Raw genomic sequence first — 56,305 nt, 5'->3', positions numbered from 1 at the left:
GGGCGGCGGAACGCTGCTGGCACTGGGCCTGGCCACTCCGGCCGCGGGCGCGGCGGCGGCCGGCGCGATGGTGGGCGCCGCGGCGGTGCACGCCCCGAACGGCTTCTTCGCCCAGGCCGGCGGCTACGAGTACGCGGTGTCCCTCGGCCTGACCGCCGCCGGCCTCGCGGTCACGGGCCCCGGCCGCCTCTCGCTGGACCACGCGCTGGGCCACGCGGTCAACCGGAACTGGATGGTCCCGGCCGCCCTGGCGGCGACGGCGGCGGCCACGGCGGTCGTGGTGGGAGCCCGGAACAAGCGGGTACGGAAGGCGGCGGAAGGGGAGCAGGAACCCCTGTTCGACTGACGCACCGGTCTTGACCGGACCGCCCTCCATGGCAGGCTGCCCCGCATGAGCGACGACCACGGCGACACGCCCCGCGACCTCTGGAACACCGTCGACGACCTGTGGAAGTGGCTGGAGGCCGACGAGTCCGTCAGCGGCAGGGAGGGCCTCCTGCTGCGCATGCTGAAGCTGTCCGAGGAGGTCGGCGAGGTGTCCGAGGCGGTGATCGGCGCGACCGGCCAGAACCCCCGCAAGGGCATCACCCACACGTGGGACGACGTCGAGGCCGAGTTGTGCGACGTGGTGATCACGGCGCTGGTGGTACTGCGGACGCTGACGCCGGAGGCACGGGAGGTTTTCGCGCGGCATCTGGCGCGGGTGGCGGGGCGGTCGCTGTCGTCCGGTACGTGAGTGCCGGGCCCGGGGCGTTCCCGGGCCCGGACACACGCGGTGCGGGTCAGCCCGTGTTGTCGCCGCTGCCGTTGGACACCGTCGCGACGCACCCACCGCCACCACCCCCACCGCCACCGCCGTTGCCACTCCCGTCGGGAGCGACGGCACGTCCGGTCTGCGGCGAGATCATGCCGGCGCACAGCCCCTTGTCCGCCAAGGTCCGCGCGATGCGCGGCACGGCCGCGAGGGTGTTGGCCGGCCAGTCGTGCATGAGGACGACCTGGCCGTTGCCCAGCCGGGAGACGGCCCGCACGATCGCGTCGGTACTGGCGTTGTTCCAGTCCTGCGAGTCGACGTCCCAGATCACCTCGGTCAGCCCGTACTTGGCCGCGACCGACCGCAGGGTCGCGTTGGTCTCGCCGTACGGCGGCCGGAACAGCTCGGGCGTACCGCCACCCGCGCTCGCGATGGCCTGCTGGGTCCGGGAGATCTCGGAGTCCATCTGCGCCTGGCTGAGCTGGGTCATGTGGGGGTGGGTGTAGCTGTGGTTGGCGACCCACATGCCGGCGTCGACCTGTGCCCGGACGAGGGACGGGTTCCGGGCCGCGTACTGGCCCTGGTTGAACATCGTGGCCCGCAGCCCGTTCTGCTTGAGCGCGTCGAGCAGGGCCTGCGTGCTGCCGGAGGGGCCGTCGTCGAAGGTGAGTCCGACGTAGCCGTTGCAGGCGGCGGTCCGCGCCGGGGCGGCGTCGGCGGCGACGGTACCCGCGGCGGCCAGCGCGGCGACGGCACAGCCGGCGACCAGGGAACGTAACGCGGGACGGGTGATTCCGCTACGCATACGAGTACGCATACGAGTAGGTCCTCCTCACTCCTCGTGCCCCGGGCTCAGCCGGCGGCGCTGCAGGAGACCGTCGGCCAGGTCCAGTTGCCGTTGGCCTGGATGGTGGCACCCCAGTTGTTGCCGCTGCCGTTGGACTTGGCGGTCAGCGTCTGCGCGTTGGGATAGCTCGCGTCGACGTTCCAGGTGGACATGACCTTCGCCGGGGACGGCACGTTCATCGTCACGGTCCAGTCACTCGCCCCGCTCACCGAGACGTCGAGGTTGTACCGGTCCCCCCACTTCTCCCCAGCGGACACGGTCGCGGCGCAACCACCACCACCGCCGCCGCCACCACCGCCGCCGCCCGTGCCGCCGACGGTGATGTTGGAGCTGCCGCTGCTTTGGTAGCCCTCGGTGGCCATGATCATGTAGTAGCTGAAGTTGCCCAGCGGCATCCCGGCCCGCGCCCACGCGTCGAAGTGGTTGCCGGTGGTGATGGTGCCACCGGTCCGCTTGGCCTGCCGCACGCTCCAGTACTGGTCGAAGGTGCGGGTGCCTTCGACGGAGGGCGCGTTGTAGCGAGTCGTCTTGTAGATGTCGTAGGTGCCGCCGTCGCTGGTCACGGTGCCCTTGTACTCGCCCGTGGGCCGGTAGGTGCCCCAGTTGTCGACGATGTAGTACTCGACGAGCGGGTTCGACGTCCACCCGTAGAGGGTCAAGTACGCGTTGCCGGACGGATTGAAGGTGCCCGAGTACTGCACGGTCCTGCGCCCGCCGTTGCTCCAGCCCTTCCCCGCGACGAAGTTGCCGGTGTTGCGCCACGAGGTGCTGTACTGGCCGCCGGACCCCATGTCCATGGAGACGGTGCCCTGGCTGTCGGTCCAGAACGAGTAGTAGTAGCCGTTGTTGGTGCCCTCCTGGTTGGTCGTGACGACCGTGCCTGCGTGGGCGGTGCCCGGCAGCATCAGCGCGGCCAGGGCGGCCAGCGCGAAGGCCCACGCACTTCTGACGAGCAGCGTGACCGGGCCGCTTCTGCGACGCCCGGGTCGGACGAGCACGTTCATGACGGGTGCTTCCTCTCCGTGGGGGTCCCGTGGGGGTGTGACAACGGCGCCAGTGTTGGCCCGCACCTGTCGGGCGTCAACAGTTTCGGTAAATCTTTCGAAACCTTCGCGCTGCCACACGGCTCACACATCGGCATTAAGTGCAGCTCAAACCAGCCATACACACAGAACAGCACATCCGATCACAGGGCTCGCGACGTCATGATCAGAAATCGAAGTAATCCATACCGAATGTTTCGACGAACTGAGGTCCTCTGGACAACGGCAGGCGGGACCACAGATCCTCGGGGAGGCAGAACACCAGCCGCACACCGCTTCCCACACCGGAAGGTGCGCCCGTGAAGTTCAGCTACGCCATGCTCCCCGACTACCCCCTGGCCGATTCCCTGGAGTCCATCCAACTGGCCGACGAGTTGGGCTTCTACGCCTGTTACGCCGCCGACGAGACCTGGCACAAGGACCTCTGGCTGCTCTTCGCCGCGGCCGCCGGCCGCACCAGCCGCATCCGCCTCGGCCCGAGCGTCTCCCCGGTGACCCTGCGCGAACCGACCCTGATAGCCCAGGCCCTCGCCACGCTCGACGAACTCTCCGACGGCCGCGCCGAAGGCGTCCTGTCCAGCGGCAACTTCGGCCTCCTCGCCCAGTACCGCATCGACTGGGCCCGCACCAGGCCGCTCTCCCGGGTCAAGGAGGCCCTGCACGTGATGCGCACGTTCCTCGACGAGGGCGCCATCACGCACGACGGCGAATTCTTCTCCTACGACGGCCTGTTCACGTTCGCCCGCCCCGTCCAGAGCCGGGTGCCGCTGAAGCTCGGCGCGATGCGCGGGCCGAAGTCCTTCGAAGCGGCCGGGGAGTTGTCCGACGGCTGCCACCACGCCCTGAGCTACACCCGCGAGGCCTACGACTACGCCGTGCACCACATCCGGGCGGGCGCCGAGCGGGCCGGCAAGGACTGGCGTTCCCTGGACATCGGCGCCTGGGTGGTCTTCGCGACCGGCCCCGACTCGGCGGCCGCCAAGGAGGCGGCACGCAGCATGGTCGGCATCTACGCGTCCTCCATGCCCGAGGAGCAACTGCTGCGCAACGGCGTGGACCCGGCCGAGCTGAAGCCGGTCATCGACGCGATCGGCACCGGCGACCTGGCCCGCGGCATCGAACTCACCACCCCGGGAATCGCCGACCGCCTCTCCGTCGCGGGCACGCCCGAGGAGTGCCTGGAGAAGATCGAGCGGAACATCGCTCCCAGCGGCGTGAACCACATGATCTGCGCGATCACCGACCGCACCCTGGTGAAGGCGTTCACCGGGCGGGACCTGGCGGGGGCGGCGGACGTGAACACGCAGCTGCGGCTCATTCACGAGCGGATCATGCCGGCGTTCGCTTGAGCTGGGAACTCGTCGAACCACTCGTCCGAGGTGACCGCACGGAGGGCAGCGGGGAGGGGAGACTCCGACGTCAGGGCCCGACGTCGATGAGGCGTACGGGTTGCCCCCTCCACGCTCCGGGTTCGGTGGTGGCGATCACCGCGCCCGCGCCGACCACACCCACAAGCGGTCGAGCTTCGACCACGCCTCCAGCAGCCTCTGCGCGACACGGCCACGCCGCACCACGCGTAGGAACGCCGCGGCGCCCGCTCCCGCGGCCAGGAGCGGGACGACCACCAGCACGACGGCCACCAGCATGCCCGGTGATCAGTCACAGATACGAGCGGTCCTGACCGCCCCGCCCGCATTCTCGTCGTCCGTGCCGAGGACCGCGACACCTGAGCCGGGCACGCAGTGCACGGCCTCGACCTTGTGGCCCTTGAACTTCCGTAGGACTTCGGGCGACTTGGCCACCGTGAGCCGCACTCGGCCCGAGCGGTCGAGCGACACCGAGCCCGCGTCGTTCACCGCCGAGTCGAACGGCCCGTCGTCCCCCTCGTCCGACGCCGAGGCGATCAGCAGCCTGCCCGAGTCGGTGACGGAGATGTCGGAGGTGTGCCGGACGTCACCTGTGGGATACGGCGCCCGGTAGACGGCCTTCGTCACGGAGCCGAACACCGACTCCCCGTACTTGTTGAACGAGAGCGGTGCCGCGTAGAGCGTCGCTGCCCGGTCGTCGCCCTCGCCGCGGTCGGCCCAGACCGCCGCCAGCTTGCCGTGCCGCGAAACGAGCGCGAAGCTCTCGAAGTTGTCGCCCTGGCCGATCGCCGGGAGCGGCGAGAGATCGCGGACCTCGACCGCGTCCCCGTCGTCGTCGGCCTTGAGGTGGTAGACGAGGCCCCGGCTCGCCACTGCCAGATATTCGTCGGTGGTGCCCGGCACCGCTTCGAGCGTCTCCAGGTCGATCGGCTCGGCACCGCCCCTCCAGTCGAGTGGCCGCACAACGACCGCGCGCCCGGGTCCGCCATGCCGATGGGTGAGTTGGGCTATGCGTTGCTCTCCGGGGCGCTTGTTGTCCAGGGCGATCAGGGCGCGGTAGGTGCCGCCCGCATGCGAAGTGACGGCGAGTCCGCCGATGCCGCTCCTCATGTCATGTCCGACCTGCTGCCATCCGGTGGCCGCGAGCGCCGGCGCGCCACTTGTGCGGGCGGCAGTCACTTCCGTGGGGGCGGCCACAGCAACTCCCGTACCCAGCACAGCGAGGGTGGTCAGGACGGCCTTACTCATGCTCATGGAGCTCTCCCCGGCGAGGCGACGCGCGTAGATGATCGAGATGGCCGGGAACGTAGCGGCCCGCCCGACCTCCCCGCAAGAGGCACGACCACGTGACCGACGGGCAGTCCAGGCAGCCACCGAGCCGTGGCGTAAACGATGGGCAAAGAGCCTTGCCACCTTGAAGGTGACGCGCGTAGACATAGGGCGACCTGGTGCGCAGGCCGTCTCCCTGCCGCCTGGTACGCCCTGCCCTCATGGCCGTTCAGGCCGGACCCGGAGACATCATCCATGCGAAAGTCCTTCAGAGCCGCGAGCATCGCCACCGCCTGCGCCCTCGCCGGCGGAGCCCTGTGGGGCACCGGCATCGCCAACGCCGGTACCGACATCGGCGCCCCCTCCTCCAGGATCACGGAGGCGAGAAGCGGTAACGAACCCCCCAACATCGGCCAGCTCGTCGCCGAGATCGACGCCTACTACGGCATCACCCAGGACGACGGAGGCGTCTACCGAGCGTCCGCGGACAGCGACTACGCCAAGGACGTTGCCGACGTCCTCGCCAAGGCCAAGCGCGACATCAAGCGCCAGGCGGCCACTTCCGGCAGGACAGAGGGCGACCGACCCGCGATCGTCCTCGACATCGACGACACCGTGCTGCTCAGCATCGATTACGAGAAGCGCACCAACTACACGTACAACGACGCCACGTGGAACGCGTACGTGGAACGGGCCGACCGCCCGGCCGTCTTCGGTGTGCCGGGGTTGATCGAATACGCCAAGGACCACGGCGTCGCGGTCTTCTTCCTCACCGGTCTCGCCGAGGACAAGCGCGAGGCCGCGATCGAGAACCTCACCAAGGTCGGCGTCGACGCCGAACTCGACGCCGATCACGCGTTCTTCAAGAACAAGGCCGATCCGCCGTCCTACCTGGGCGGCTGCGCCACCGCCGAGGACTGGAACTGCACCACCGTGCAGTACAAGGCGGGCACCCGGAAGTACATCGAGTCGACCGGCTACGACATCATCGGCAGCTTCGGCGACCAGTACTCCGACCTCAAGGGCGGCTACGCCGACAAGCTGTACAAACTCCCGAACCCGTCGTACTTCGTCGACTGACCGTCGACGGGCACATACGGGAGGCAGACGAGTCGGGCTGTACGCCGGGTTCTGTTCCGGTGGGTCCTCGCGGGCCCGCCGGCGACGGCCATCCATCTAGGACCGGCGTTGCCGCCGGTCTCGTGCGGTCTACCCGCGGACTCGGGCGGGCAGCCCTCGTACGTCCGCGCAGAGACGCCCTTTCTTCCGAGAAGGCGTCTCCTTTTGACCTTGCTCCGGGTGGGGTTTACCTAGCTGCCCAGGTCGCCCTGGGCACTGGTGGTCTCTTACACCACCGTTTCACCCTTACCGGAGACCGAAGCCTCCGGCGGTCTGCTTTCTGTGGCACTGTCCCGCGGGTCACCCCGGGTGGCCGTTAGCCATCACCCTGCCCTGTGGAGCCCGGACGTTCCTCGGGAAGTCCCGCAAGGGACTCCACGCGGCCGCCCGCCCGGCTCGTCTGCCGTGTGGACCATGGTACCCGGCGTGAGCGCGGCTTCGACGTGGTGGCCGTGGCCAGGACCGAGCCGGTGAGAATCAGGGCGAAGGCGGCCAGGACGGTCGCGGTCAGGGGTTCGTCCAGGAAGAGGACACCGGCCGCGACCGCGATCGCCGGGTTGACGTACGTGATCACCGACGCACGGATCGGGCCGGCCTCCTTGATCAGTTCCAGGAAGGCCACGAAGGCCACCGCGGTACAGACGACACCGAGGCCGGCGAGGGCGGCGAGGATGTCGGCCGGGGGCAGGGCCGCCGGGCGGGTCGCGGCGGCCGCCGGCGCGTAGACGACGGCGGCCAGGGCCAGGCAGGGCGTGATGAGGTGCAGCGTCGGGACGTCCTTGAGGTGGCGGGCGGCGATCAGGGGGGCCGTGGCGTAGCCGATGACCGTGACCGTCACCTCCGCCAGGGAAAGGGCGTCGCCGCCGGTCAGGTGGGGCACGGTGAGGACGCCGACGCCGCCGAGACCGAGGGCCAGGCCCGTGACGCGGCGGGTGCCCAGCGACTCCGCGGCGCCGAAGAAGCGGGACAGCAGGACGCCGACGATCGGTACGCCCGCGATCAGCAGGCCCGCCGTGGAGCTGGAGAGGTGACGTTCGGCGTCGGTCAGGGTGTACCAGGGACCGATGATCTCGATGACCGCGAACGCCAGCATCGCCTTCCAGTGCGTGCGCACGTTCCGGACCAGGCCCGGTTGGCGCAACGCGAAGGGGAGCAGGAGCAGCGCGCCCAGCGCACAGCGTGTGAACACCACTCCGGACGGGGACACGTCGTCCACCGCCACCTTGATCATCAGGTAGGGGACGCCCCAGACCACTCCCATCAGGGAGAACAGAAACCAGCCGCGTGCAGTCATGCGGCCGAGTCTCGGCCGGGTCAGGCGGTGCCGTCTTGAACGCTGTTGCGGTACGCCGCCGGGGTCACGCCCAGTACGCGGCGGAACCAGCGGGTCAGGTGCGCCTGGTCGGCGAAGCCCACCAGCGCCGCCACCTCGGCGGGGCGCAGGCCCGCGTCCAGGAGCCCGCGTGCTCTGGCCACCCGGTGCTGGGCGAGCCAGGCGTACGGCGGGATTCCCGTCGTCGTACGGAAGGCGCGCAGGAGTTGGTAGCGGGACAGGCCGAGGTCCGTGGCGAGGGCTGCCAGGGACGGCGGGGCGAGGAGTTCGTCGGCGAGGCGGTCGCGTACGACGCGTGCGATGCGGTCGGCGCCGGGAACCGTGTCGTCGGTCGCGCGGGCCACCGAGTGGCGGCGGGTCAGGGCCGTGAGCAGCCAGGGCAGGCGGGACTCGGCCTCCAGGGGGTCGGGGCAGCGGGTCAGGTCCGTGTGCGCGGCGCGCAGGGCGGCGGCGAGTTCCGGGTCCTCCAGAACGGGCTGACGGAAGTGTGGGAGGCGGGTGCCGCGCGTGCCGTCGGTGAGGAGGTGCGGGGCCGCGTACAGGGCGCGGTACGAGTAGCCGTCGGGGGCTGCCGGGCCGCCGGTGTGCACTTCGCCGGGTTCCAGGACGACGATCGATCCCGGGCCCGAGTGGATGTGCCCGCCCCGGTAGGCGATGACCTCCAGGCCGCCGACGGTGACGCCGACGGTGAACTCGTCGTGGGCGTGCGGGGCGTAGACGTGGCGGTCGAAGCGGGCGGTGAGGAGGTCGAGGGGCGGGCCGTCCGTTCCCAGCCGGGCCCTGGTCCACCTTGCCTGCTCACGCGCGTCCACCGCTCCCCACCCCCTGCCCCAACGGGATCAGAGGAAGTCGGCGGTGTCCAGTTCGAGGGCGAAGGGGGCGGGGAGGGTGAGGGGTTTGCCGAGGGGGCGGGTGCGGTGCTCGCGGTAGTCGTCCTGCTCCGGGTCGCTGAACAGTGTGATCGACGATGCTTCGGGATCCGTTTCCCTCGATCGTGGCACACGATCACGCCGACCGTCAGAAGCCGGACCGGCGCGCTTGACCCTGTCGCAACGTCAACGTTTCTACTGAGGTCATGCGGATCGGAGAACTCGCCGACGCCGTCGGCGTCACCACGCGGACCGTGCGGCACTACCACCACCAGGGCCTGCTGCCCGAGCCGGAACGGCTGGCCAACGGTTATCGGACGTACACCCTGCGGCATGTCGTCGTGCTGGCGCGGATCCGGCGGCTGACCGAGCTGGGGCTCGGGCTGGCGGAGGTGCGGGACGTGCTCGCGGACGAGGCCGGGAAGGATCTGGCCGAGGTGCTGGCGGAACTGGACGCGGATCTCGCGCGGCAGGAGGCGGCGATCCGGGAGCGGCGGGTGCGGCTGCGGGCGCTGCTGGAGGCGGAGGGCGGGCTGCCTGCCGAGGGGCCGGTCTCGCCGGAGCTGGCGGAGTTGTTCGCCGGGATGGGGGACGTCTCCGGCTCGCCGATGGCCCTTCGGGACCGGGAGATGCTGGCGTTGCTGGAGAGCACGATGGCACCGGAGGACCGGGAAGGGCTGCTGGCCGCGTTGCGCGGTGCCCTGGGTTCGCCGGAGGCGGTGGCGCGGGCCCATGCCGCCTATGCGCTGCTCGACGAGCTGGCGGACACCGGTGCCGACGATCCGCGGGTGGCGGAGGCGGCCCGGGTGCTCGCCGACTGTCTGCCCGCCGAGCTGTTGCCCGAGGAGGGCGTCGTACTGGACTCCGGTGGCGGTTTTCTGGGCGCCCTGTACGCCGACTTCGCGCCCGGGCAGGCGGAGGCGATCCGGCAGGCCATGGAGATCGCGTCGAGGGGGCGGCGGTCGTGAGGGGCCCGTCCTTCGTCACGGTCCCGTTCCTCCTGGTGCGGCACGAGCTGCGGCTGCTGGCGAGTCTGTGGCTGTGGGCGGCGCGGCGGACCGACGGGGCGGCGGCCGGCGGGTCGGCCTTCGGGTACTCGCGGGGGCAGGGCGCGATGATGTTCGGCTTCGGGTTCGTGTGCGTGATCGAGTCCGTGATGATGTCCGTGCTGCTGCGGGACTGGCCCACCGTGCACCACGTGGTGCTGGTGCTGGACGTGTACACCGTCGTCTTCGTCGTCGGGCTGCACGCCGCGTCCGTGGTCCGTCCGCACGTCCTGGACCCGGGCGGCGGCACGCTGCGGATACGCCGGGCCGTGCACGTCGACGTACGGATACCGCTGGAGCGGATCGCCTCCGTGCGCCGCGAGCTGCGGACCACGCACGAGCGGGTGGACGGTGAGCTCGATCTCGCCGTCGGGTCCCAGACCTCCGTGACGGTCCGTCTCGCCGAGCCCGTCACCCACGTCACCTTCTTCGGGCGGCGGCGCGAGGTGCGCGTCGTGCGCTGCCACGCCGACGATCCCGGCGGTCTCGTACGGGCCGTCGAGCGGGCGCGGGAGGGGCACGCCGTACCCTGACCAGGAGCCTTGGAGCTCAGGGAGCTCAGGGAGCTCGGAGTGAAGGAGTACGTGTGCTTGTCCTGCTGCCGCCGTCCGAGGGGAAGGCCGCGTCCGGTCGCGGCGCCCCGCTGAAGCCGGAGTCGCTGTCCCTGCCGGGGCTCACCGCGGCCCGGGAGACCGTGCTCGGCGAACTGGTCGAGCTGTGCGCCGGTGACGAGGAGAAGGCGCGCGAGGTGCTCGGGCTCAGCGAGGGGCTGCGCGGCGAGGTCGCCAAGAACACGGAGCTGCGGACGGCGGGGGCGCGTCCGGCCGGGGAGATCTACACCGGTGTCCTGTACGACGCCCTGGACCTGGCCTCGCTGGACCCGGCCGCCAAGAAGCGGGCCGCCCGTTCGCTGCTGGTGTTCTCGGGGCTGTGGGGCGCGGTGCGGGTGACCGACCGGATTCCGTCCTACCGGTGCTCGATGGGCGTGAAGCTGCCCGGGCTCGGGGCGCTGGGGGCGTACTGGCGGGCGCCGATGGCCGAGGTGCTGCCCGAGGCGGCCGGGGACCGGCTGGTGCTGGACCTGCGTTCGTCGGCGTACGCGGCGGCGTGGAAGCCGAAGGGGGAGGTCGCCGGGCGGACGGCGACCGTGCGGGTGCTGCACGCGCCGACCCGCAAGGTGGTCAGCCACTTCAACAAGGCGACCAAGGGGCGGATCGTACGGAGCCTGCTGGCGTCCGGGACCGCGCCCGAGGGTCCGGCGGAGCTGGTGGAGGCGCTGCGGGACCTGGGGTACGAGGTGGAGGCCGAGGCGCCCGCGAAGGCGGGGAAGCCGTGGTCGCTGGACGTGCTGGTGGCGGACATCCACTGAGCGAATCGGAGTATGCGTTGCACGTATCGCAACGGTCATTGCGCAGACTGCTCTGCGGCGGCACGATGAAACCATGAGCTCACCGCTGCCCTCCTCCCCCGCCGCCTCGGTCCTGGACCTCGCCCCTGTCGTGCCCGTCGTGGTCGTCGACGACCTCGCCGACGCCGTGCCGCTCGCCCGCGCGCTCGTCGCCGGCGGGCTGCCCGCGATCGAGGTGACGCTGCGGACACCGGTCGCGCTCGACGCGATCCGCGCGATCGCCGGTGAGGTTCCGGGGGCGGTCGTCGGCGCGGGCACGGTCATCACGCCGGGGCAGGTGGGCGACGTCGTGGCGGCCGGGGCGCGGTTCCTGGTGAGCCCCGGGTGGACGGACGTACTGCTGGAGGCGATGCGGGCGTCCGGGGTGCCGTTCCTGCCGGGGGTGTCGACCACCTCGGAGGTGGTGGCGCTGCTGGAGCGCGGGGTGCGGGAGATGAAGTTCTTCCCGGCCGAGGCCGCGGGCGGCACCGCCTACCTCAAGGCCCTCGCCGCTCCGCTGCCGCAGGCCCGCTTCTGCCCGACCGGCGGCATCACGCCGGGCTCGGCGCCGGAGTACCTGGCGCTGCCCAACGTCGGCTGTGTCGGGGGCAGTTGGATGCTCCCGAAGGACGCGGTGGCGGACCGTGACTGGGGGCGCGTGGAGCGGCTCGCCCGCGAGGCGGCGGGGCTCAGCGCAGGTGGGACGTGTCGTTGAACAGGCGGACGCTGGCGCCGCCGTCCGCGTAGTACGCCACCGCCGACAGCGACGCCGCCGACAGTTCCATGCGGAACAGCGACTCGGGCGGGGCGCCCAGGGCCAGCCGTACGAACGTCTTGATCGGCGTCACGTGGGAGACCAGCAGCACCGTGCGGCCCGCGTAGGCCGCGGCCAGCTTGTCGCGGGTCGCGGCGACCCGCGCGCCGGTCGCCGCGAAGCTCTCGCCGCCGCCGGTCGGCTCCGCGTCCGGGGAGGACAGCCAGGCGTCCAGGTCGTCGGGGTACCGCTCGCGCGCCTCGCCGAAGGTCAGCCCCTCCCAGGCGCCGAAGTCGGTCTCCCGCAGGCCCTCCTCGACCGTCACCTCCAGGCCCAGGCGGGCGGCGACGATGCCGGCGGTCTCGCGGGTGCGGGCCAGGGGCGAGGCGACGACCGCCTGGATCGTGCCGCGCCGGGCGAGGCTCTCGGCGACCTTCTCGGCCTGCTCCCGGCCGACGGACGACAGGGACGGGTCGCTGCCGCCGCTTCCGGAGAACCGCTTCTGCGGGGTGAGGGGCGTCTCGCCGTGCCGGAGCAGGACGAAGGTGGCGGGGGCACCCATGTCGGGCGGTCCCCAGCCGGGCGAGGCCACGGTCTTCGCGGCCCGCACGTCGGCGTCGGCCGCGGCGTCGGCGGAGGGGCGCGGGGCACCGGCGGGCTCAGGGCCGGGGCCCGTCCGTGGCGAGGCCACGGACCTCGCGGCCCGCACGTCGGCGTCGGCCGCGGTGTCGGTGTCGGCCGCCGCGTCGGCGTCGGCGGAGGGGCGCGGGGCGACGGCGGTCTCGGGGGCTGTCCGGGCCGACTGAGCGATGCGTTCGCCCACGGCGGCATCGTCAGCGGCCTCGGGGGACCCTCGCTCCGCGTCCGCGTCAGCCGCGGCCCGGGCGTCGCCCGCGTCCAGTTCCGCCGTCGACAGGGACGGCGACCACCGCTCGCCGCGCGCCCCCGCGTCCATCGCCTCGTTGGCCAGGCGGTCGGCGTGCTTGTTGCTCGCGCGGGGGATCCACTCGTACGTCACCCGCCCCGGCGGGAAGACGCGCGCCGCCTCGGCCGCCAGCGGCTTCATGTCCGGGTGCTTGATCTTCCAGCGGCCCGACATCTGCTCGACGACGAGCTTGGAGTCCATGCGGACGTGGACGGTCGCCTCCGGGTCCAGCTCCTTCGCGGCGCGCAGACCGGCCAGCAGGCCCCGGTACTCGGCGACGTTGTTCGTGACGACCCCGAGGTACTCGGCGGCCTCGGCCAGGGTCTGCCCCGTCGCCGCGTCCAGCACCACGGCCCCGTAGCCCGCGGGCCCCGGGTTGCCCCGCGACCCGCCGTCGGCCTCGACGACGAACTTCCGCACCGGACCGGCCGTCGAAGCCGCCACCGAACCTGCCACCGGACCGGCCCTACAGCCCGGAGTCGGCCGTACGCACCAGGATGCGGCGGCAGTTCTCGCAGCGGACGACCGTGTCGGGCGCCGCCGAGCGGATCTCGCTCAGCTCGGTGATCGCCAGCTCCTGGCGGCAGCCCTGGCAGCTGCGCTGGTACAGCTTGGCCGCGCCGACGCCGCCCTGCTGCTCGCGCAGCTTGTCGTAGAGCTTCAGCAGGTCGTCGGGGACCGAGCCCGCGATGACCTCGCGCTCCTTGGTGACCGAGGCCGCGTCGCCGTCCAGCTGCTCGACGGCCGCGTCCCGGCGCGCGGCGGCGTCGTCGAGCTTGCCCTGCACCGCGCCGACCCGCTCGGTCAGCTCGGCGACCCGTTCCTGCGCGGACTCGCGGCGCTCCATCACCTCCAGGACGACGTCCTCGAGGTCGCCCTGCCGCTTGGCGAGGGAGGCGATCTCGCGCTGGAGGTTCTCCAGGTCCTTGGGGGAGGTGACGGCGCCCGAGTCGAGGCGCTGCTGGTCGCGGCCGGCGCGCTGGCGCACCTGGTCCACGTCCTGCTCGGCCTTGGTCTGCTCGCGGGCGCAGTCGCTCTCCTCGGTCTGCGCGGCCACGAGCAGGTCGCGCAGCTGCGTGAGGTCCTTGGTCAGCGACTCGATCTCGGCGTGCTCGGGCAGGGACCGGCGCTTGTGCGCGAGCTGCTGGAGCCGCACGTCGAGGCCCTGGACGTCGAGGAGTCGGATCTGGTCGGCGGGCGCGGCTTTCAGTTGGGGGCTCCCATTGTGTCGGAGGTCGGGGCGGACGCCGCGTGGGCGGTCCAGGGGTCGGTGACCGTCTTGGAGACGTGGACCCGGAGGTCCCAGCCGTGCCGGTCGGAGATCTCGTCGAGCTGGGCGGCACCCAGCTCGCACCAGGGCCACTCGGTGGCCCAGTGCGCCGCGTCGAGCAGCGCGAGGGGACTGTGGGCGCGATCCGCGGTGAACTCGGAGACGGGGTGGTGCCGGAGGTCCGCGGTGAGGAACGCGTCGACGCCGGCCGCCCGTACGTGGTCGAAGAGGCTGTCGCCGGAGCCGCCGCTGACGGCGACCGTGCGGACGGTCGCCTCCGGGTCGCCGGCGACGCGGATGCCCTGCGCGGTGGCGGGCAGCCGCTCGGCGGCGCGGGCGGCCAGCTCGCGGACGGTCAGCGGATGTTCCAGTTCGCACACCCGGCCCAGGCCCCGGCGGCCCTCGGGGTCGCCCGGGTCCGGCACGAGGGGGCGTACGACGCGGAGGTCGAGGGCGCCCGCGAGCGCGTCGGAGACGCCCGGGTCGGCGGTGTCGGCGTTGGTGTGGGCGACGTGCAGCGCGATGTCGTTCTTGATGAGCGTGTGCACCACGCGGCCCTTGAAGGTGGACGCCGCGACCGTCGTCGTCCCGCGCAGGTACAGCGGGTGGTGGGTGACGAGCAGGTCGACGCCCAGCTTCACCGCCTCGTCGACGACCTCCTGGACGGGGTCGACGGCGAACAGGACCCGGGAGACCTCCTGGTCGGGCTCGCCCACGACGGTGCCGACCGCGTCCCAGGACTCGGCCCGCTCGGCGGGCCACAGGTTCTCCAGCGCGGCGATGACTTCTGACAGACGGGGCACGTAGGCAAGGCTACCTGGCTGATCTGTGCCGTTGTACCCGCAGCGGGCCCCCGTCGCCGGCCCGCTCCGGCACAGCACACGCCCCGCCGTTCCCTCAGCCGAATCGTTCCTGTGCCACACGTACGTGTGATGGCCACGGCGGCCGGTCCCCCGCCCGTGCGTGCGAAAACTAGCTTCGTCGCCGGAGGTGACCGAACGATGACGGCCTGTGCGATCGAGCCTTCGGCGGAGCCCGGGAACGGCGGCCCCCCGCGGGCGGGCTGCAGCATCACCGCGGAGGGCGCCTACGCCGCGCGGCTCGCCCTGAGCGGAGAGTCCTGGTACCCGGAGCGCTGGACGCTGGACGGCCCCGAGCCGTACGCGGTGCCGCTGCCCGGCAACCAGCCGGAGGAGCCCGGCACCGAGGTGCAGCCGATGGGCGACGGGCGGGTCCTGGTCCACCGCGTCGCGGCCGGACGGCACCTCTTCGCGCTGCTGTACCCGACCGGGCCCGGCACCGGCGAGCTGCCGCTCGGCGCGGTGGAGTGCCCCGAGGACACCACCGTGCTGCGGCTGCTGCCGCCGGTCCCGGGCGGCGAACGGGCGTACGCCCTGGCCGTCGGCCCGCGGGCGACGGTGCTGTGGCAGGTCGCGGGCGGCGCCTTCGGGCCCGAGCGGCTGGCCGAGATCCCCGGCCGCTGCTCGGGCGGGGCCTGGCTGGACCGCACCGGCCGGATACTGGCCGTGGACCGGGAGACCGGCGGCCGCACCAAGGCGGTCGTGGTGGACCTGGAGCGGGGCGGCGAGGTGTCGCCGCTGCTGCAGATCGCCGCGGACAGCGACGACCGGATACTGCTGGCCGATCCGGACAGCGGGCTGGTGCTGATCCGCTCGGACGCGCCCTCGCCGGGACAGGACCGGCTCGGCTGGGGGGTGCTGGGCAGCACGCTGCCGGTGCGCTTCCCGGAGTGTCTGCGACTGCCGGACTGCGTCGTGACGCCGTTCGCGATCCAGCCCGGCCAGGCGCTGACGCCGGAGCGCTGCGCGGTGGCGCTGCGCGTGGACGGCGCGTTCGGCAGCTGGCTCGGGGTGTGGCGGCCCGCCGAGCGGCGGGTGCGTCATCTGCCGGCCCCCGAGGGGTGGTTGACGGGCGCCGGGCTGTGGACCGCGGACGGGGAGCTGCGGCTGCCGTGCTCCACACCGCGGTTGCCGTGCGGCGTGGCGCGGCTGAGCGCACGGGACGCGGGCGGTGAGCGGGTGGAGGGCACGCGGGATGCGGAGGAATCGGCTCCGGGCGAGCCCGGCGAACCCGGTGAAACGGACACTCCGACGCCCGCTCCGCAGCGCCCCGTACCCCTGCAACAGGCCCCGCTGGCACGGCTTGTAACGAAGTAGTGCCGGTTGGCGTGGCCGCCTGGATCCGGGCCGAGGTGTGCCGGTTACACTCGCCCGGCTGTAGGAAAGATCATGTTGACGGGGTGAATTCCTTCCGATGAACGACGCCAGCACGACCCAGCCGATGCAGGCCGACGGTGCCGACGTTCGCGAGACCGACACCGGCCACGGCCGGCACCGAGGACCGGTCTCCAGTCAGGACGGCGCGGCGACTCCACGGGGCCGCCACCGCAAGCCGGCCGAAGAGTCCGAAACGGCGGCCTGACGGCACGTCGAGAGGCAAGGCAGAGGCACACGAAGTAAGCAGGCAAGCGGCTCCGGCCCCGTTCGTCACCGCGACGGACGGGGCCGTTGTCGTCATCCGTACCGGACGACGGTGTCGGCGAGGACGGGGGCGTCGTCCCTCTCGACGGCGCTCACGGCCACCCGCACGGAGCCTCCCCCGGCCGGCACCAGGCCGCCGCCGCCCGCCACCGGGCCGCCGCCGTCCCCCGCCGATCCCCCGCCGTCCGCCACCGCGGACCGCCACATGCGCACCCGCAGCGTCTCCCCCGGGTACACGACCCCGGCGAACCGCGTGCGGTACTCGCGCACCCGGGTCACGTCGCCGTCCAGCAGCGTGTCGACGACCGCCTTGAGCGTGCCGCCGTAGGTGCACAGCCCGTGCAGGACGGGCCGGTCGAAGCCGGCGCGCGCCGCGAACTCCGGGTCGGCGTGCAGGGGGTTCCAGTCGCCGGAAAGCCGGTAGAGCAGGGCCTGGTCCTCGCGCACGGGGCGCTCGACCACGTGGCCGGGCGGCTCGGCGGGCGGCGGCGCCGGGCGCCCGGACGGTCCCCGCGCACCGCCCCACCCGCCCTCCCCGCGTACGAAGATCTCGGCCTCGTCGGTCCACAGCGGCCCGTCCGCGTCGGTGACCTCGGTGCGCAGGACGAGGACGGCCGCCGTGCCCTTGTCGTACGCGGCGACGACGCGGGAGGCGGCGCTCGCCCGTCCCCGCACCGGGACGGGCCGGTGCAGGCGCAGGTGCTGTCCGCCGTGCAGGACGTGCGCGAGATCGACGTCGACGCCGGGCATGGACAGACCGCCGATGACGCCCGGGGGGCCGCCGCCCGCGACCGTCGCGAAGCTCGGCAGGACGTGCAGCCGGGACTCCAGGGTGTAGCGCAGCTCGCGGGGGTCGGCGGCGGGGCGACCGGCGCCGATGCCGAGGTGGTAGAGCTGGACGTCCTTGTGGTCCCAGGCGATCTCGCGGATGCGGGGCGCGGCGGCGAGCGCCTCGGCTGCGTCGATCGGCATGACCCTCCCCGGTACCGGCACCATGGACAGCCACGACCGTACGGGACGCCGCCCGCCCATGACATTTGTCCCGCCGGACTCCGGACAACCGGATCTGCCGCCCGCCCCCGCCCGCTCCATAGCGTCGCCCGTATGCCACCGAACGAACCGACCACGACCGCACCGGGCCGCGGCTACCCCCGTAGCCCGCGCTTCGTCCGCTCCCCCGCCGGCAGCCACACCCGCATCAGCACCGCCCCGGCGACCAGCACCGCAGCCGCCGTACGGAACACCAGCGCGTACCCGTCCGTCAGCTCCTCCGGTCCGGCGCCCTCTCCCCCGGCCCGGGCCGCCGCGATCGTCGACATCACGGCGAGTCCCAGCGAACCGCCCATCGTCCGGGAGGTGTTGATCAGCCCGGAGACCAGTCCGGCGTCCCCGGCCGCCGCACCCGAGATGGCCAGCGACGCCAGCGGGGTCGCCGCCAGCCCCGCGCCCAGCATCATCAGTACCCCGGGAATCATGATCGCGGTCACGTACCCGCCGTCCGCGGTCATCGTCGACTGCCAGCCGAAGCCGACGGCCGCCACGAGCGTGCCCAGCACGGCCACGTTCCGCGCCCCGATCACCGGCATGAACCGCGGCGCCGCCTTCGAACCGAGTACGACCGCGAGCGAGCTGGGCACGAGGGCGAGACCGGCCTCCAGCGGGGAGTAGCCCAGCACGTTCTGCGCGTACAGCGTCATGAAGAACCACATGGCGAACATCGACGAGCCGGACACCAGCATCGCCACGTTCGCCGACGCCACCGACCGCAGCCGCAGCAGCCCGAGCGGCATCAGCGGCGCCGCCGTCCGCGCCTCGACGAGCAGGAACAGCGCGAGCAGCGCGAGCCCGGCGAACAGCGGCACCAGCGTCGCCGTCGCGGCCCACCCCTCGGACTCGGTCTGCGAGATGCCGTAGGCCAGGGTGGCCAGGCCGGCGGTGACCAGGAGCGCGCCGGGCAGGTCCAGGCGCCGTCGTTCACCGGCCCGGCTCTCGGTCAGCCACAGTACGGCGCCGGCCAGCACCACCGCGCCCACCGGCACGTTGATCAGCAGCACCCAGCGCCACGACAGCCCGTCCACCAGGACGCCGCCCACCAGGCCGCCCGCGGCGCCGCCGCCCGCGCCCACGGCCGTCCAGGTCGCGATCGCCCGGGCCCGCGCCGCGCCCTCCGGCACCGCCGCGGTCAGGATCGTCAGCGTCGAGGGCGCGAGTACCGCCGCTCCCAGTCCCTGCACGGCCCGCGCGGCCAGCAGCTGCCAGCCCTCCTGGGCGAGTCCGCCGCCCAGCGAGGCCAGCGTGAACAGTCCGAGCCCGACCAGGAACATCCGCTTGCGCCCGTACAGGTCGCCGGCCCGCCCGCCGAGCAGCATGAAGCCCGCGAAGGCGATGGCGTAGGCGTTGACCACCCACTGGAGTCCCTGCGCGCTCAGTCCGAGGTCGGCCCGCATCGACGGCAGGGCGACGTTGACGACGGACACGTCGAGCACGACGAGGAACTGTCCGGCGCACGCGAGCGCCACGACCAGCCAGGTGGGTGGCGTGCGGCGCGGGGATATTCGGGCGGTGGTGGTGCCGGTGGCTTCGAGCATGGGTGTCATGGTCTCAACCCGGAGGCGCCCCTTGCATCGGTATTTGGTCCCCGGACGGTCCTAGGTCTCCGGTCCCTGGATCCCGGTCCCGGATCTCGGTCCCTGGGTCCAGCCGTCCGGCCGTCTCCCCAAGGAAAGGTCAAGAATTCGTTAGGGGCTCGAAACAACGGAATAGTTGCCCCGGCGCACGAGGTTCAGCCTGCACATACCTCGCATCGCACATCCGCACCGCATTCGCCGGCTCCCCGGCCTGGAGGCCTCACCCCATGTCCCACACGACGACCGACGAGCCCGCCCGGAAAGCGAGCGGGACCACCGTCCCGGTGCTCGCCTTCGCGGGCATCGTCGTCGCGGTGATGCAGACCCTGCTCGTCCCGGTCATCAAGGACCTGCCGAAACTCCTGGACACCACTCCCGGCAACGCCACCTGGGTACTGACCTCGACCCTCCTGTCCGGAGCCGTCGCCACGCCGATCATGGGCCGGCTCGGCGACCTCTTCGGCAAGCGCCGCATGCTGATCGCCAGCCTGTCGGTGATGGTGGTGGGCGCGCTGGTCAGCGCGTTCACCGACGCCCTGCTCCCGATGATCGTCGGCCGTACCCTCCAGGGCTTCGCGATGGGCGCGATACCCCTCGGCATCGGTCTGATGCGCGACATGCTGCCGCGCGAGCGGCTCGGCTCGGCGATGGCCCTGATGAGTTCCTCGATCGGCGTCGGCGGCGGCCTGGCGCTGCCCGCCGCGGCCCTGGTCGCGCAGCACACCGACTGGCACGCCCTGTTCTACGGCGCCGCCGGCCTCGGTGTCCTCGCCATCGCCCTGACCCTGCTGGTCGTACCGGAGTCCCCGCTGCGCGCCAAGGGCTCCTTCGACCTCCCGGGCGCGCTCGGGCTGGCGGCCGGCCTGGTCCTCTTCCTCCTGCCGATCACCAAGGGCAGCGACTGGGGCTGGTCGTCGCCCACCACGCTCGGCCTGTTCGCCGCCGCAGTCGTCGTCCTGCTCCTGTGGGGCCTGATGGAGCTGCGCGTCAAGGCTCCGCTGGTCGACCTGCGCACCACGGCCCGCCGTGAGGTGCTGCTCACCAACCTCGCCTCGATCATGGTCGGCGTCTCCTTCTACGTCATCTCGCTCGTCCTGCCGCAGCTCCTCCAGCTGCCCTCCGAGACCGGCTACGGCCTCGGCCAGTCGATGGTCGTCGCGGGCCTGTGCGTGGCCCCGCTGGGCCTGACGATGATGTTCACCGCGCCGGTGTACGCCCGCCTGTCCGCCCGCTACGGCCCGCGCACCACACTGATCCTCGGCCTGGTGATCATCGGGATCGGCTACGCCGGCGGCCTCGGCCTGATGAGCGCCGCCTGGCAGACCGTCGTCACCTCGGTGCTGATCGGCGCGGGCATCGGCCTCGCCTACTCCTCGCTGCCCGCGCTGATCATCGGCGCGGTCCCGGCCTCGGAGACGGGGGCGGCCAACGGCCTCAACACCCTGATGCGGTCCATCGGTACGTCGGTGTCGAGCGCCGTCATCGGCATGGTGCTCGCCAACTCCGCGAACGACGTCGGCGGTGTCGCCGTCCCCACCATGCAGGGCTTCCGCGTCTCCTTCCTGATCGCGACCGCCGCGGTCGCCGTCGGCCTGGCGCTGGCCTTCTTCCTCCCCCGCCGCCGCCCGGCGACGACCACCCAGCTGCGCGCGAGCAGCGAGGAGGACGCGAACCTGGCCCGCGCCGAGCAGGCACTGGCCGGGGAGGGCGTGGCCGGGGAGAGCCCGGCCGGCGGGGCGCCGCGCGGTTTCCGCGGCCGGGTACTGGCCGCCGACGGCGCACCCGTCGCCCGTGCCAAGGTCACGCTGATCGACCGGCACGGCCGCCAGGCGGGCGCGACCCTCTCCGGCGGGGACGGCAGCTACGCCCTCGCCGTCCCCGCCGAGGGCCCGTACGTCCTGGCCGCCCGTGCCGCCGGCCACGGCCCGCTCGCCCACTCGGCCACGCACCCCGGCGCGGACCGCCCGGTCGACCTGGACCTGGCCCTGCCGGGCGAGACGGTCTCCGCCTGACCCGTACCGTCCCAGCTCCCGCACCCCCTGTCGCACCGCGCGGCGGGGGGTGCGGCAGCATGGGGCGCCGGCACCCCCGCGCCACAGCCACCACCTGCACCACCTGCACCACCTGCACCACCTGCACCACCTGCACCACCTGCACCACCTGCACCACCTGCACCACGGTGCACCACCCACGCACCCGCACCACCGAAAGGACCCCCGCATGTCCGCGGCACCCGCCCCCGACATCCTCGCCGCCTTCGAGGCCGCGAAGGGGTTCATGCCCGCGCACGAGGGCCTCGCCCTGTACGCGGCGGCCGTGGAGGCCGGTGGACTCGGGCTGCCGCTGCTGGAGGTCGGCACCTACTGCGGGCGCTCCACGGTCCTGCTCGCCGACGCGGCCCGCCGGGCCGGGGTGACCGCGCTCACCGTCGACCACCACCGGGGCAGCGAGGAGCAGCAGCCGGGCTGGGAGTACCACGACCCGGAGACGGTCGACCCGGAGCTGGGCGTGATGGACACCCTGCCCACCTTCCGGCGCACCCTCCACCGGGCCGGCCTGGAGGAGCACGTGGTGGCCCTCGTCGGCCGCTCGCCCCAGGTCGCGTCGGTCTGGAACGCGCCGCTCGGCCTCGTCTTCGTCGACGGCGGCCACACCGACGAGCACGCGAACGCCGACTACGAGGGCTGGGCACCGCACGTGGCCGACGGCGGCCTCCTGGTCATCCACGACGTCTTCCCGGACCCGGCCGACGAGTTCACCGGCCAGGCCCCGTACCGCGTCTACCTCCGGGCTCTCGCGTCCGGCGCGTTCACCGAGGTCTCCGTGACCGACTCGCTGCGCGTCCTGCGGCGAACGGGCGCGGGGATCTGAGGGCGCGGTTTAGAGTCGCTGCGTGTCGTACACAGGCCCGGACTTCGATCCTCCCCAGCCCCGCCGTTCCCCGCTGCGCCGCCCGCTGACCGTGGCGATCGCCGCGCTCGTGCCCGGGGCGCTGCTCGGGTGGGGGGTGTACGCGGCGGTCGGCGGCTCGGACGACGGCGGTAGCGGGGGCGGGAGCGGTGCGGACCGCGCGGGCGGCGTGCGGACGTCGCAGGCGCCGTCCTCCAGTGGTCCCGCGTCTCCCACCGACGACGCCAAGAGGCCCACGGGCACCTCCCCTTCGGCGACCACGGCCAAGCCCTCCCCCTCGAACTCGAAGTCCGCACCCGCCGCGGCGTCCGGCCCCCTCAAGGGCAAGGTCGTCGTCATCGACCCGGGCCACAACCCGGGCAACTTCCAGCACGCCTCCGAGATCAACCGCAAGGTGAACGTCGGCACGCACTGGAAGGAGTGCGACACGACGGGCACGGCCACCAACGCGGGCTGGCCCGAGGCGAAGTTCACCCTGGACGTGGCCCACCGGCTGCGCACGCTCCTGGAGGAGCAGGGCGCCACGGTGAAGCTGACGCAGGACGACGACCGTTCGTACGGGCCGTGCGTGGACGAGCGGGCCCGGATCGGCAACGAGGCGGAGGCCGACGCCGCGATCTCGATCCACGCCGACGGATCGGGCACCGGCAACCGCGGCTTCCACGTGATCCTGCCGGGGTCGGTGCGGGACGGCGAGGCCGACACCCGTGCCATCGTCGGCCCGTCCGCCGAACTTGGGCAGCGCATCGCGGGCAACTTCGTGCGCGCCACGGGCAGCGCGCCCTCCAACTACGTAGGTGGCGGCACCGGTCTCGTCACGCGCACGGACCTGGGCGGTCTCAATCTGTCAACGGTTCCCAAGGTGTTCATCGAGTGCGGCAACATGCGCGATAGCAAGGACGCGGCACTGCTGACCAGTGGTGCCTGGCGGCAGAAAGCGGCGCAAGGGATGTCTGATGGAATCGTGAGTTTCCTGCGCGGGTAGCGATCAGCGCGCGGATCCCTGCGGACAGCCCCGACGTGCGGACGATAGTGTCGTCCGTACGATGAGGGGCCACCCCCGCGCTTCACTCCGGAACCTGACGGCGACATGGTGACAGCGACGCCTCTACTGACGACGAGACGACCTACGAAGGACCTGAAGTGAATATCCGCTCCCTCACTCGAGGCGACGGCGTGGTGATCGGAGCAGCGGTGTTGCTGTTGATCGCGTCGTTCCTCGACATCTACTCGTTCGACGGCGCACCGGACGACGCCGAAATCCCCAGCCTGTGGGGCAGTGGGCCGGTCGTGCTCGGTGTGGTCCTGGCGGGCATCATCGGCGCGGCGCTCGTCATCGTGGCCCGCGCTCTGCCGCAGCCCAGGAAGGTGGCGGGCCTCGACCTCGGCCAGTTCGGCGTCGCGTTCACCGTCTTCGCCGCCTGGAGCGCGCTCGGCAACGTCTTCGACCCCGCCGGCGCCTTCGACGGCGACGGGGGCTTCACCAACGACCTCGGTGCCGGCATCGGCCTGATCCTCGCGCTCGTCGCCACGCTCATCATGGCCGCCGCCGCCGTCGCGACCCCGCTGGTCCCCGCCCTCAAGGGCACCCTGATCCCGGCCTCCCGTCCGGCCGCTCCGCAGCCGTACGGCGGCCAGCCCCAGGGTGGTTACGGCTACCCGGGCGCGCAGCAGCAGCCGTACGGCGGGCAGCCGGGCCAGCCCGGTCAGCCGGGCCAGCCGGGTCAGCCCGGTCCGTCCTTCGGCGGTCAGCCGCAGCAGCCGCAGCCCCAGCCGCAGGCCCCGCAGCCGCAGCAGGCGCAGGCTCAGCCGGCCGGGGACTTCTCGCCGTTCTGGTTCGCCGTGCCGGTGCCGCGTCCGCTGTTCGCGGAGGACGGCTCCCCCACGCCGATCGCCGAGCTGGCGCCGGGCACCTGGTACCTGGCCGTCGAGCAGCGAGGCGCCAACCTGGTCGCCCAGACGCAGGACGGCCGCCGCGGCGTGCTGCAGGACACCTCGGGCATCCAGCGCGGCTGACCGCGCCCGCCCGACCGTTCGACGTCAACGGCCCCTCGCCCACCGGGACTTCCGGGCGAGGGGCCGTCGGCGTACGCCGGGCCGGTCGCAGGTTTCAAACACACATCCGGGGCCAGACGGAAGTCATGTCCCCTAGAAGTCGCAGCGGATCCAGCGCCGGGACGGCCATCGCGGTGATCGCGGACATCATGGCCGTCATCCTCGGGCTGTGGATCCTGATGTATCTGCTGGACGCCAACCGGGCCAACGACCTGGTGCAGTTCGTCCATGAAGTGGCCAACGTGCTCGCCGGCTGGTCACGTGACCTGTTCACCTTCGACGAGGCCTGGGCCCGCGTGGTGGCCGGCTACGGGCTGGCGGCCGTCGTCTACCTCTTCGTCGGCCACGCCGTGGCCAACCGCCTCGGCCGCCGCTGACCGTTCAGACGCAGCAGTCCGGGTCGAGGCCCCTCGGCAGGCGGTCGCCGGAGAAGACCTGGCAGGTGGCCTCGTGGCCGCCGAGCGCGGCGACGGCGAGGAGCAGGGAGCCGGCCGTCCAGGTGGTCAGTTCGCGCGGCCAGATCGCCTTGTCCTCGAAGACGTAGCCCGTCCAGTACAGGCCGCTGTCCGGGTCGCGCAGGTGCTGGATCGACTGGAGGATCTCCAGGGCGTGGTCGGACTCGCCCACCGCCCACAGGGCGAGGGCGAGTTCGGCCGACTCGCCGCCGGTCACCCACGGGTTGGGGACGACGCAGCGCACGCCGAGGTCCGGGACCACGAAGCGGTCCCAGCTCTCCGCGATGCGGGACCTGGCCTCGGTGCCGGTCAGCGCGCCGCCCAGCACCGGGTAGTACCAGTCCATCGAGTAGCGGCCCTTGTCCAGGAACCGCTCCGGGTGGCGGCGGATGGCGTGCCGCAGCGCGCCCGCCGCCAACTCCCAGTCGGGCTGCGGCTCTTCGCGCTGTTCGGCGATGGCGAGCGCGCAGCGCAGCGCGTGGTGGACGGAGGAGCTGCCGGTGAGCAGCGCGTCCGTGGTGTCCGTGCCGTCGTCGTCGCGCCGCCAGCCGATCTGCCCGCCCGGCTGCTGGAGGCGCAGTACGAATTCGACCGCCGCGTGGACGACGGGCCACATCCGGTCGAGGAACGTGTCGTCGCCGGTGGCGAGGTGGTGGTGCCAGACGCCCACGGCGACGTAGGCGACGAAGTTGGTCTCCCGGCCGCGGTCGGTGACGTCGGCGAAGTCGCCGTCGGCGTAGGCGGCGTACCAGGAGCCGTCCTGGTTCTGGTGCCGGGCCAGCCACTCGTACGCCCGTTCGGCGGCGTCGTGCTCGCCGGCCGCGTCCAGGGCCATGGCCGCCTCGATGTGGTCCCACGGGTCGAGGTGGTGTCCGCGGAACCACGGGATCGCGCCGTCCTCGCGCTGCACGGCGAGGATGCCGCGGACGGTGGCGGCCGCCTCGGCGTCGGTGAGGACGCCGGGCAGGACCAGGTGTTCGGTGCGGGACGTGGTCACGCGGCGGCCACCCGCGGGAGGTGCGGCTTGGTCGCGTACGCCACGAAACTCTTGCCGATCAGCGGGTTCAGCGCCTGCTCGGCGACCCTCGTCGCCAGCGGCTTCTTCATGATGTCCCAGACCAGCAGCTTGTGGTACGCCCGCACCGGCAGCGCCTTGTCGTTGTCGACGCCGAAGGCGCACTTCAGCCACCAGTACGGCGAGTGCAGCGCGTGCGCGTGGTGGGTGCCGTACGGCTTGAGGCCGGCCTCGCGGATCCGGTCGAGGAGCTGGTCCGCCTTGTAGATGCGGATGTGGCCGCCCTCGACCTCGTGGTAGGCGTCGGACAGCGTCCAGCAGACCTTCTCGGGGCCGTAGCGCGGCACGGTGATCGCGATGCGCCCGCCGGGCTTGAGGACGCGGACCATCTCGGCGAGGACGCCCTTGTCGTCGGGGATGTGCTCCATCACTTCGGAGATGATGACGACGTCGAAGGACTCGTCCGGGAAGGGCAGGGCCAGCGCGTCGCCCTCCATGGCGGTGGCGGTGGCACCGGCCGGGGCCTCACCGGCCTCCTTCATCGCCGCGAACCACTTGGCGACCTCGCGGATCTCCTCGGCGTTCTGGTCCAGCGCGACGACCTGGGCGCCGCGCCGGTAGCACTCGAACGCGTGCCGGCCGGCGCCGCAGCCGAGGTCCAGCACGCGGTCGCCCGGGGCGAGCGGGAACCGGGAGAAGTCGACGGTCAGCACGTGGCCCTGCTTTCGGGGTAGACGCCGGTGTCACTGGTCGCACTGGTCGGGGTCGCGGGAACGGCCCGCGGGGTGGTCGGGGAGGGGTGGCCGATGGCCTCGCGGTAGCGGGCGGCCGTCCCCTCGGCGGCCCGGGCCCAGGTGAAGTGCCGCAGCACGCGCTCGCGTCCGGCCGCGCCGAGCCGGGCCCTCAGTTCACGGTCGCCGAGCAGCCGGTTCAGTCCGGCGGCCAGCGCTCCCGCGTCGCCCGGCGGCACCGCGAGGCAGGTCTCCCCGTCGGGTCCGGCGACCTCCGGGACGGCGCCGCCGGTGGTGGCGAGCAGCGCCGTGCCCGTCGCCATGGCCTCGGCGGCCGGCAGCGAGAACCCCTCGTAGAGCGACGGCACGCACGCGACCTCGGCCGACCGCACGAGATCGACCAGTTCGGCGTCGGAGATGCCTTTGACGAACTCGACGGCGCCTTCGAGGCCGTACCGCTCGATCGCCTGGGCGACGGGGCCTTCGGCGGGTCGCTTGCCGACGACGACGAGGTGGGCCCGGGGGTGTTCGACGCGTGCCTTCGCCAGCGCCTCGACGAGGAAGACCAGGCCCTTGAGCGGCACGTCCGCGCTGGACGTGGTCACGATCCGGCCCGGCACCCGCGGCACCGACGGGTCGGGCGAGAACAGGTCGGTGTCGGCGCCGATGTGGACGACGTGGATGCGGTCGTCCCGTACGCCGAGGTGGTCGATGATCTCCTGCCGGGAGGTGCCGGAGACGGTGAGCACGGACGGCAGGCGGCGCGCGACGCGCTTCTGCATGCGGGTGAAGGCGTACCAACGGCGCACGGAGTACCGGCGCTTGCGGCTGTCGGCGGCGTCGAGTTCGAGTTGCCGGTCGACGGTGATGGGGTGGTGGATGGTGGTGACGAGGGGGGCGCCGACGTCACCGAGCAGCCCGTAGCCGAGGGTCTGGTTGTCGTGGACCACGTCGAAGTCGCCGCGGCGGGCGCGCAGATGGCGGCGGGCGCGCAGCGAGAACGTCAGGGGTTCCGGGAAACCGCCGGTCCACATCGTGCCGACCTCGAGCGCGTCGATCCAGTCGCGGTACTCGCCGCGCTTCGGGGTGCGGAAGGGATCGGGGTGGCGGTAGAGGTCGAGGCTGGGCAGCTCGGTGAGGGACAGCCGCTCGTCGTGGCCCTCGTCGAGGACGGGGTAGGGCTGGGCGCCGATGACCTCGACGCGGTGGCCGAGGCGGGCCAGTTCGCGGGAGAGGTGGCGGACGTAGACGCCCTGGCCGCCGCAGAACGGGTTTCCCTTGTAGGTGAGGAGTGCGATACGGAGCGGTCGCAAGCCGTCGGCGGCGGGCTCCGGACGGGGACCCGTCCCACTGGCCTCAGCGGTCACTCCGGGCCCCCTTCTCACTGCGCTGTCCCGCGACATTACGCCGGGACGTTAATCTAGAACAAGTTTCAGACTTGATCGTTCGGAGGCTCCGAATCTACCGGCAGGTAGGGGCGCTGTGACGAGTGGATCAGGTGATTCACGCCACGGCAACGGGGAGAAGGTGGCCAAGGTGGACAACCCGGGAATGGAAGCCTCCGGTACTTCCGGTACGGCCGGCCCCGCGCGCCGCTCCGCCGCCGCACCGTCCCTCACCGAGCGGCAGCGGGAGCGCCGCCGCCGCATCCTGCACGCGACCGCCCGACTGGCCTGCCGGGGCGGCTTCGAGGCGGTGCAGATGCGCGAGGTCGCCGAGTCGTCGCAGGTCGCCCTCGGCACCTTGTACCGCTACTTCCCGTCCAAGGTCCATCTGCTGGTCGCCACCATGCACGACCAGTTGGAGCGGCTGCACGGCACCCTGCGCAAGAGCCCGCCGGCCGGCGAGACGGCCGCCGACCGGGTCGCGCAGACCCTGATGCGGGCCTTCGGCGCGCTGCAGCGCGAACCCCGGCTGGCCGAGGCGATGGCCCGCGCCCTGACCTTCGCCGACCGCGGCGTCTCCCCGGAGGTCGACCAGGTATCCCGCCAGACCACGGCGATCATCCTGGACGCGATGGGCGGCCTGGAGAACCCCACCCCCGAGCAGCTCTCCGCCATCCGCGTCATCGAGCACACCTGGCTCTCGACCCTGATCACCTGGCTCGCCGGCCGCGCCTCCATCGCCCAGGTGCGGGTGGACATCGAGACGGTGTGCCGGCTGATCGACGTGACGGAGGCCGGGGCCCGCGGGCGGGCGCCCCGGTCCGGCTCCGTTGCCTCCGGGTAAAGTGGCGGCGTCGTCATCACACCCGTACGGGGGGAAGCCGGTGCAATTCCGGCGCTGACCCGCAACCGTGAGCCGTCCACCGAGGCCCCTTGAGGACCTGCCCCGGACGGTGAGCCGGACTGCCCCGCGCGGACGTGACCGGCTCACGTGCCCGGCACCCGCCGGCGCACGGGCACCGTCGAGGCATACGGGGCCGAGCCGCCGGGGGTGCCCCGTGCTGCCCGGCCCCGCACAGGGAAAGGCACCCGCCGCTCATGAACGTCCGCCGTCGCAGCAGCGCCGCGGCCCTCGCCGCCATAGCCGTGATCGGCGCCGCCGCCGCGCCCGCGGCCGCCGCCGATCCGTCGTCCTCCCCGTCCGCGTCCGCCCCGTCCGCGCCCGAGTCCTCCGGGCTGTACGGCACCGCCGACCCCCAGTACGACGGCGTCTGGCGCCAGTCCCTCGCCCTGCTCGCGCAGGACACGGTGGGCGTGATTCCCTCGTCGAAGGCCGTCGGCTGGCTCACCGGCCAGCAGTGCGACAACGGCGCCTTCGCCCCGTTCCGCGCCGACCCCGCCAAGGCGTGCGACGCCAAGACGATGGTCGACACCAACAACACGGCCGCCGCCGTCCAGGCGCTGTGGGCCGTCGGCGGGCACGGTGACGTCGTCGAGTCCGCCCTCACCTGGCTGAAGTCCGTACAGAACAAGGACGGCGGCTGGGGCTACACCCCCGGCGGCCCCAGCGACGCCAACTCCACGTCCATCGTCATCGGCGCCCTGACCGCCACGGACAGCAAGCCCGAGCAGGTCGAGAAGGACGGCAAGTCCCCGTACGACGCCCTGCTGACATTCGCCCTGCCCTGCGCCGAGGACAAGGGCGCGGGCGCGTTCGCCTTCCAGCCCGACGAGGACGGCAAGCTGCTCGCCAACGCGGACGCGACCGCGGCCGGTGTCCTCGGCGCGCTCGGCAAGGGCCTGGTCACCGAGGCCGGCAAGGCGGCGGGCGACGCCACCTGCACCGACGCGAAGAAGCCGACCCGCGAGCAGGCCGCCGCGAACGGTGCCGCCCACCTCGCCGACGCCGTCGCCGAGGACGGTCACCTCAAGTCGGCCCTCGGCGGCTCCGCCGACCAGCCCGACTACGGCAACACCGCCGACGCGGTCGTCGCGCTCGCCGCGCAGGGCGGTGCGGAGCAGGCCGCGAAGCCGCTGGCCTGGTTGCAGAAGAACGCCGCGAAGTGGGCCGAGCAGAGCGGCCCGGCCGCCTACGCCCAGCTGATCTTCGCCGCCCACGCCACGGGCACCGACCCGCGCGCCTTCGGCGGCACGGACCTGGTGGCGCGGCTGAACGCGACGGGGCCGAGCCCGCAGGGGTTCGAGGCCAAGGACAGCGCGACCGTGAGCGCCGAGGACGCCGCGCAGGAGAACGACGGCAAGGACGACTCCGGCTTCGGCGTCTGGTGGTTCGTCGGCGTCTGCCTGGTCTTCGGTATCGGCATCGGTTTCCTGCTGAGCGGCCGCAACAAGAAGCAGCAGCCGTGACCCGCCGCGTCGTTCTCCTCTTCCTGGCCGCTTTCCTGCTGATCGGGAGCGCGGGCCAGGCGCAGGCCGCCGGTTACCGCTACTGGTCCTTCTGGGACCGCGACGGCGACCGCTGGGTCTACGCCACCCAGGGCCCGTCCCTCGTCCGCCCCTCCGACGGCGACGTCCAGGGCTTCCGCTTCGCGGTGAGCGAGAACTCGGACGACGCGGCCCAGCCGCGCGGCGCCGCGGACTTCGCGTCGATCTGCGCGAAGACACCGGCCGAGGACGGCAGCAAGCGCGTCGCCCTCGTCCTCGACTTCGGCACGGCGTCCGACGCCCCGTCCGGCGAGAACCCGCCGGCCCCGCGCACGGCCTGCGCCCGGGTCTCCCCCGACGCGACGACCGCCGACGCCCTGGCCGCCGTGGCGGGCCCACTGCGCTACAACACCAACGCCCTGCTGTGCGGGATCGCGGGCTACCCGAAGTCGGGGTGCGGGGAGCAGGTCGCGCAGAAGGAGAAGGGGAAGGAGAAGGACGACTCGACGGCGCCCGACGCGGCCCCGGACCAGAAGGACACGTCGGACGACGACGGCCCCTCGGTCGGCCTCTACGCGGGCATCGCCATCGTGGCAGCCCTGGCCGGAGCAGCAACCTGGCAGGCAAGGCGGCGCAGGAATGCCACCGACTGAGCCCGCGGGCAAGCAGTCCGCGGGCAGCCACCCCGCGCCGCCCCAGCCTGCGGCCAGTCGCGCCGCGCCGCCCCAGCCTGCGGGCAGTCACGCCGCGCCGTCTGCGGGCAGTCGTGCCGCTGGGGCGATGGGGGTCCCCCCGCTCGAGCGAAGCCGAGAGTGGGGGAGGGTGGGCGCAGGCGGCACCCGGCAAGCGCCGGCGAGCATCCCCACCCCCCGCCACCGCCCCGGGACCCTGCACCCCGGCGCCTGGTGGCTCTGGGCGCTAGCCCTCGGCACCGCCGCCACCCGCACCACCAACCCCCTCCTCCTCGCCCTCCTCGTAGCCGTCTCCGCCTACGTAGTGACCACCCGCCGCCCCCACGCCCCCTGGTCCCGCTCCTACGGCGCCTTCGTCAAGCTCGCCCTCGCCGTCCTCCTCATCCGCCTCCTCTTCACCACGATCCTCGGCTCCCCCATCCCCGGCACCCACACCCTCGTCACCCTCCCCGAAGTCCCCCTCCCCGACTGGGCGCAGGGCATCCGCCTCGGCGGCCGGGTCACCGCCGAGGGCCTCACCTTCGCCCTGTACGACGCGATGAAGCTGGCCACCCTCCTCATCTGCGTCGGCGCCGCGAACGCCCTCGCCAACCCCTCCCGCCTCCTCAAGTCCCTCCCCGGCGCCCTGTACGAGATGGGCGTGGCCGTCGTCGTCGCCCTCACCTTCGCCCCGAACCTCATCGCCGACGTCCAGCGCCTGCGCGCCGCCCGCCGTCTGCGCGGCCGCCCCGACAAGGGCGTACGGGGCCTGCTCCAGGTCAGGCTCCCGGTGCTGGAGGGCGCCCTGGAGCGTTCCGTCGCCCTCGCCGCCGCGATGGACGCCCGCGGCTACGGCCGTACCGCCCAGGTCCCGGCCCCCGTACGCCGTACCACCGCCGCCCTCACCCTGGGCGGCCTGCTCGGCGTCTGCGCGGGGACGTACGGGCTGCTGACCGCCGCGGGCGGCACGTACGGCATCCCCGTCCTCCTGGCCGGCGTCGCCGCCGCGCTCGCGGGGCTGTGGCTCGGCGGCCGCAGGACGGTCCGCACCCGCTACCGCCCGGACCGCTGGGGCGCCCGCGCCTGGCTGGTCACCGCCTCCGGCGCGGCCGTCGCGGCGCTGATGTTCCTCGCCGCCGCCCGCGACCCGGCGGCACTGCACCCCGGCGTGGTCCCGCTGGTCGCGCCGTCCCTCCCCCTGTGGCCGGCGGCGGCCGTACTGATCGGCCTGCTCCCGGCGTTCATCGCCCCCGCCCCCCACCCCGTGCCCGTCAAGGAGCCGTCGTGATCCGCTTCGAGGATGTCTCCGTGACGTACGACGGAGTGGCCGAACCCACCGTCCGGGGCGTCGACTTCGAGGTCCCGGAGGGTGAACTCGTCCTCCTCGCCGGCCCGTCCGGCGTCGGCAAGTCCACGGTCCTCGGCGCGGTCAGCGGCCTCGTGCCGCACTTCACCGGCGGCACGCTGAGCGGCCGGGTCACGGTGGCCGGGCGCGACACCCGCACCCACAAGCCGCGCGAACTCGCCGACGTCGTCGGCACGGTCGGCCAGGACCCGCTCTCCCACTTCGTGACGGACACCGTCGAGGACGAGCTCGCCTACGGCATGGAGTCCCTCGGCCTGGCCCCGGACGTGATGCGCCGCCGCGTCGAGGAGACCCTCGACCTGCTGGGCCTGTCCGGCCTGCGCGGCCGCCCCATCGCCACGCTCTCCGGCGGCCAGCAGCAGCGGGTCGCGATCGGCTCGGTCCTCACCCCGCACCCGCGGGTACTGGTCCTGGACGAGCCGACCTCCGCGCTCGACCCCGCCGCCGCGGAGGAGGTGCTGGCCGTCCTCCAGCGCCTCGTCCACGACCTCGGTACGACGGTCCTGATGGCCGAGCACCGCCTGGAGCGCGTCATCCAGTACGCCGACCAGGTCGTCCTGCTCCCGTCCCCGGGCGCGGCGCCGCTCCTCGGGCCTCCGGCGGACGTGATGGCCGTGTCCCCGGTGTACCCGCCGGTGGTGGGCCTGGGCAGGCTGGCGGGCTGGTCCCCGCTGCCGCTGACGATCCGCGACGCCCGCCGCCGCGCCGCCCCGCTGCGGGACCGGCTGGCCGACCGGGAGATCCCGGACCACACGCCGACGACCGCCACGCTCCCACCCCTGCCCGCCCTGCGGCCCGCCTCCTCCCGTTGGCGGCGCCGCGCGAAGTCCCCGGAGCCGGCCGCCGCCCCCTCCCCGTACGCCGCCGAGGTCCGCTCCCTCGCCGTCCGCCGGGACCGGATCCAGGCACTGCGCGATGTCGACCTGACCGTCTCCCCCGGCGAGACCGTCGCCCTGATGGGCCGCAACGGCGCCGGAAAGTCCACCCTGCTCTCCGCGCTCGTCGGCCTCGTCGAACCGTCCGCCGGTTCGGTCCGCGCGGGCGACGCCGTACCGCACCGCACGGCCCCCCGCGACCTGGTGCGCCGGGTCGGCCTGGTCCCGCAGGAGCCGCGCGATCTGCTGTACGCCGACACGGTCGCCGCCGAGTGCGCGGCCGCCGACCGGGACGCGGAGGCGGCCGAGGGCACCTGCCGCGCCCTGCTCACCGAGCTGCTCCCCGGCGTCACCGACGACACCCACCCCCGCGACCTCTCCGAGGGCCAGCGCCTCACCCTCGCCCTGTCCGTCGTACTCACCGCCCGCCCGCCCCTGCTCCTCCTGGACGAGCCGACGCGCGGCCTGGACTACGCGGCGAAGGCCCGGCTGGCGGGCATCCTGCGCGCTCTGGCCGCCGAGGGGCACGCGATCGTGCTGGCGACGCACGACGTGGAGCTGGCCGCCGAGCTGGCCCACCGGGTCGTGCTGCTCGCCGAGGGCGAGGTGATCGCCGACGGTCCGGCGGCGGACGTGGTGATGGCCTCGCCTTCCTTCGCGCCGCAGGTCGCCAAGGTGCTGGCCCCGCGGAAGTGGCTGACGGTCGCACAGGTCCGGGAGGCGCTGGCATGACCGGTCCCCGACGTGATCGCCAGGCCCGCGCCGTCCGCCTCGGCCCCCGTTCGGTCGCCGCACTCGTGCTGGTCAGCGCGGTGGGCGCCGCCGGCTTCGGCTGGCCCTTCCTGGCCCCGCCGGACGCCTCGCTGAACGCGCACGCCCAGGACGCGCCGTGGCTGTTCGCCGGCCTGCTGGTGCTGCTGGTGGCCGTGGTGGCGGCGACGATCTCGGAGTCGGGCCTCGGCCCCAAGGCGGTGGCGATGCTCGGTGTCCTGGCGGCGGTGGGCGCGGCGCTGCGGCCCATCGGTGCGGGCACCGCCGGCCTGGAGCCGATGTTCTTCCTCATGGTCCTCAGCGGCCGGGTGCTCGGTCCGGGCTTCGGCTTCGTCCTCGGCTCGGTCACGATGTTCGCGTCCGCGCTGCTCACGGGCGGGGTGGGCCCGTGGATGCCGTTCCAGATGCTGTCGATGGGCTGGTTCACGATGGGCGCGGGTCTGCTGCCCTTCCCCGACCGCCTGCGCGGGCGCCCGGAGCTGCTCATGCTGGCCGCGTACGGCTTCCTGGCCGCGTTCGCCTACGGCACGGTGATGAACCTGGCGGGCTGGACCTTCATGAACACGCTCGCCTCGAACATCGCCTTCGATCCGGACGCGTCGATCCCCGACAACCTGGCCCGCTTCCTCGCCTACTGCCTGGCCACGTCCCTCGGCTGGGACGGCGGCCGCGCCGCCGTGACGGTCGTGCTGACCCTCGCGCTCGGCACCCCGGTCCTGAAGGCACTGCGCCGGGCCACGCGCCGGGCGGCCTTCGAGGCGCCGGTCACGTTCGAGCGGCCGGCGAGGTGAGCCGCCCCACGTGACCGAGGGCGCCGACTGCGGCGGCACCGCGCCCGCGACGCCGATCGCGCCGCGGGGCAGGGCCTTCGTGCGGAGCGGCGCTCTCACGGGAGGACGTGCGCCGGGTACGCCTACGGGAGGACGATGTCGCGGCCCGGCCCGCCTTCGACGGTGTCCTTTCCGAGGCCGCCACCAACGAGGTCGTCGCCGCCTTCGCCGTGCAGCATGTCGTCGCCGGGGCCGCCGAGAACGATGTCGCGGCCGTCCCCGCCCATGGCATGGTCGTCGCCGGAGCCGGCGTACACGGTGTCGTCGCCGCCGTAGCCCTCGATCATGTCGTCGCCCGCGCCACCCCACATCCGCTGGTCGTCGCCGTCACCCATGAGGTGGTCCATGCCGTCGCCGCCGTGCAGCACGGCGGGCCCCATGACCATGTCGTTCCCGTCGCCGCCCAGCACCGTGCGTGCCGTGTGGGCATGCAGTTCGTCGTCACCGGAGCCGCCGCTGACGGTGCCGACCCCGGGGGTGAAGGCGGCGACCGTATCGTCGCCGTCGCCGAGGTGGATGTCGATCCGGTCGGGACGGGGGCCCTCGGCGGGCAGTTCGCAGACGACGGCGGTGGTGTCCTCGGCTAAGGAGTACGCGCAATGGCCGCCCGGTTCGAGCGGGACCACGTCGCGGAAGCCGATCCGCTGGATGCCGTCGCTGGTGTACATGAAGAAGACGTTGAGGTCGTTGGTGTGGCCCGCGGCGGCCGTGAAGACGATCGACTGGGTCTCCCAGTCGGCTCCGACGCGGGACTTCGCCTGGGCGGCGCTCGCGGCGGTCGCCGGGCCGAGGGCGAGACCGGCAGTGCACAGGGCCACGACGAACGCGCCGACGGCGGTTCGGTTTCGGTTCATGGAACCTCATCTCGATGGAGTGACGGTTGACCGAACGGCTTGCGTGGTGCTGGCGGGGACTCGGCCGTAAAGGCGGTCTCCTCCGCCGGCCCGAAGATGCAGGGCCGCGAACTGACGCGGCGTCATGGTAAACCGTTGCCCCTCCGGAGGCGATGGGTGGGACTCGACGGCAACGAGTGGTTCCGGAGTCGCCGCGGGAAGGGCCGACCGCCCGAGTCCGGCAAGGGCACCGGCTCCCGCACCAGGGCGGATTCCCCGACCGCGACCCACCGCTGTGATCAAGTTTGTCTGTTTCATTGACATTTCACTGAGGAGTCGTCACTTTGGGAGCGCTCCCAATACAGCCTTGCCTCTGGAAGGAGTCCCCCCACATGCGCACAACGAGTCCGTTAACCGGGCGTTCGCGGTCGGCCCTCCGCCGGCCTCTCCAGGCGCTCGTCATGCTGTTCGCCGTGGTCGTCGGCGCACTCGCCTGGTCGACCCCCGCCCAGGCCCACGGCACCATCGTCGGTCCCGCCACCCGCGCGTACCAGTGCTGGAAGACGTGGGGCAGCAACCACACGAACCCGGCCATGCAGACCCAGGACCCCATGTGCTGGCAGGCCTTCCAGGCCAACGCCGACACCATGTGGAACTGGATGAGCGCCCTCCGCGACGGCCTCGGTGGCCAGTTCCAGGCGAAGACCCCCGACGGGACGCTCTGCAGCAACAACCTCGCGAGGAACGCCAGTCTGAACAAGCCCGGCCAGTGGAAGACCACCAACGTCGGCAGCAACTTCTCGGTGCAGCTGTACGACCAGGCGTCCCACGGTGCCGACTACTTCAAGGTCTATGTGAGCAAGCAGGGCTTCGACCCCAAGACCCAGACCCTGGGCTGGGGCAACCTCGACTTCATCACGCAGACCGGCCGCTTCGCCCCGGCGCAGAACATCACCTTCCCCGTCCAGACTTCCGGGTACACCGGACACCACGTGGTGTTCGTGATCTGGCAGGCCTCGCACCTCGACCAGGCGTACATGTGGTGCAGCGACGTGAACTTCGGCTGAGCCGAGGAGCGCCGCGCACGGCACCGGCCTTCGCCGGGCGCCGGTGACCCGCCCGCCCGGCAGACCGAGCCCCGTCGGGGCAGGGGCCCCTCGGCCCCCTGCCCCGACGGGGCTCCCGAGCTCGGCGTTCCGTGCCCGGGAACCCACCTCATGCGAGGAGGGTCCGGAACCGGCGCCGGTACTCGGTCGGTGTCGTGTCAAGTCGGCGGCGGAAGGCCCGGACCAGGGTGTCGACGGTGCCGAAACCGCAGGCGGAGGCGATCCTCTCCAAGGTCGCGTCGGTGGATTCGAGCTGATGGCGCGCCACCTCGACGCGGGCCGACTCGATGTAGGCGTGCGGGGTCGTGCCGAGTTCGGTCTTGAAGATCCGGGTGAGCTGCCGGTCGCTGACGTGGGCGCACGCGGCGAGGTCGGCGACGGTGAGCGGTTCGGCGATGTTGCGCATGATGTGGTGGCGCAGGTCCTCGATGCGCCGGGTCGTCGAGACCTGCTCCAGCGGGACACTGAACTGACTCTGCCCGCTGGGCCGCTTCAGGTACATCACGAGCTGTCGGGCGACGCGCAGCGCCACCTCCTCGCCGAGGTCGTCGGCGATGAGGGCGAGTGATAGGTCGAGGCAGGCGCTGATGCCCGCGCCGGTCCACACGTCGCCTTCCCGGATGAAGATCGGGTCGGCGTCGACCTCGACGGCCGGGTGGTCGTCGGCGAGTTGCCGCGCGGTCGACCAGTGGGTGGTGGCGCGCTTGCCGTCGAGGAGTCCGGCGGCGGCGAGGATGTGCGCGCCGACGCAGACGGACGTGACCCGGCGGGTCCGGCCGGCGAGCTGCCGCACCCGCTCCACCACCGCGGGGTCGGTGAGCGGGTGCACGCGGCGCTGGTCGTCCACCTCGACGGCGCCGGGCACGATCAGGGTGTCGATGCTCCTCGCCGAGGGTGCGGACAGCTCGTCGAAGGTCGCGTCGGGCAGGACCCGGACCCCGGCGCCGGTGGTGACCGGTGCCATGGTCTCGGCGACGAGGACCACCTCGTAGCCCGCCGCCTCGTCCGTCTCGCGCCGGGCGAGGGAGAACACCTCCGGTGGTCCGGTGACGTCGAGCAGGTCGACGTCCTCGAAGAGGACTATGACGATCAGTCGTCTGACGGTGCTCAAGAAGCCCAACCCCCAAGCTCGGCGACAGCCATGTCGGTTTCTGCATGTTAGACGACATTGCCGACACCCGGCGGTGGGCCATAGCGTCATGGGCACAGGCCACCGCACCGGTGAACCCCCTCCCCCGACAAGCACGTTAGGCGACTTCCCATGCCCAGAACGACGCTGCGCCGGCTCAACGGCTTCGACGACACCCCCGCGAAGCTCGCCGAGTCCACCCTGGTCCTCGTCGACTACCAGAACACCTACACGACCGGCGTCATGGAACTGGACGGCTGGCAGGCCGCCCTCGACACAGCCGCCCAACTGCTGGCGCGGGCCCGCGAGGAGGGCACGAAGGTCGTCCACGTCGTCAACGACGGCGGCGAGGGCACCCCGTACGACATCCGCGCCGAGATCGGCGCCATCCACCCGAGCGTCGCACCGGCCGACGGCGAGCCCGTCGTCGTCAAGAAGGTGCCGAACGCCTTCGTCGGTACCGACCTGGCCGAGCACATCGACGCCGCCGGCAACGGCGACCTGGTCATCGCCGGGTTCATGACGCACATGTGCGTGGCCTTCACCGCCCAGGGCGCCTTCCTGCGCGGCAACCGCCCGACCGTCGTGGCCGACGCCTGCGCCACCCGCGCGCTGCCCGTCGCGGGCCTGGAGCTGGACGCCCGGCAGGTCCACAACAGCGCCCTCGCCACCATCGCCGACCTGTACGGGGTCGTCGTCCCGTCCCAGAAGGAGATCTCCTGATGAAGCTGCTGCGCCCGGCCGTCGCCCTCGCCACCGCCGCCGTCCTCTCGGCCACCGTCGCCGCGTGCGGCGGAAGTTCGGAGGCCGCCACCTCCGAGGACAAGCCGTCGGCCGCCACCACGACCTCCGCCGAGAAGAACGTCGCGAAGGACACGACGACTCTGCGGCAGCTCAACGACTTCAGCGAGACCCCGGCCACGCTCTCCGACGCCACACTCATCATGGTCGACTACCAGAACACCTACACCGAGGGTGTGATGGAACTCGACGGCTGGAAGCCGGCGGTGGCCAACGCCGAGGCCCTGCTGAAGCGGGCCCGCGAGGCGGGTACGCCGGTCATCCACATCGTCGACAAGGGCTACGACCTGAAGTCGAAGGCGGGCCAGATCATCCCGGCGCTCAAGCCGGCCAAGGGCGAGCCCGTCGTCGAGAAGAGCGTCCCCAACGCCTTCCACGGCACCGATCTCGCCGAGCAGGTCAAGAAGGCCGGGAACAAGAACGTCATCGTCGCCGGGTTCATGACCAACATGTGCACCCTGTTCACCGCCCAGGGCGCGTTCCTGAACGGCAACGCGCCGACCGTGGTCGCCGACGCCTCCGCGACCCGGCCGCTGCCGCTGAAGGGCGACCCGGACGGCGTCCCCGCCCAGCAGGTCCACGAGGCGGCTCTCGCCACGGTCCAGGACCTCTACGGGGTCGTGGTCCCGTCGCAGAAGTCCCTGACCTGAGAACCTGACCCACCTTCACCCCCACCCTGAGATCCCCCACCCCGAACTCCCCCCACGCTGTTTTCCCCCCACATCGCCAAAAGGCACTTTCGCTCACCACAGAAAGCAGACAACGGGGCATGGCAACACGTAGAGGATTTCTGGGTACCGCGTCGGCCGTCGGGGCGGCAACGCTCTTCACCGGCCAGCAGGCCTCCACCGCCTCGGCGGCGACCGCGGGAATCACGGCGACCGACGAGAAGGCGGCACGCGACGCGATACGCGCCGTCAACACGAGAATGCGCGCGAACTACGCGACCCTCAAGAGCGAACTGACGACGCAGCTCAGTCCGGTCGTCGTCGTCTCGAACAACGCGGTCGGCGGACGCTTCACCCTCATCAACGGCGGCAAGCAGGTCGAGACCGTCGACCCGGTCCCGGAGTACTTCGAACTCGCCAAGTCGATCGCCCACGTCCCCCTGGGGATCTATTCGGTCCTCGCCGCCTACCTCAGCGACCAGGTCCCCAACATCCCCAACGCGGACCGGATCGACCCGCACGACCTTGACATGGTCGTCACCAAGGCACCGGGCGACAAGGGCTGGATCACCCCGCTGAACGCCTTCAAGACCACGCTCCAGACGGCGCACACGAAGCTCGGCACCGCGAATCTCCCCCTGGACCTGGAGAATTCCTGCGACAAGATCCTGAGTGAGGCCGTCAAGTTCATCGACGCCTCCGTCACCGCCCAGTCGTTCGACATGGTGTCGTTCAACCGGTTCGCGGCCACCGTCTACCCGTCCATCCGCGTCAACATGACCTTCGCCGCCACCGCGCAGATCACCGGCATCGAAGGGCTCATGAAGCGCTGGCGCACGCTGATCGGCGAGAAGGCGTGGAGCGACCTCTACGTCACCGTGCTGTCGATCTGGACCACGGCCGACCTGAACCAGGCGTCCATCATCATCCGCCGCACCATGAACCAGGCGAAGGTCGACACCCACCTGATCGACCTGCCGACCGTGGAGACCCCCTCGGACCCGATCTTCGTGGCCCTGGACAACCTCGCCCGCATCGTCCAGGACAACGTCGCCGCCGAGATGGTCTTCAACACCGATCTCAAGGTCGCCGACGCCCTCAAGGGCAAGGAGGACCTGCTCTCCGACGAGATCCTCCAGCAGATCGGCGGAACGGCGCCCACCGCCAGGACCGCCGCCTTCGGTACGGCGGCGGCGACGGCCGGCGCCTGCCCGATCACCGGTCACACCGCGGCGGTGTGATCACCGGGCATCCCCCGCCTCCGGGGCGGGGGATGCCCCTCCAGTGATCCGGCCCGGGGCCGGTCAACGTTTCTGTTCGAATTATCGTCTTCGCACGTGCCCCCGCCGTGCACCCCGATGACGCCGAACGGAAACCCCGACCGTGGTCCCTGCCGCACTGACGACCGTCCCCCGCCCCGAACGGCGCCGGGAGAGACGCCCGGGCGATGTCCTGCGTGCCTTCGGACGCCGGCATCGCGTGCCCCTGCTCGCCACGCTGCCCACCATCCCGCTGTACGCGGTGTGGTGGGTCTTTCTCGCCACCGGCGGGGGCGATCTGGCCGCGCAGCAGGCATGGGCCGACTTCGTCTCGCGGCACGGCGCATCGGCGTACGGGCTGTTCTGGTACGGCGGGGTGCACACCGCCAACTACAGCGTGATCTCGCCGTATCTGATGGCCGGGCTCGGTGTGCGCACGGTCACCGCGGTGTCCGGGCTGGCCGCCTCGTGGCTGGCGGCGGTGCTGATCGTGCGGGCCGGGGTGCGCAGGCCGCTGTGGCCCGCCCTGCTCGCCTCCCTCGCCCTGTGGTGCAACGTCGCCTCGGGCCGTACGACCTTCGCGCTCGGCGTCGCCTTCGGGCTGGCCGCCTGCGTGGTACTGGTTCGGGAGCGGCGGCTCGTCCTCGCCGCCGGGTACGCGGCCCTGGCCACCATGGCGTCGCCGGTGGCCGGGCTGTACCTGGCGGTCGTGGGGGCCGGGTACCTGCTCGTACGGGACCGGTGGCGCGCCCTGGTCCTCCTCGTGCCGCCCGCCGCGGTCGTCGGGCTGACCACGCTGCTGTTCCCCTTCACCGGCGAGCAGCCGATGCCCGCGGCCCGAATATGGCCGCCGGTCGTGCTCGGCCTCGCCGTCACCGCGCTGGCCCCGCGTACCTGGCGGGTCACCCGGTGGAGCGGGGCCGTGTACGCGGCCGGCACCGTACTGACGTATCTCATAGCCTCCGCCGTCGGCACGAACGTCGAGCGGTTCGCCGAGTACTTCGCGCCCCCCGTGCTGCTCGCGGCCCTGCTCAGCACGGACCGGACACGGCGGATCGCTCGCGACCTGCTGATCGTCGCCCTCGTCTTCTCCGTCGGATGGATGGGGAAGAAGACCGCCGACGACCTGAAGGAGTACACCGTGGTGCCGGCCTGGGCCACCGAGACGGACGGCGTCGTGCGGGCGCTGGACGGGCTCGGGGCCGACCGCACGCGGGTGGAGGTCGTACCGGCCCGCGACCACCGCGAGGCGGCCGGGCTCGCGCCGCACGTCAATCTGGCCCGTGGCTGGAACCGGCAGCTCGACGTGGAACGCGCCCGCCTCTTCTACGACGGCACCTTCTCCGCGGCCACCTACCGGGACTGGCTGGACCGCTGGGCGGTCGGCTTCGTCGTCCTGCCGCTCGCCAAGCCGGACGGGCCCGCCCGGGAGGAGGCGCGGCTCGTGCGGGACGACGGTCTGCGGCCCGAGTGGCTGGAGCCCGTCTGGGAGGACGAGCACTGGCGGGTGTACCGGGTGCGGGACGCCGTACCGCTCGTCTCCGAGCCCGGCACCGTCGTGACGACCACCAGCGCCGACCTGGTGCTGCGCGTGGACCGGCCCGGCCCGGTGACCGTGCGGGTCGCCTGGTCGCCGTGGCTGCGGGCCGACGGCGGGTGCCTCACCCAGGACGGCGAGTTCACCCGCCTGACCGTCGACGCGCCGGGCGAGTACCGGATCAGCGGCCGGTACGGTCCTTCGCCGGGGCCGGCGGGTCGCTGCTGATCCCCTCGGCGGGCGGGGCGTTGTCCTCGGCCGGGGGCGGGGCTGGGGCGGGGATGGCGTTCGCGGCCGGGATGGCGTTCGCGGCCGGGGTGGTGTCCTTGGCCGGGGTGGTGGCCTGCGCCGGGGTGGTGGCCTTGGTCGCGGTCGCCATCCGTGCCCTCGGCCCCTGGAACAGGTACGCCAGGCCGAAACCCGCCACGACCACGGCCGCGCCGCCCACCGCGTCCAGGATCCAGTGGTTGCCGGTCGCCACAATCGCCGCGACGGTGAAGAGGGGGTGGAGGAGGCCGAGGGCTTTCATCCACATCTTCGGGGCGACGATCGCGATCGCCAGCCCGCACCACAGCGACCAGCCGAAGTGCAGCGACGGCATCGCCGCGTACTGGTTGGTGAGGGCCGTCAGCGTGCCGTAGTCGGGCTTCGAGAAGTCCTGCACCCCGTGGACCGTGTCGATGATCCCGTACCCCGGCATCAGACGCGGCGGCGCCAGGGGGTAGAGCCAGAAGCCGACCAGGGCCAGCAGCGTGGCGAAGCCGAGGGACGCGCGGGCCCAGCGGTAGTCGACCGGGCGGCGCCAGTACAGGACGCCGAGGACGGCCAGCGGGACGATGAAGTGGAACGACGTGTAGTAGAAGTCGAAGAAGTCCCGCAGCCAGCCGATCTTCACCACCGCGTGGTTGATGGCGTGCTCGATGTCGATGTGCAGGAAGCGTTCGATGTCGAGGATCTGCCGGCCGTGCTCCTCCGCGCGGGCCCGGCCCGCCGAGTTGCTGCCGCCGGTCGCCGCGAGGCGGACCTGGGAGTAGGCGGCGTAGGTGACCCGGATGAGGAGAAGCTCCAGGAGGAGGTTGGGGCGGGTGAGGACCCGGCGCAGGAACGGCAGCAGGGGGACGTGCTTGAAGCGGGTCGGGACCGGGGGCGCGTAGCTCGTCGGGACCGGCGTGTCGAAGTACGGCGAGGTGCGGGACAGGAACGGCACGGCGACGGCGGCGGCCAGCGCCGCGAGGAGTACGACATTGTCGCGCAGGGGGTACAGGGCCGCCATGTTCGGCAGGATCATCTTCGCGGGCAGCGTCATCACCAGGACGACGGCGACCGGCCACACCAGCCGGTCGGATGCGCGCTTGCCGACCCGGCCGACGAGCGCGGGCAGCACCCACAGCAGCTGGTGCTGCCAGGTGGCCGGCGACACCACGACCGCCGCGCAGCCGGTGATGGCGACCGCGAGCAGCAGCTGACCGTCGCGTGCGTAGCGCACGGCGCGGCGCAGGGCGAGGACGGCGACGGCCGCGCCGAGCAGGAGGAAGAGGGAGATCTCCAGGGGCCCGGAGAGGCCGAGTCGCAGCAGGACGCCGTGCAGCGACTGGTTGGCGAGGTCGTCGGCCTCGCCGCCCAGACCCACGCCGGCCATGTGGTGGACCCAGTAGGTGTAGGAGTCCTGCGCCATGGCCGCCCAGGCGACGGCGGTGCAGGCGAGGAACGTGACGCCGGTGGACACGGCGGCCCGTCTGCGGTCGGTGAACCACAGCAGGGGGACGAAGAGGAGGACGGTCGGCTGGAAGGCGGCGGCGACGCCGATCAGCGCGCCGCCGATCCGGTCGCCGTGTTCGCCGCGTACGGCGAAGCAGCCCAGCAGGACGAGGAGGACCGGGATGATGCTGGTCTGGCCGAGCCACAGCGCGTTGCGCACCGGCAGCGACACCATCAGCAGGCTGACTGCCACGGGCGCCGCCAGCAGTGCCGTACGGCGGCCCACCGGCTTCGGCAGGGCGCGGGCGGCGACCAGCCCGAGGGCCACGACGAGCAGCAGCGAGCCGAAGGTCCAGCCCCAGCCGAGGGCCTGTTCGGCGGCGCGGGTGAACGGTTTGAGGACCAGGCCGACGAAGGGCGTGCCGGTGAACTGCGTGGACTCGTAGAGGGACCCCTCCACGTGCAGGACACCGTGTTCGCCGACCCAGGTCTCCAGGTCCGTCAGGCGTTCCCCGCTCGGAGTGGAGAGGACCGTGGCCAGCTGCCGTACGGCGAGGACGGCGGCGACCAGCCACAGGCCGAGGCGCGCGACCCGTAGCCGTGCTCTGGTCGCATCGACGGCCGGGCCTCCGAAAGCCTCCGCCGGTCGCCCACTGTGCTCCGCATTCGCCACGCCTCGTCGGCCTCCCGCCCCGTTCGTACCGCGCCCGTGTACGCGGTGTGTTGTCCTTGCGAACCCTATGAGGCTCGCACCACCCCCGGGGGGAGACGCAGGCAACCCCCGTTCAACCTGACCGCCGCCCGCACTTCGCCCCGTCTTTTCCCGACCGCCCGGCCGTTTGTTCGGACGACGATAGTGCGGGAGCGGTGTCGACGCCTCCGGTGGAAGCGAGAAGGATCACAGGTCACGGGGGAAGAGCGCGCTCCGTGGCGTGCGGATTTCCCTGCGTGTACGCCGTTTCCGTGCACTGTGCAACGAAAAGCATACCGGGCGTAAGCGGCGCATCAGCGCCTATGGTCGCTTTTCTGCCCGTGGCCGAGTGCCGCGGGCTTCTTTCCGGCCCGGCGACAGCGCCGCCGTGCGGGTCGTGGCGTCCCTGTCCCCGTCGAAAGGTAGGCGAGCGAAGCTTTGTCGGCTGCCCCCGTCGCCACTCACCCGTCCCGCACGCCCCCCGCGCCCCCGTCACGCGCCGCCGGCGCACCCACCGTCACCGACCCCGCGCTCGTCAGGCGTGCCGTGAAGGCGGCGGCGCTCGGCAACGCGATGGAGTGGTTCGACTTCGGCGTCTACAGCTACATCGCCGTGACGCTGGGCAAGGTCTTCTTCCCGTCCGGCAACCCGACCGCGCAGCTCTTGTCGACGTTCGGCGCCTTCGCGGCGGCGTTCCTGGTCCGCCCGCTCGGCGGCATGGTCTTCGGGCCGCTCGGCGACCGGGTCGGACGGCAGAAGGTCCTCGCCCTCACGATGATCATGATGGCGGCGGGTACGTTCGCCATCGGGCTCATCCCCTCGTACGCGACGATCGGTGTCTGGGCGCCGGTGCTGCTGCTTCTCGCGCGGCTGGTGCAGGGCTTCTCCACCGGGGGCGAGTACGCGGGCGCGTCCACCTTCATCGCCGAGTACGCGCCGGACAAGCGGCGCGGGTTCCTGGGGAGCTGGCTGGAGTTCGGCACGCTGGCCGGGTACATCGGCGGTGCGGGTCTGGTGACGCTGATGACGGCGCTGCTGTCCGACGGCGACCTGACGTCCTGGGGTTGGCGGATCCCGTTCCTGATCGCCGGGCCGATGGGCATCATCGGGCTGTATCTGCGGATGCGGCTGGAGGAGACGCCGGCGTTCGCGGCCGAACTCGACAAGGCGGAGGCCACGCGGCCGAAGGTACCGCTGCGGGACATGATCACCGGTCAGTGGCGGGCGCTGCTGCTCTGCGTCGGCCTGGTGCTGGTCTTCAACGTCACCGACTACATGCTGCTGTCGTACATGCCGAGCTACCTGACGAGCGAGCTGAAGTACGACGAGACCCACGGCCTGCTGGTCGTACTGGCCGTGATGGCCCTGATGATGGTCGTCCAGCCGTTCGCCGGCGCGCTGACCGACCGGGTCGGGCGGCGGCCGGTGATCGCGGCGGGCTGCGCGGGCTTCCTGCTCCTCTCCGTCCCGGCGCTGCTGCTGATCCGCGAGGGCAGCCTGCTGGCGGTGGGGCTGGGCATGGCCGCGCTCGGACTGCTGCTGGTCTGCTTCACCGCGTCGATGCCGTCCGCGCTGCCGGCGCTGTTCCCGACGCGGGTGCGGTACGGCTCGCTGTCGATCGGCTTCAACGTGTCCGTGTCCCTGTTCGGCGGGACGACGCCGCTGGTGGTGACGGCGCTGATCGGGGCGACGGGCGACATGATGATGCCCGCGTACTACATGATGGCCGCGGCCGTGATCGGCGGCGTCGCGGTGTGGTTCATGTCGGAGTCCGCCGGACGCCCACTGCCGGGCTCGGCACCGGCGGTCGACGGCCGCGGCCGCGGCCTCTAACCAGGTGCCTGCGGCGGCCTGCGCGGATCGGGTGGGGGTGCGCGTAGCGCGTTCTGTTTCGTTGTGGGTCGGGCCGCGCCGGGGGGTGTCCGTCCTCGGAACGGCGCGGAATCGGTCGGCCGCAGAAGTACCGGCGCGGACGCGCCAACCGCTGCGGGCGAACACCCCCCGACACGCCCCTCCTCGCCGTACGCGGCTACCCGTCCGCGGCTACCCGTCCGCATAGCCGCCGCCGCGGGCGAACACTCCCCGACGCGCCCTCCTCGCCGCACGCGGCCACCCGTCCGCGTAGCCACCGCCGCTGCCCCCGACGCGCCCCTCCTCGCCGTCCGCGGCTACGTCCGCCGTAGCCGCCGCTGCGGGCGAACACCCCCGACACGCCCCTCCTCGCCGTACGCGGCTACCCGTCCGCGTAGCCACCGCCGCTGCGGGCAGTCGTGCCGCTGGGGCGGCACGGGTGGGCGCAGCGGCACCCCGCCGGCGCCGGGCCGCGTCACCCACCCCCGGCCCGCCCGCACGCCGGGCGACCAGGGAGCGCCGGCCCACTGACCGCACCGCACCCGGCCGAAACACGCCCACGAAAGCGCCCCGCCACACCGCCACCCTCCGGCTATCTTCGTTAGCACATCTACTTAGAAAAGCTAACGACGCACACGGGAGGCCCCGCCATGAGCGACTCGCAGCTCTGGGACGACGTCGACGCCTACTTCACCACCCACCTCGCACCCGGCGACGAGGCCCTGGAGGCGGCCCTGCGGGAGAGCGACGCCGCCGGGCTGCCGCAGGTGAACGTCACCGCGAACCAGGGCAAGTTCCTCCAGCTCCTCGCCCGGATCCAGGGCGCCCGCACCATCCTGGAGATCGGCACCCTCGGCGGCTACAGCACCATCTGGCTGGCCCGCGCCCTGCCCGCCGACGGCCGCCTGGTCACCCTGGAGTACAGCGCCCGGCACGCCGAGGTCGCCACCCGCAACATCGCCCGCGCCGGCCTCGACGCCCTCGTCGACGTACGCGTGGGTCCCGCCCTGGAATCGCTGCCGAAGCTCGCCGACGACAACCCGCCGCCCTTCGACCTGGTCTTCATCGACGCCGACAAGGGCAACAACCCCCACTACCTGGAGTGGGCCCTGAAACTCACCAGCACCGGCAGCCTGATCGTCGTCGACAACGTGGTGCGCGGCGGCCGCGTGGCCGACGCCGACGACACCGCCGACGACGTACGCGGCACCCGCGCCGCCATCGAGCTGATCGGCAGCCACCCGCGGCTCAGCGGTACGGCCGTCCAGACGGTCGGCAGCAAGGGGTACGACGGGTTCGCGCTGGCCCGGGTGCTGGCCTGATGACCGGCAGACCGGCCCGAGGACGAGCGCGCGAACCTCACTCGTGGTAGAAGCCCACGTTGACGCTGCGCGGCTCCGCGCGGTCCTGGACCACGATCTCTCCGCTGCCGCCCCTCGGCAGCGGCACGGTGCCGCCGTAGGCCAGGGGCCACGCATGACCGCCGACGGTGAGCCGGACCTCGGAGGAGGGATCCGGCTGCGAGCCCCGCAGCCAGGTCAGCTGCCACGTGCCGTCGGGACCGCACCGGAACTCCAGATGGATCCGGGAGACGAACAGCCAGTCGTCCGGCGTCGACAGCCGGCACACGGACTTGTCCCGGCCGACCCGCAGCACCGCGCCGGGCTCGCTGGGCGCGTCGGCCATCTGCATGCCGGCCGTGGCACCCGCGTCGGCCGCGGTGACGGCGGCCATGGTGAGTTCGAGCACGTGCGCTCCTTCGCAGACCTCAAGACGTCCGTCGTTGGCTGTCGCCGCCGAATGATAGATCGGCCGGTGGCGCGGTGTCCGGCACAATGGGGTCATGACCGAGCGAAAGCCACCCGGCGTCGACTTCGAGTCCTGGGTCGACAAACAGATCCGTGATGCGGACGCGCGCGGCGAGTTCGCGGAACTGCCCGGCGCGGGCAAGCCCCTGCCGAGCGAGTTGGACGGCACCTACGACGAACTGTGGTGGGTCAAACGGAAGATGGCCCGCGAGGGCTTCTCCGTGCTGCCGCCCACCCTGGCCCTGCGCAAGGAGGCGGAGGACGCCCTGGAGGCGGCGGCGAACGCCCCGTCGGAGCGGGTGGTCCGCCGCATCGTCGAGGAGATCAACGTCAAGATCCGCGACGTCATGTTCAAGCCACCGCCCGGCCCCCCGCTGGGTCTGAAGCCCTACGACGTCGAAGAGGTCGTACGGCAGTGGCGGGAGCGCCGGGCGGAGCGGTGACGCCCGTGGTTCACAGGCGCATCAGGCGGTCCGCCAGCTCACGGTAGTCCCGCAGGGCCAGGCGGAGTTGTTCGGTGTCGGTGCTCGTCGCGCGGTCGTCCCCGCCGGTGTCCTGCCAGGACGTGCGCAGCGTGCGGCGGCGGTGGGTCACGGCGTCCGTGAAGCGGGCGGTGATCTCCTCCAGGACGCGGTCGGCCTCCTCGACCGAGGCACGCGGCGCGTCGACGAAGTCGGCCACCGCGTGCTGGAGCCGCTGCCCCAGCTTGTCGCACTCCTCGTGCGGGAGGAGCGTGCTCCCGTGGGCGGCCGGGGACGTGGTGCTCTCGTGCCGGGCCGGGGACGTGGTGCTTTCGTGCCGGGCCGGGGTGGTGGTGTCCAGGCCGGGGGTGGTCTCGGCGCGAGCGCCGGGAGCCGGGTACGCCTCGTCCGTCCGGTCGGTGCCCAGGGCCGTCTCGCCGTGGGTGCCGGGTGTCTGCCTGTCCCGCTCGGCGGGGCTGCCGCCGGGCTGTCGGGTCACATCGGACATGTGCCTCAACTCTCCTTCGGCTGGCGCTTGCTGAGCGACCAGGAGTGGTGCGGGCGGGTGTGGGCGGGCGCGGATCCGTCGCCGCCCGTTCCGGCCCGGTGGCGGCCGGTGTCGTGACGGTCCGGGCGTACCAGGTCCTCGAACAGCGCGCGGGCCTCGACCATGGACTCGCGCATCTCCTCCGTCCCCGCGCCGCTGTCCTGCGCGCCGTCCACGCGCGCGTGCGTCACGCGGTGCACGCGCCGGTAGCCGTCGACGTGGTGGGCGTGGTGCACGGACAGCGCCGCGAGCTGCTCCTCGTACTGCCCGCCGTCCGGGAAGCCCCGGGCGCCGGCCAGCTCCGAGAGCAGCCGGTCCGCCTCGCCGACCGCCTCGCGCGGAGAGTCGACGAAGCGCTCCTGGGCCGCGGTCCAGCGCGCCTCGAAACTCTCGCGCTCGGCCGGGTCCAGCGGCCTCTGGTGCAGTGACCCGTGCCGTTCCACGCGCTCGGCGAGTTCGCGCTCGGCGGCCTTGGTGTCGCCGTCGTGCCGGGCCAGGGCCCGGTCGTATTCGGGCCCGAAGCGCCGCTTCAGGCTTCCGCCGTGCTGAGGGCCCCGCGCGCGCAGGGCCAGTACGGCCGCGACAACGAGCACGGCCGCCACGATCACGATCAAAGCGATGATCACGCCTGTGGACATGAGTGCCTTCCGGGTTCTCGGCCCTACCGGCTCTCCGAACGGGCCGGTTCGCTGTTCGGGTTGCCCCGGACTCCGCCCTCAAACGGCGCACAGCGCGCGCGGAGGGCGCATCGGTGCGAAAATGCGCTTGCACACGGGGCGGGTCGCCTCCCGACAATGCCGGTCATGACCTGGACCGTCGCCCCTGAACCGTACGACTCCCGCGTCGCCGCCGCCCTCTGGCGCGCGTACTACACGGAGGTCAGCGACCGCTATTACCTGCTGCACGAGGGGCGGCCCACCGACCCCGGCGAGCTGGAGCGGGAGATCGCCGCGCACTCCGGCGCCGACCTGGTGCCGCCCCGGGGTCTGTTGCTGGTCGCGCGGTACGGCGGTGAAGCGGCGGGCACGGCGGGCGTACGGCTGCGGGACGGCGCCACCGCCGAGCTGACCCGGGTGTTCCTGTACGAGCGGATGCGCGGGCGGGGCGGGGCCGCGCTGCTCGTGCGGGCCGCCGAGGACGCGGCACGGGCGCTCGGCGCCTCGCGGATGGTCCTCGACACGCGCGGCGACCTCGTCGAGGCCCGCGCCCTGTACGCCCGGCTCGGCTACACGGAGACCGAGGCGTACAAGGAGGACCCGTACGCCGAGCACTGGTTCGCGAAGCGGCTCCCGCGCGCCGCGTGACCGGGCTCAGCCCGCCCGCGTCGGCGTGCGCGGGTCGTGCGGGCGCTCCCGCTCCGAGCCGCACAGCTCGCCGGTGAGCTCCTTCACGAGCCGCACCAGGTCGGTCGGCCGGTCCGGGCCCCACCAGTCGCCGAGCAGCTCGGCCAGGGATTCCTCGCGGGCCAGCGCCAGCCGTTCCGCCACCTCGCGGCCCCGGTCGGTGAGGACCAGGTCGAGTCCCTCGCGGACGGCGAGGTGCCGTTCCTCCAACTGGCGGGCGGCGGCCATGACGGTGGTCAGCGGGACGGGGCCGCGCTCGGCGAGGAGAGCCGGTTCGACCCGGCCGTACCTCCTGACCCGCAGCAGCACCCAGCTCGACGCGGGCAGCAGGTCGTAGCCCGCCCGCGCGGTGATCCTGCGGTAGATCTCCCGGCGCCCCTCCCGGGTGCCGAGCACCGACAGCGCACGGCACACCTCGTCGTGCGAGGACCGCTCCACCGGGTTGCTGGCGAGGGTCTGTGTGCCGTCCGGTGCCGTGACCGAGCCGCGCAGCCGGTCCTCCTTCAGGAACCAGGCCAGCAGGAAGCCGAGGAGGGCGACGGGGGCGGCGTACAGGAAGACGTCGGTGATGGCGGAGGCGTAGGCGCTCAGTGCCTCGGGCCGCAGGGTGGGCGGCAGGGCGCCGATGCCGCGCGGGTCGGCCTTCAGGGTGTCCACGGAGACACCGGGCGGGAGTTCGGCGCCCCGGAAGGCGTCCGCCAGTTTGTCGCCGAGGCGGCCCGCGAAGATCGTGCCGAAGACGGCCACGCCGAAGGACGCGCCGATGGAGCGGAAGAAGGTCGCGCCGGAGGTGGCGACGCCCAGGTCCTCGTACGCCACGGCGTTCTGCACGATGAGGACGAGGACCTGCATCACCAGTCCGAGTCCCAGGCCGAAGACGAAGAAGTAGGCGCTCATCTCGGCGGTCGCGCTGTTCTCGTCGAGCTGGTGCAGCAGGAGCAGGCCGAGGGTGGTGACGGCGGTGCCCGCGACGGGGAACACCTTCCAGCGGCCGGTGCGGCTGACGATCTGCCCGGAGACCGTCGACGACAGCAGCAGGCCGAAGACCATCGGCAGCATGTGCACACCGGACATGGTCGGGCTGACGCCCCGGACGACCTGGAGGAACGTCGGCAGGTAGGTCATCGCGCCGAACATCGCGAAGCCGACGACGAAGCTGATGACGGCGGAGAGCGTGAAGGTGCGGATCCGGAAGAGCTTGAGGGGGAGGACGGGCTCCGCGGCCCTGCGCTCCACGGCCACGAAGAGGGCTGCCAGGACGACTCCCAGCACCGCCAGGCCGATGATCTGCGGCGACCCCCAGGCCCAGGTCGTGCCGCCGAGCGAGGCCACCAGCACCAGGCAGGTCGCGACGGACGCGATGAGGAGGGTGCCGAGGTAGTCGATGACGTGCCGGGTGGTCCGGCGCGGAATGTGCAGCACCGCCGCGATCACGGCGAGCGCGACGATGCCGACGGGCAGGTTGATGTAGAAGACCCAGCGCCAGCTCAGGTGCTCGGTGAAGATCCCGCCGAGCAGCGGCCCGAGCACGCTGGTCGCGCCGAAGACGGCACCGAAGAGCCCCTGGTAGCGTCCGCGTTCACGGGGCGAGACCAGGTCGCCGACGATCGCCATGGACAGCACCATCAGGCCGCCGCCGCCCAGCCCCTGGAGGGCGCGGAAGGCGATCAGTTCGGACATGCTCTGCGCCACGCCGCACAGCGCGGAGCCGACCAGGAAGATCACGATCGCCGTCTGGAACAGCTTCTTGCGCCCGTACTGGTCGCCGAGCTTGCCCCACAGCGGAGTGGCGGCGGTCGCGGCCAGCATGTACGCGGTGACCACCCAGGACAGGTGCTCCAGGCCGCCCAGGTCGCTGACGATGGTGGGCAGCGCCGTCGACACGATGGTCTGGTCGAGGGCGGCGAGCAGCATGCCCAGCAGCAGGGCGCCGATCGAGACGAGAACGCCGCTGGAGACCTGCTCCTGTGCCTCGCCCTGCCCTTCACCCTGCCCCGGGGGCGGTACCGGGTCCTTCGCCGCGCGTACATCTCCCGCCATGAAGACCTCCCACGGACGTCTCACCTTCCATCCCGGTCGGTGTGACCAGTTATGGGCGGTTCAGTCCTGCGAGAAGCCGGCATTCCGGGGGCGTGCGCGTGGGAGTGTGGAGAAGATCTGCATAATCTCTGGAGTTCGCGAGGGGAGTCGCGAGGGGAGGGACGAACGCGTGGAACAGCAGAAAGAGCCGCCGCGGGAGCCGCGGGAGCGGCCCCAGGGGCACTCGTGCCCGGAGTGCGGAACGCCCAGGGAGGCGGACAACACGCCCGCCTGCGCCTGCGGGTCACGGGCGTCCGACGCCCTGCGCGACGCGCGTACGGCACAGGCGGCAGCGGCGGAGGACTTCGATCCGCTGCGCATACGGCCGTACGTCGAACTGGACGGCGGCGCCGGGGAGCCGGGGACGCCCGAGACACCCGGGGCGCGCGGGACGGTGGCGCCTTCGGGAGCCTCCTCGTCCGGAGCGCCCACGTCCGGAACGCCCTCCGAACCGGTGTCCGCGGCGGCCCACGCCGACTCCGCGTCCCCGTCCGCGTCCGTGCCGCCCTCCCTGCCCGACCCGGACGCCACCATGACGCTGCGCGCCGTCGGCGCCGAGCCGCCCGGCGCGACCACGGAGACGACCTCCACCCTGCCCACGCCCCTGGCACCCTCGGCCGGCCCGCCCAGCGCCCACGACCTGCGCCTGTTCGAGACCTCGCCCGGCTCGTCCGCCGCCCCCTTCGCGCCCGGGGAGCCCGCGGGGCCCGGTGCGGACGGTACCGGCGGACGTCCGCCGCGCAAACGGCGCCGGAGCGTGCTGTTGAGTGCCGCGGGGGCGGTCGTGGTCGTGGTGGGCGCGGCCGGGTACGCGAGCGGCCTGTTCTCCTACGAGACGCCGTCCCGGGACGGGGCGCTGCCGGACGAGGTGCGGGCGAGCGTCCCGGCCCCGTCGACCAGCGAGGCCTCCGCGACCCCCGAGTCGAGCGCGCCGTCGGCCCCCGAGACCTCCGCGGCGCCGTCCCCGTCCGCCTCCGCGTCCCCCAGTGCCAGTCCGTCGTCCTCGCCGTCCCCGTCGGCGTCGAGCGCCTCGCCCACGCCGTCCCGGTCGGCCGAGCCGACGCGGAGCACGACGACCGCACCGGCCGACGGCCCCACACAGGAATCCGAGGACGAGGACCGCGTACCCGACGGAGGCGGCACGCTGCAGCGCGGTGACCGCGGCCCCGAGGTCGTCGAGCTCCAGCAGCGTCTGGCCCAGCTGCATCTCTACACCGGCGACACCAACGGCAACTACAACCGCCAGGTCGAGGACGCGGTCCGCACCTACCAGTGGGCCCGCGGCATCCGCGACGACGCGCTCGGCGTCTACGGGCAGGTCACCCGGGGCCGGCTGGAGTCGGAGACGCGGGAGCCGTAGGCGGCCTTCACGGGCGTGCCCGCCAAGACGGCACGGTCCACCAGGGCGTCGGGGCCCGCCGGACGCCACGGTCCGCCAGACGTCACGGTCCGCCAGACGTCACGTTCCGCCAGAGCGTCACCGCGTCGTCCCGCCCCGCACCGGCCGTCAGCCGATGTGCAGCCGCAGCGTCCCGTCCGCGCCGGCCTCCACGCGTACGCGCGTCAGGTCCTCCACGACCACGTCGGGCCCGTGGACACCGGCCCGCGGGCCTACGCCCACGACCTGCATCCCGGCGGCGCGCGCGGCCGTGATGCCGGCGCCGGAGTCCTCGAAGGCGATGCAGTCGCCGGGGGCGATGCCCAGCTCGGCGGCGCCCTTGAGGAAGCCCTCGGGGTCTGGCTTGCTGGCGCCGACCGACTCGGCGGTGACCCGGACGTCCGGCTGGGCGAGGCCGGCGGCGGCCATCCGCGCGGTGGACAGCGGCACGTCGGCGGAGGTCACCAGGGCGTGCGGCAGCCCGTGCAGCGAGGCGAGGAACTCCGACGCCCCGGGGATCGCGACGACACCCTCGGTGTCGGCGGTCTCCTCGGCGAGCATGCGGGCGTTGTCGGCGTGGTTCTGCTCCATGGGCCGGTCCGGCAGCAGCAGCGCCATCGAGGCGTAGCCCTGCCGTCCGTGGACGACCTTCATGACCTCGTCGCCGTCCAGGCCGTGCCGGTCGGCCCAGCGCCGCCAGACGCGCTCTACGGCGGCGTCCGAGTTGACGAGGGTGCCGTCCATGTCCAGCAGCAGGGCACGGGCGGTGAGAACGGTGGTGGCGGTGGCCGTCATCGGCAGACTCCAAGGCGCGGAAGAGGGGCGCAGGGCGTGTCCCCGGGGACAAGGCGGCCCCGCCCGCCGGTCAGGGAGAACGGGCGGGAGCCACTTTGTTTCTCTACGGTACAAAACGGGTCGGGGATTGCGCCACCGCCCCGCCGGAACGTTCACGAACCGTTCAGCCGGCGACCGCCTCCCACAGGCTCCACACCCCGAGGCCCAGCATGAGCAGCGCCGCGACCTTCGTGATCAGCGCCAGCGGCACCCGCTTCATCAGGGCCTTTCCGCCGACGATGCCGAGCCCGGCCACCGCCCACAGGGCGAGCACCGCGCCGAGGCCGACGGAGAGCGGGTCGTCGTAGCGGGCCGCGAGGTTCGCGGTCATGATCTGCGTGAGATCGCCGAACTCGGCGACCAGGATGAGCATGAATCCCGCCCCGGAGACCTTCCAGAAGGACTGGTCCTCGGGCTTGCGGATCTCCTCGTCCTCGTCGTCCTTCTTCATCAGCAGCACGGCGGCGCCGCCCAGGAACAGCACGCCGGTGATCGCGTGCACGATCTGCTGCGGCAGCAGGGTCAGCACGCTGCCGGCCGCGACCGCGAGCACGACGTGCAGCAGGAAGGCGGCGGCCACGCCGGCGAAGACGTACGAGGCCCGGTAACGGGTGCCGAGGACGAGGCCGGCGAGCGCGGTCTTGTCCGGCAGTTCGGCGAGGAAGACGACGCCGAAGACGACTGCCGTCACGGTCAGGCTGATCAAGGGATCCTCTATCGGTCGGGGCCGCCCCACCGAGAGTGCTGGTCCTGCGCTGCGGACACCTCGGCACGGCAGCACACGGTCGCCCCCGCCGTACGGCGCGGGCGTGCACTGCTTGCCGAAGGTCTCGCTGGCCGGCCCCGCGTACGAGGCCTGCCTCCGGGCGCCGGCTCAGACGAGCTGAGCAGTGTGTCGACGGTCCGGCGAAGAGCTACTCCCCTTCTGCGCCGTCCATAGTACGCGAGCCCCGCCGGCGGGGCCGAGGGGGCGGAAGTCCCGGGACGTTCCGTCACGAGTCCTGCCGCGCCCATAGACGTGCCATGCACACGTCACTAACTTCTTACCGACCGCACACCTGTGCGCCATGCGGCGTCGCGAGCATTCCCCTGCCCGCGTCCCAACACCCCCACACTCCAAGGGAGTTCGCATGCCGAAGTTCTACGCGCGTCGACGGCTCGGTGTCCTCGCCGCGTTCACCGGACTCATAGCCTCCGCCGGGCTCCTCAACGGCCCGGCCGCCTCCGCCGCCCTCCCCACCCCGGTCAGCGCCGCGACCGCCCGCTCCTACCTCGCCTCCCTCACCGTGGAGACCGAGAGCCGCACCGGCTACGACCGCGACCTCTTCCCGCACTGGATCACGCAGTCCGGCACCTGCAACACCCGCGAGACCGTCCTCAAGCGCGACGGCTCGGGCGTCGTCACCGACTCCTCCTGCGCCGCCACGCGGGGCAGCTGGTACTCCCCCTACGACGGCGCCACCTGGTCCGCCGCCTCCGACGTCGACATCGACCACCTCGTCCCGCTCGCCGAGGCCTGGGACTCCGGCGCCGGCTCCTGGAGCACCTCCCGGCGCCAGTCCTTCGCCAACGACCTGACCCGTCCCCAGCTCCTCGCGGTCACCGACAACGTCAACCAGTCCAAGGGCGACCAGGACCCGGCCACCTGGATGCCCTCGCGCAGCGCCTACCGCTGCACATACGTCCGCGCCTGGGTACAGGTGAAGTACTACTACGACCTCT

53 protein-coding genes, 1 other RNA gene, 3 pseudogenes and 1 riboswitch (2 of these 58 only partly in view) are annotated in these 56,305 nt (G+C 72.6%); of the genes and pseudogenes, 32 read left to right on the top strand and 25 right to left on the bottom strand.

Translation table 11 applies throughout. From position 1 onward, the window contains the following. Together RI578_RS27955 and RI578_RS27950 are read left to right on the top strand one after the other, a co-directional pair. On the top strand, positions 1 to 346 hold the 3' portion of the coding sequence (locus RI578_RS27955) for a DoxX family membrane protein (RefSeq protein WP_310873648.1). Its footprint begins 197 nt before the window's first position; 346 of the gene's 543 nt are visible here — the last part of the coding sequence; its start codon lies beyond the left edge, outside the window; it ends in the stop codon at positions 344 to 346. A 45-nt stretch (positions 347 to 391) separates the two neighbouring features. Then, on the top strand, positions 392 to 736 hold the full coding sequence (locus tag RI578_RS27950; RefSeq protein WP_310873647.1) for a MazG-like family protein: 345 nt from the start codon (positions 392 to 394) through the stop codon (positions 734 to 736). A gap of 67 nt (positions 737 to 803) precedes the next feature. Here the strand turns inward: RI578_RS27950 and RI578_RS27945 are convergent. Together RI578_RS27945 and RI578_RS27940 are read right to left on the bottom strand one after the other, a co-directional pair. Next, positions 804 to 1,571: pseudogene (locus tag RI578_RS27945) on the bottom strand (polysaccharide deacetylase family protein); the annotation flags it as partial. 35 nt (positions 1,572 to 1,606) lie between these two features. Beyond that, positions 1,607 to 2,605, bottom strand: a complete 999-nt coding sequence (locus RI578_RS27940; RefSeq protein ID WP_310873646.1) for a glycoside hydrolase family 11 protein — start codon at positions 2,603 to 2,605, stop codon at positions 1,607 to 1,609. Positions 2,606 to 2,943: 338 nt separating this feature from the next. Between RI578_RS27940 and RI578_RS27935 the strand changes: the two genes are divergently transcribed. Beyond that, positions 2,944 to 3,993, top strand: a complete 1,050-nt coding sequence (locus tag RI578_RS27935; protein WP_310873645.1) for an LLM class flavin-dependent oxidoreductase — start codon at positions 2,944 to 2,946, stop codon at positions 3,991 to 3,993. 135 nt (positions 3,994 to 4,128) lie between these two features. Here RI578_RS27935 and RI578_RS27930 read toward each other — a convergent pair whose 3' ends face one another. After that, the gene (locus RI578_RS27930; RefSeq protein ID WP_310873644.1) at positions 4,129 to 4,290 is read right to left on the bottom strand and encodes a hypothetical protein; all 162 of its coding nucleotides are present in this window, start codon (positions 4,288 to 4,290) and stop codon (positions 4,129 to 4,131) included. Between the two features lie 9 nt (positions 4,291 to 4,299). Next, on the bottom strand, positions 4,300 to 5,265 hold the full coding sequence (locus RI578_RS27925) for a hypothetical protein (protein ID WP_310873643.1): 966 nt from the start codon (positions 5,263 to 5,265) through the stop codon (positions 4,300 to 4,302). A gap of 270 nt (positions 5,266 to 5,535) precedes the next feature. Between RI578_RS27925 and RI578_RS27920 the strand changes: the two genes are divergently transcribed. After that, entirely contained in the window at positions 5,536 to 6,360 is an 825-nt protein-coding gene (locus RI578_RS27920) for an HAD family acid phosphatase (RefSeq protein ID WP_310873642.1), read from the top strand. A 24-nt stretch (positions 6,361 to 6,384) separates the two neighbouring features. Here RI578_RS27920 and rnpB read toward each other — a convergent pair. The 4 genes and pseudogenes from rnpB to RI578_RS27900 form a co-directional block, all read right to left on the bottom strand. After that, positions 6,385 to 6,798: RNase P RNA component class A (gene rnpB, locus RI578_RS27915), an RNA gene on the bottom strand. 115 nt (positions 6,799 to 6,913) lie between these two features. Next, positions 6,914 to 7,630, bottom strand: a pseudogene (locus RI578_RS42735) (DMT family transporter); the annotation flags it as partial. Positions 7,631 to 7,713: 83 nt separating this feature from the next. Next, a complete protein-coding gene (locus RI578_RS27905) occupies positions 7,714 to 8,544 on the bottom strand; it encodes an AraC family transcriptional regulator (RefSeq protein WP_310873640.1) in 831 nt (276 codons plus the stop codon). A 27-nt stretch (positions 8,545 to 8,571) separates the two neighbouring features. Further along, positions 8,572 to 8,712: pseudogene (locus RI578_RS27900) on the bottom strand (Uma2 family endonuclease); the annotation flags it as partial. A gap of 95 nt (positions 8,713 to 8,807) precedes the next feature. Here RI578_RS27900 and RI578_RS27895 point away from each other — a divergent pair. The 4 genes from RI578_RS27895 (at position 8,808) to eda (ending at position 11,749) form a co-directional block, all read left to right on the top strand. Next, complete coding sequence (locus RI578_RS27895; RefSeq protein WP_310873639.1) at positions 8,808 to 9,569, top strand: MerR family transcriptional regulator; 762 nt, start codon at positions 8,808 to 8,810, stop codon at positions 9,567 to 9,569. Beyond that, the gene (locus RI578_RS27890; RefSeq protein ID WP_310873638.1) at positions 9,566 to 10,180 is read left to right on the top strand and encodes a hypothetical protein; all 615 of its coding nucleotides are present in this window, start codon (positions 9,566 to 9,568) and stop codon (positions 10,178 to 10,180) included. The genes RI578_RS27895 and RI578_RS27890 overlap by 4 nt, the downstream gene beginning before the upstream one ends. 53 nt (positions 10,181 to 10,233) lie before the next feature. Then, positions 10,234 to 11,016 (top strand): peroxide stress protein YaaA, encoded by a 783-nt coding sequence (gene yaaA, locus RI578_RS27885; protein WP_310873637.1) that lies wholly within the window; start codon positions 10,234 to 10,236, stop codon positions 11,014 to 11,016. Between the two features lie 73 nt (positions 11,017 to 11,089). Continuing rightward, positions 11,090 to 11,749 carry a bifunctional 4-hydroxy-2-oxoglutarate aldolase/2-dehydro-3-deoxy-phosphogluconate aldolase gene (gene eda / locus RI578_RS27880; RefSeq protein ID WP_210958699.1) on the top strand — a complete coding sequence of 220 codons (660 nt, stop codon included), beginning with the start codon at positions 11,090 to 11,092 and terminating at the stop codon, positions 11,747 to 11,749. Here the strand turns inward: eda and RI578_RS27875 are convergent. Genes RI578_RS27875 through RI578_RS27865 form a run of 3 tightly spaced genes read right to left on the bottom strand, consistent with a single transcriptional unit; the run spans position 11,724 to position 14,786 of the window. Then, positions 11,724 to 13,133, bottom strand: a complete 1,410-nt coding sequence (locus tag RI578_RS27875) for a bifunctional RNase H/acid phosphatase (RefSeq protein WP_310875877.1) — start codon at positions 13,131 to 13,133, stop codon at positions 11,724 to 11,726. The genes eda and RI578_RS27875 overlap by 26 nt on opposite strands. A 46-nt stretch (positions 13,134 to 13,179) precedes the next feature. Next, on the bottom strand, positions 13,180 to 13,923 hold the full coding sequence (locus RI578_RS27870) for a C4-type zinc ribbon domain-containing protein (RefSeq protein WP_310875876.1): 744 nt from the start codon (positions 13,921 to 13,923) through the stop codon (positions 13,180 to 13,182). Continuing rightward, a complete protein-coding gene (locus tag RI578_RS27865; protein WP_310873636.1) occupies positions 13,920 to 14,786 on the bottom strand; it encodes a Nif3-like dinuclear metal center hexameric protein in 867 nt (288 codons plus the stop codon). The genes RI578_RS27870 and RI578_RS27865 overlap by 4 nt, the downstream gene beginning before the upstream one ends. Positions 14,787 to 14,984: 198 nt before the next feature. Between RI578_RS27865 and RI578_RS27860 the strand changes: the two genes are divergently transcribed. Next, positions 14,985 to 16,160, top strand: a complete 1,176-nt coding sequence (locus RI578_RS27860; protein WP_310873635.1) for a hypothetical protein — start codon at positions 14,985 to 14,987, stop codon at positions 16,158 to 16,160. A gap of 97 nt (positions 16,161 to 16,257) precedes the next feature. Next, positions 16,258 to 16,425, top strand: coding sequence for a hypothetical protein (locus RI578_RS27855; RefSeq protein WP_310873634.1), 168 nt, complete (start codon positions 16,258 to 16,260; stop codon positions 16,423 to 16,425). A 92-nt stretch (positions 16,426 to 16,517) separates the two neighbouring features. Here RI578_RS27855 and RI578_RS27850 read toward each other — a convergent pair whose 3' ends face one another. Together RI578_RS27850 and RI578_RS27845 are read right to left on the bottom strand one after the other, a co-directional pair. Then, on the bottom strand, positions 16,518 to 17,456 hold the full coding sequence (locus tag RI578_RS27850; RefSeq protein ID WP_310873633.1) for a MaoC/PaaZ C-terminal domain-containing protein: 939 nt from the start codon (positions 17,454 to 17,456) through the stop codon (positions 16,518 to 16,520). A 173-nt stretch (positions 17,457 to 17,629) separates the two neighbouring features. Next, entirely contained in the window at positions 17,630 to 19,072 is a 1,443-nt protein-coding gene (locus RI578_RS27845) for an MFS transporter (RefSeq protein ID WP_310873632.1), read from the bottom strand. 266 nt (positions 19,073 to 19,338) lie between these two features. Here RI578_RS27845 and RI578_RS27840 point away from each other — a divergent pair, with 266 nt between their 5' ends. The 5 genes from RI578_RS27840 (at position 19,339) to RI578_RS27820 (ending at position 24,453) form a co-directional block, all read left to right on the top strand. Continuing rightward, a complete protein-coding gene (locus RI578_RS27840; protein WP_310873631.1) occupies positions 19,339 to 21,123 on the top strand; it encodes an MFS transporter in 1,785 nt (594 codons plus the stop codon). 208 nt (positions 21,124 to 21,331) lie between these two features. Beyond that, the gene (locus RI578_RS27835; protein WP_310873630.1) at positions 21,332 to 21,982 is read left to right on the top strand and encodes a class I SAM-dependent methyltransferase; all 651 of its coding nucleotides are present in this window, start codon (positions 21,332 to 21,334) and stop codon (positions 21,980 to 21,982) included. 22 nt (positions 21,983 to 22,004) lie between these two features. Beyond that, entirely contained in the window at positions 22,005 to 23,006 is a 1,002-nt protein-coding gene (locus tag RI578_RS27830; protein ID WP_310873629.1) for an N-acetylmuramoyl-L-alanine amidase, read from the top strand. A 158-nt stretch (positions 23,007 to 23,164) separates the two neighbouring features. Beyond that, on the top strand, positions 23,165 to 24,037 hold the full coding sequence (locus RI578_RS27825) for a DUF5336 domain-containing protein (protein WP_310873628.1): 873 nt from the start codon (positions 23,165 to 23,167) through the stop codon (positions 24,035 to 24,037). Between the two features lie 125 nt (positions 24,038 to 24,162). Beyond that, positions 24,163 to 24,453, top strand: a complete 291-nt coding sequence (locus RI578_RS27820) for a hypothetical protein (protein WP_310873627.1) — start codon at positions 24,163 to 24,165, stop codon at positions 24,451 to 24,453. Positions 24,454 to 24,457: 4 nt separating this feature from the next. On the opposite strand, the gene RI578_RS27815 is transcribed toward RI578_RS27820, so the two are convergent. Genes RI578_RS27815 through RI578_RS27805 form a run of 3 tightly spaced genes read right to left on the bottom strand, consistent with a single transcriptional unit; the run spans position 24,458 to position 27,644 of the window. Continuing rightward, positions 24,458 to 25,528 (bottom strand): prenyltransferase/squalene oxidase repeat-containing protein, encoded by a 1,071-nt coding sequence (locus RI578_RS27815; RefSeq protein ID WP_310873626.1) that lies wholly within the window; start codon positions 25,526 to 25,528, stop codon positions 24,458 to 24,460. Further along, positions 25,525 to 26,259 (bottom strand): class I SAM-dependent methyltransferase, encoded by a 735-nt coding sequence (locus RI578_RS27810; protein WP_310873625.1) that lies wholly within the window; start codon positions 26,257 to 26,259, stop codon positions 25,525 to 25,527. The genes RI578_RS27815 and RI578_RS27810 overlap by 4 nt, the downstream gene beginning before the upstream one ends. After that, the gene (locus RI578_RS27805) at positions 26,253 to 27,644 is read right to left on the bottom strand and encodes a glycosyltransferase family 4 protein (protein ID WP_310873624.1); all 1,392 of its coding nucleotides are present in this window, start codon (positions 27,642 to 27,644) and stop codon (positions 26,253 to 26,255) included. Before RI578_RS27805 ends, RI578_RS27810 begins: the two co-directional genes overlap by 7 nt. Before the next feature lie 184 nt (positions 27,645 to 27,828). Between RI578_RS27805 and RI578_RS27800 the strand changes: the two genes are divergently transcribed. The 6 genes from RI578_RS27800 (at position 27,829) to RI578_RS27775 (ending at position 34,521) form a co-directional block, all read left to right on the top strand. Continuing rightward, a complete protein-coding gene (locus tag RI578_RS27800; protein WP_310875875.1) occupies positions 27,829 to 28,506 on the top strand; it encodes a TetR family transcriptional regulator in 678 nt (225 codons plus the stop codon). Between the two features lie 30 nt (positions 28,507 to 28,536). After that, positions 28,537 to 28,631, top strand: a riboswitch (cobalamin riboswitch). Positions 28,632 to 28,760: 129 nt separating this feature from the next. Continuing rightward, a complete protein-coding gene (locus RI578_RS27795; RefSeq protein WP_310873623.1) occupies positions 28,761 to 30,029 on the top strand; it encodes a prenyltransferase/squalene oxidase repeat-containing protein in 1,269 nt (422 codons plus the stop codon). Further along, the gene (locus tag RI578_RS27790) at positions 30,026 to 30,700 is read left to right on the top strand and encodes an SCO2322 family protein (protein WP_310873622.1); all 675 of its coding nucleotides are present in this window, start codon (positions 30,026 to 30,028) and stop codon (positions 30,698 to 30,700) included. The genes RI578_RS27795 and RI578_RS27790 overlap by 4 nt, the downstream gene beginning before the upstream one ends. Positions 30,701 to 30,869: 169 nt before the next feature. Next, entirely contained in the window at positions 30,870 to 32,006 is a 1,137-nt protein-coding gene (locus tag RI578_RS27785; RefSeq protein WP_310873621.1) for a CbiQ family ECF transporter T component, read from the top strand. Further along, on the top strand, positions 32,003 to 33,691 hold the full coding sequence (locus tag RI578_RS27780) for an ATP-binding cassette domain-containing protein (protein ID WP_310873620.1): 1,689 nt from the start codon (positions 32,003 to 32,005) through the stop codon (positions 33,689 to 33,691). Before RI578_RS27785 ends, RI578_RS27780 begins: the two co-directional genes overlap by 4 nt. Further along, positions 33,688 to 34,521, top strand: a complete 834-nt coding sequence (locus RI578_RS27775; protein WP_310873619.1) for an ECF transporter S component — start codon at positions 33,688 to 33,690, stop codon at positions 34,519 to 34,521. Before RI578_RS27780 ends, RI578_RS27775 begins: the two co-directional genes overlap by 4 nt. Positions 34,522 to 34,643: 122 nt before the next feature. On the opposite strand, the gene RI578_RS27770 is transcribed toward RI578_RS27775, so the two are convergent. Further along, a complete protein-coding gene (locus tag RI578_RS27770) occupies positions 34,644 to 35,414 on the bottom strand; it encodes a calcium-binding protein (RefSeq protein WP_310873618.1) in 771 nt (256 codons plus the stop codon). A gap of 440 nt (positions 35,415 to 35,854) precedes the next feature. Here RI578_RS27770 and RI578_RS27765 point away from each other — a divergent pair, with 440 nt between their 5' ends. Next, positions 35,855 to 36,460: a lytic polysaccharide monooxygenase gene (locus RI578_RS27765; protein WP_210958660.1), complete on the top strand. Its 606-nt coding sequence runs from the start codon at positions 35,855 to 35,857 to the stop codon at positions 36,458 to 36,460. Positions 36,461 to 36,608: 148 nt separating this feature from the next. On the opposite strand, the gene RI578_RS27760 is transcribed toward RI578_RS27765, so the two are convergent. Then, positions 36,609 to 37,610: a helix-turn-helix domain-containing protein gene (locus tag RI578_RS27760; protein ID WP_310873617.1), complete on the bottom strand. Its 1,002-nt coding sequence runs from the start codon at positions 37,608 to 37,610 to the stop codon at positions 36,609 to 36,611. 150 nt (positions 37,611 to 37,760) lie between these two features. Between RI578_RS27760 and RI578_RS27755 the strand changes: the two genes are divergently transcribed. The 4 genes from RI578_RS27755 (at position 37,761) to RI578_RS27740 (ending at position 42,121) form a co-directional block, all read left to right on the top strand. Further along, positions 37,761 to 38,351, top strand: a complete 591-nt coding sequence (locus RI578_RS27755) for a cysteine hydrolase family protein (RefSeq protein WP_310873616.1) — start codon at positions 37,761 to 37,763, stop codon at positions 38,349 to 38,351. Continuing rightward, positions 38,351 to 39,079: a cysteine hydrolase family protein gene (locus tag RI578_RS27750; RefSeq protein WP_310873615.1), complete on the top strand. Its 729-nt coding sequence runs from the start codon at positions 38,351 to 38,353 to the stop codon at positions 39,077 to 39,079. Before RI578_RS27755 ends, RI578_RS27750 begins: the two co-directional genes overlap by 1 nt. 119 nt (positions 39,080 to 39,198) lie before the next feature. Continuing rightward, entirely contained in the window at positions 39,199 to 40,338 is a 1,140-nt protein-coding gene (locus tag RI578_RS27745) for a hypothetical protein (protein WP_310873614.1), read from the top strand. A 142-nt stretch (positions 40,339 to 40,480) separates the two neighbouring features. Next, on the top strand, positions 40,481 to 42,121 hold the full coding sequence (locus RI578_RS27740) for a hypothetical protein (RefSeq protein ID WP_310873613.1): 1,641 nt from the start codon (positions 40,481 to 40,483) through the stop codon (positions 42,119 to 42,121). Here the strand turns inward: RI578_RS27740 and RI578_RS27735 are convergent. Continuing rightward, on the bottom strand, positions 42,075 to 44,264 hold the full coding sequence (locus RI578_RS27735; RefSeq protein WP_310873612.1) for a bifunctional glycosyltransferase 87/phosphatase PAP2 family protein: 2,190 nt from the start codon (positions 44,262 to 44,264) through the stop codon (positions 42,075 to 42,077). The genes RI578_RS27740 and RI578_RS27735 overlap by 47 nt on opposite strands. Positions 44,265 to 44,720: 456 nt before the next feature. On the opposite strand from RI578_RS27735, the gene proP reads away from it, so the two are divergent. After that, positions 44,721 to 46,115 carry a glycine betaine/L-proline transporter ProP gene (gene proP, locus RI578_RS27730; protein ID WP_310873611.1) on the top strand — a complete coding sequence of 465 codons (1,395 nt, stop codon included), beginning with the start codon at positions 44,721 to 44,723 and terminating at the stop codon, positions 46,113 to 46,115. 668 nt (positions 46,116 to 46,783) lie between these two features. Continuing rightward, a complete protein-coding gene (locus RI578_RS27725; protein WP_310873610.1) occupies positions 46,784 to 47,455 on the top strand; it encodes an O-methyltransferase in 672 nt (223 codons plus the stop codon). A gap of 37 nt (positions 47,456 to 47,492) precedes the next feature. Here RI578_RS27725 and RI578_RS27720 read toward each other — a convergent pair whose 3' ends face one another. Continuing rightward, a complete protein-coding gene (locus RI578_RS27720; RefSeq protein ID WP_310873609.1) occupies positions 47,493 to 47,882 on the bottom strand; it encodes an FHA domain-containing protein in 390 nt (129 codons plus the stop codon). 94 nt (positions 47,883 to 47,976) lie between these two features. Here RI578_RS27720 and RI578_RS27715 point away from each other — a divergent pair, with 94 nt between their 5' ends. Beyond that, the gene (locus RI578_RS27715; protein WP_310873608.1) at positions 47,977 to 48,384 is read left to right on the top strand and encodes a DUF1992 domain-containing protein; all 408 of its coding nucleotides are present in this window, start codon (positions 47,977 to 47,979) and stop codon (positions 48,382 to 48,384) included. 10 nt (positions 48,385 to 48,394) lie between these two features. On the opposite strand, the gene RI578_RS27710 is transcribed toward RI578_RS27715, so the two are convergent. Continuing rightward, on the bottom strand, positions 48,395 to 48,910 hold the full coding sequence (locus RI578_RS27710; RefSeq protein ID WP_310873607.1) for a hypothetical protein: 516 nt from the start codon (positions 48,908 to 48,910) through the stop codon (positions 48,395 to 48,397). Between the two features lie 5 nt (positions 48,911 to 48,915). Next, positions 48,916 to 49,587 carry a hypothetical protein gene (locus RI578_RS27705; protein ID WP_310873606.1) on the bottom strand — a complete coding sequence of 224 codons (672 nt, stop codon included), beginning with the start codon at positions 49,585 to 49,587 and terminating at the stop codon, positions 48,916 to 48,918. A 165-nt stretch (positions 49,588 to 49,752) separates the two neighbouring features. On the opposite strand from RI578_RS27705, the gene RI578_RS27700 reads away from it, so the two are divergent. Further along, complete coding sequence (locus RI578_RS27700; RefSeq protein WP_310873605.1) at positions 49,753 to 50,253, top strand: GNAT family N-acetyltransferase; 501 nt, start codon at positions 49,753 to 49,755, stop codon at positions 50,251 to 50,253. Between the two features lie 6 nt (positions 50,254 to 50,259). Here RI578_RS27700 and RI578_RS27695 read toward each other — a convergent pair whose 3' ends face one another. Further along, entirely contained in the window at positions 50,260 to 52,332 is a 2,073-nt protein-coding gene (locus RI578_RS27695; protein WP_310873604.1) for an MFS transporter, read from the bottom strand. Positions 52,333 to 52,501: 169 nt separating this feature from the next. Between RI578_RS27695 and RI578_RS27690 the strand changes: the two genes are divergently transcribed. Next, entirely contained in the window at positions 52,502 to 53,731 is a 1,230-nt protein-coding gene (locus tag RI578_RS27690) for a peptidoglycan-binding protein (protein WP_310873603.1), read from the top strand. Positions 53,732 to 53,878: 147 nt separating this feature from the next. Here RI578_RS27690 and RI578_RS27685 read toward each other — a convergent pair whose 3' ends face one another. Next, on the bottom strand, positions 53,879 to 54,544 hold the full coding sequence (locus RI578_RS27685; RefSeq protein ID WP_310873602.1) for an HAD family hydrolase: 666 nt from the start codon (positions 54,542 to 54,544) through the stop codon (positions 53,879 to 53,881). Positions 54,545 to 54,707: 163 nt separating this feature from the next. Then, complete coding sequence (locus RI578_RS27680; RefSeq protein WP_210958621.1) at positions 54,708 to 55,289, bottom strand: TMEM165/GDT1 family protein; 582 nt, start codon at positions 55,287 to 55,289, stop codon at positions 54,708 to 54,710. Positions 55,290 to 55,713: 424 nt separating this feature from the next. Between RI578_RS27680 and RI578_RS27675 the strand changes: the two genes are divergently transcribed. Then, on the top strand, positions 55,714 to 56,305 hold the 5' portion of the coding sequence (locus RI578_RS27675) for an HNH endonuclease family protein (protein WP_310873601.1). 53 nt of this gene lie beyond the right edge of the window; only the first 592 of its 645 coding nucleotides appear in the window; it begins with the start codon at positions 55,714 to 55,716; the stop codon falls past the right edge of the window.

Source organism: Streptomyces sp. BB1-1-1 (assembly GCF_031597775.1).
In the GTDB taxonomy this organism is placed as follows: domain Bacteria; phylum Actinomycetota; class Actinomycetes; order Streptomycetales; family Streptomycetaceae; genus Streptomyces; species Streptomyces thinghirensis.
Note: the sequence above shows the minus strand (reverse complement) of the source record. Positions and strands in the feature narration are given on the sequence as shown.

Coding starts and splice junctions, on each gene's coding strand:
- RI578_RS27950 (WP_310873647.1), top strand. CDS start 392: ATGAGCGACGACCACGGCGACACGCCCCGCGACCTCTGGAACACCGTC.
- RI578_RS27940 (WP_310873646.1), bottom strand. CDS start 2,605: ATGAACGTGCTCGTCCGACCCGGGCGTCGCAGAAGCGGCCCGGTCACG.
- RI578_RS27930 (WP_310873644.1), bottom strand. CDS start 4,290: ATGCTGGTGGCCGTCGTGCTGGTGGTCGTCCCGCTCCTGGCCGCGGGA.
- RI578_RS27925 (WP_310873643.1), bottom strand. CDS start 5,265: ATGAGCATGAGTAAGGCCGTCCTGACCACCCTCGCTGTGCTGGGTACG.
- RI578_RS27920 (WP_310873642.1), top strand. CDS start 5,536: ATGCGAAAGTCCTTCAGAGCCGCGAGCATCGCCACCGCCTGCGCCCTC.
- RI578_RS27895 (WP_310873639.1), top strand. CDS start 8,808: ATGCGGATCGGAGAACTCGCCGACGCCGTCGGCGTCACCACGCGGACC.
- eda (WP_210958699.1), top strand. CDS start 11,090: ATGAGCTCACCGCTGCCCTCCTCCCCCGCCGCCTCGGTCCTGGACCTC.
- RI578_RS27860 (WP_310873635.1), top strand. CDS start 14,985: ATGACGGCCTGTGCGATCGAGCCTTCGGCGGAGCCCGGGAACGGCGGC.
- RI578_RS27855 (WP_310873634.1), top strand. CDS start 16,258: ATGAACGACGCCAGCACGACCCAGCCGATGCAGGCCGACGGTGCCGAC.
- RI578_RS27850 (WP_310873633.1), bottom strand. CDS start 17,456: ATGCCGATCGACGCAGCCGAGGCGCTCGCCGCCGCGCCCCGCATCCGC.
- RI578_RS27845 (WP_310873632.1), bottom strand. CDS start 19,072: ATGCTCGAAGCCACCGGCACCACCACCGCCCGAATATCCCCGCGCCGC.
- RI578_RS27840 (WP_310873631.1), top strand. CDS start 19,339: ATGTCCCACACGACGACCGACGAGCCCGCCCGGAAAGCGAGCGGGACC.
- RI578_RS27835 (WP_310873630.1), top strand. CDS start 21,332: ATGTCCGCGGCACCCGCCCCCGACATCCTCGCCGCCTTCGAGGCCGCG.
- RI578_RS27820 (WP_310873627.1), top strand. CDS start 24,163: ATGTCCCCTAGAAGTCGCAGCGGATCCAGCGCCGGGACGGCCATCGCG.
- RI578_RS27800 (WP_310875875.1), top strand. CDS start 27,829: ATGGAAGCCTCCGGTACTTCCGGTACGGCCGGCCCCGCGCGCCGCTCC.
- RI578_RS27795 (WP_310873623.1), top strand. CDS start 28,761: ATGAACGTCCGCCGTCGCAGCAGCGCCGCGGCCCTCGCCGCCATAGCC.
- RI578_RS27775 (WP_310873619.1), top strand. CDS start 33,688: ATGACCGGTCCCCGACGTGATCGCCAGGCCCGCGCCGTCCGCCTCGGC.
- RI578_RS27770 (WP_310873618.1), bottom strand. CDS start 35,414: ATGAACCGAAACCGAACCGCCGTCGGCGCGTTCGTCGTGGCCCTGTGC.
- RI578_RS27765 (WP_210958660.1), top strand. CDS start 35,855: ATGCTGTTCGCCGTGGTCGTCGGCGCACTCGCCTGGTCGACCCCCGCC.
- RI578_RS27755 (WP_310873616.1), top strand. CDS start 37,761: ATGCCCAGAACGACGCTGCGCCGGCTCAACGGCTTCGACGACACCCCC.
- RI578_RS27750 (WP_310873615.1), top strand. CDS start 38,351: ATGAAGCTGCTGCGCCCGGCCGTCGCCCTCGCCACCGCCGCCGTCCTC.
- RI578_RS27745 (WP_310873614.1), top strand. CDS start 39,199: ATGGCAACACGTAGAGGATTTCTGGGTACCGCGTCGGCCGTCGGGGCG.
- RI578_RS27725 (WP_310873610.1), top strand. CDS start 46,784: ATGAGCGACTCGCAGCTCTGGGACGACGTCGACGCCTACTTCACCACC.
- RI578_RS27715 (WP_310873608.1), top strand. CDS start 47,977: ATGACCGAGCGAAAGCCACCCGGCGTCGACTTCGAGTCCTGGGTCGAC.
- RI578_RS27710 (WP_310873607.1), bottom strand. CDS start 48,910: ATGTCCGATGTGACCCGACAGCCCGGCGGCAGCCCCGCCGAGCGGGAC.
- RI578_RS27705 (WP_310873606.1), bottom strand. CDS start 49,587: ATGTCCACAGGCGTGATCATCGCTTTGATCGTGATCGTGGCGGCCGTG.
- RI578_RS27700 (WP_310873605.1), top strand. CDS start 49,753: ATGACCTGGACCGTCGCCCCTGAACCGTACGACTCCCGCGTCGCCGCC.
- RI578_RS27695 (WP_310873604.1), bottom strand. CDS start 52,332: ATGGCGGGAGATGTACGCGCGGCGAAGGACCCGGTACCGCCCCCGGGG.
- RI578_RS27685 (WP_310873602.1), bottom strand. CDS start 54,544: ATGACGGCCACCGCCACCACCGTTCTCACCGCCCGTGCCCTGCTGCTG.